This window comes from Desulfothermus naphthae, from assembly GCF_054657475.1.
The window spans coordinates 403,701-459,441 of record NZ_BAAHYQ010000003.1 but is presented as its reverse complement, the minus strand read 5'-3'; the positions used below and the strand labels follow the sequence as shown (position 1 = coordinate 459,441).

General features: G+C 34.5%; 69 protein-coding genes and 1 pseudogene (1 of these 70 running past the window's edge). 21 read left to right on the top strand and 49 right to left on the bottom strand.

The window, feature by feature from the left end; translation table 11 throughout:
- Positions 1–221 precede the first annotated feature (221 nt).
- The 8 genes and pseudogenes from ACYQ1E_RS13810 to ACYQ1E_RS13775 form a co-directional block, all read right to left on the bottom strand.
- Positions 222–377 (bottom strand): annotated as a pseudogene (locus ACYQ1E_RS13810) (HepT-like ribonuclease domain-containing protein); the annotation flags it as partial.
- Positions 378–440: 63 nt separating this feature from the next.
- Positions 441–593: a hypothetical protein gene (locus ACYQ1E_RS13805; protein ID WP_459880585.1), complete on the bottom strand. Its 153-nt coding sequence runs from the start codon at positions 591–593 to the stop codon at positions 441–443.
- The gene (locus ACYQ1E_RS13800; protein ID WP_459880583.1) at positions 586–870 is read right to left on the bottom strand and encodes a nucleotidyltransferase family protein; all 285 of its coding nucleotides are present in this window, start codon (positions 868–870) and stop codon (positions 586–588) included. The genes ACYQ1E_RS13805 and ACYQ1E_RS13800 overlap by 8 nt, the downstream gene beginning before the upstream one ends.
- Before the next feature lie 398 nt (positions 871–1,268).
- Positions 1,269–1,523 carry a type II toxin-antitoxin system RelE family toxin gene (locus ACYQ1E_RS13795; protein WP_459880580.1) on the bottom strand — a complete coding sequence of 85 codons (255 nt, stop codon included), beginning with the start codon at positions 1,521–1,523 and terminating at the stop codon, positions 1,269–1,271.
- Positions 1,516–1,710, bottom strand: a complete 195-nt coding sequence (locus ACYQ1E_RS13790) for a hypothetical protein (protein ID WP_459880577.1) — start codon at positions 1,708–1,710, stop codon at positions 1,516–1,518. Before ACYQ1E_RS13790 ends, ACYQ1E_RS13795 begins: the two co-directional genes overlap by 8 nt.
- Positions 1,711–2,364: 654 nt before the next feature.
- Positions 2,365–2,973: a hypothetical protein gene (locus ACYQ1E_RS13785; protein ID WP_459880574.1), complete on the bottom strand. Its 609-nt coding sequence runs from the start codon at positions 2,971–2,973 to the stop codon at positions 2,365–2,367.
- A 27-nt stretch (positions 2,974–3,000) separates the two neighbouring features.
- Entirely contained in the window at positions 3,001–3,213 is a 213-nt protein-coding gene (locus ACYQ1E_RS13780; protein WP_459880571.1) for a hypothetical protein, read from the bottom strand.
- Between the two features lie 77 nt (positions 3,214–3,290).
- Positions 3,291–3,680: a hypothetical protein gene (locus tag ACYQ1E_RS13775; protein ID WP_459880568.1), complete on the bottom strand. Its 390-nt coding sequence runs from the start codon at positions 3,678–3,680 to the stop codon at positions 3,291–3,293.
- Between the two features lie 237 nt (positions 3,681–3,917).
- On the opposite strand from ACYQ1E_RS13775, the gene ACYQ1E_RS13770 reads away from it, so the two are divergent.
- Positions 3,918–4,832, top strand: a complete 915-nt coding sequence (locus ACYQ1E_RS13770; protein WP_459874719.1) for a tyrosine-type recombinase/integrase — start codon at positions 3,918–3,920, stop codon at positions 4,830–4,832.
- Entirely contained in the window at positions 4,829–5,908 is a 1,080-nt protein-coding gene (locus ACYQ1E_RS13765; protein ID WP_459874725.1) for an IS91 family transposase, read from the top strand. The genes ACYQ1E_RS13770 and ACYQ1E_RS13765 overlap by 4 nt, the downstream gene beginning before the upstream one ends.
- Positions 5,909–6,248: 340 nt before the next feature.
- On the opposite strand, the gene ACYQ1E_RS13760 is transcribed toward ACYQ1E_RS13765, so the two are convergent.
- From ACYQ1E_RS13760 to ACYQ1E_RS13735, 6 genes are all read right to left on the bottom strand, one after another.
- Positions 6,249–6,722, bottom strand: a complete 474-nt coding sequence (locus ACYQ1E_RS13760) for a hypothetical protein (protein WP_459880566.1) — start codon at positions 6,720–6,722, stop codon at positions 6,249–6,251.
- A 239-nt stretch (positions 6,723–6,961) separates the two neighbouring features.
- The gene (locus ACYQ1E_RS13755) at positions 6,962–7,873 is read right to left on the bottom strand and encodes a toll/interleukin-1 receptor domain-containing protein (protein WP_459880563.1); all 912 of its coding nucleotides are present in this window, start codon (positions 7,871–7,873) and stop codon (positions 6,962–6,964) included.
- 70 nt (positions 7,874–7,943) lie between these two features.
- Positions 7,944–8,138, bottom strand: coding sequence for a hypothetical protein (locus ACYQ1E_RS13750; protein WP_459880560.1), 195 nt, complete (start codon positions 8,136–8,138; stop codon positions 7,944–7,946).
- Between the two features lie 5 nt (positions 8,139–8,143).
- Positions 8,144–8,656, bottom strand: a complete 513-nt coding sequence (locus ACYQ1E_RS13745; protein WP_459880557.1) for an ATPase — start codon at positions 8,654–8,656, stop codon at positions 8,144–8,146.
- 118 nt (positions 8,657–8,774) lie between these two features.
- On the bottom strand, positions 8,775–9,191 hold the full coding sequence (locus ACYQ1E_RS13740; RefSeq protein ID WP_027354846.1) for a type II toxin-antitoxin system VapC family toxin: 417 nt from the start codon (positions 9,189–9,191) through the stop codon (positions 8,775–8,777).
- Entirely contained in the window at positions 9,184–9,363 is a 180-nt protein-coding gene (locus tag ACYQ1E_RS13735) for a hypothetical protein (RefSeq protein WP_027354845.1), read from the bottom strand. Before ACYQ1E_RS13735 ends, ACYQ1E_RS13740 begins: the two co-directional genes overlap by 8 nt.
- Positions 9,364–9,624: 261 nt before the next feature.
- Here ACYQ1E_RS13735 and ACYQ1E_RS13730 point away from each other — a divergent pair, with 261 nt between their 5' ends.
- Together ACYQ1E_RS13730 and ACYQ1E_RS13725 are read left to right on the top strand one after the other, a co-directional pair.
- Positions 9,625–10,539 (top strand): tyrosine-type recombinase/integrase, encoded by a 915-nt coding sequence (locus ACYQ1E_RS13730; RefSeq protein ID WP_459874719.1) that lies wholly within the window; start codon positions 9,625–9,627, stop codon positions 10,537–10,539.
- Positions 10,536–11,615: an IS91 family transposase gene (locus ACYQ1E_RS13725; protein ID WP_459874725.1), complete on the top strand. Its 1,080-nt coding sequence runs from the start codon at positions 10,536–10,538 to the stop codon at positions 11,613–11,615. Before ACYQ1E_RS13730 ends, ACYQ1E_RS13725 begins: the two co-directional genes overlap by 4 nt.
- 341 nt (positions 11,616–11,956) lie before the next feature.
- Here the strand turns inward: ACYQ1E_RS13725 and ACYQ1E_RS13720 are convergent, their stop codons facing one another.
- On the bottom strand, positions 11,957–13,399 hold the full coding sequence (locus ACYQ1E_RS13720; RefSeq protein ID WP_459880553.1) for a hypothetical protein: 1,443 nt from the start codon (positions 13,397–13,399) through the stop codon (positions 11,957–11,959).
- Between the two features lie 253 nt (positions 13,400–13,652).
- Between ACYQ1E_RS13720 and ACYQ1E_RS13715 the strand changes: the two genes are divergently transcribed.
- Entirely contained in the window at positions 13,653–14,567 is a 915-nt protein-coding gene (locus ACYQ1E_RS13715) for a tyrosine-type recombinase/integrase (protein ID WP_459874719.1), read from the top strand.
- A complete protein-coding gene (locus tag ACYQ1E_RS13710) occupies positions 14,564–15,643 on the top strand; it encodes an IS91 family transposase (protein ID WP_459880550.1) in 1,080 nt (359 codons plus the stop codon). The genes ACYQ1E_RS13715 and ACYQ1E_RS13710 overlap by 4 nt, the downstream gene beginning before the upstream one ends.
- A 341-nt stretch (positions 15,644–15,984) precedes the next feature.
- On the opposite strand, the gene ACYQ1E_RS13705 is transcribed toward ACYQ1E_RS13710, so the two are convergent.
- The 8 genes from ACYQ1E_RS13705 to ACYQ1E_RS13670 form a co-directional block, all read right to left on the bottom strand.
- Positions 15,985–16,221, bottom strand: coding sequence for a YlcI/YnfO family protein (locus ACYQ1E_RS13705; protein ID WP_459880547.1), 237 nt, complete (start codon positions 16,219–16,221; stop codon positions 15,985–15,987).
- Positions 16,218–16,646, bottom strand: a complete 429-nt coding sequence (locus tag ACYQ1E_RS13700; RefSeq protein WP_459880545.1) for a putative toxin-antitoxin system toxin component, PIN family — start codon at positions 16,644–16,646, stop codon at positions 16,218–16,220. Before ACYQ1E_RS13700 ends, ACYQ1E_RS13705 begins: the two co-directional genes overlap by 4 nt.
- Before the next feature lie 139 nt (positions 16,647–16,785).
- Complete coding sequence (locus ACYQ1E_RS13695; RefSeq protein WP_459880542.1) at positions 16,786–17,157, bottom strand: helix-turn-helix domain-containing protein; 372 nt, start codon at positions 17,155–17,157, stop codon at positions 16,786–16,788.
- On the bottom strand, positions 17,154–17,408 hold the full coding sequence (locus tag ACYQ1E_RS13690; protein WP_459880539.1) for a type II toxin-antitoxin system RelE family toxin: 255 nt from the start codon (positions 17,406–17,408) through the stop codon (positions 17,154–17,156). Before ACYQ1E_RS13690 ends, ACYQ1E_RS13695 begins: the two co-directional genes overlap by 4 nt.
- A 171-nt stretch (positions 17,409–17,579) precedes the next feature.
- Entirely contained in the window at positions 17,580–17,978 is a 399-nt protein-coding gene (locus ACYQ1E_RS13685) for a type II toxin-antitoxin system VapC family toxin (protein WP_459880536.1), read from the bottom strand.
- Positions 17,966–18,160 carry a hypothetical protein gene (locus tag ACYQ1E_RS13680; protein ID WP_459875160.1) on the bottom strand — a complete coding sequence of 65 codons (195 nt, stop codon included), beginning with the start codon at positions 18,158–18,160 and terminating at the stop codon, positions 17,966–17,968. The genes ACYQ1E_RS13685 and ACYQ1E_RS13680 overlap by 13 nt, the downstream gene beginning before the upstream one ends.
- A gap of 97 nt (positions 18,161–18,257) precedes the next feature.
- On the bottom strand, positions 18,258–18,434 hold the full coding sequence (locus ACYQ1E_RS13675; RefSeq protein ID WP_459881794.1) for a HepT-like ribonuclease domain-containing protein: 177 nt from the start codon (positions 18,432–18,434) through the stop codon (positions 18,258–18,260).
- Between the two features lie 186 nt (positions 18,435–18,620).
- Positions 18,621–18,905 (bottom strand): nucleotidyltransferase family protein, encoded by a 285-nt coding sequence (locus tag ACYQ1E_RS13670; RefSeq protein WP_459880533.1) that lies wholly within the window; start codon positions 18,903–18,905, stop codon positions 18,621–18,623.
- Between the two features lie 217 nt (positions 18,906–19,122).
- Between ACYQ1E_RS13670 and ACYQ1E_RS13665 the strand changes: the two genes are divergently transcribed.
- Together ACYQ1E_RS13665 and ACYQ1E_RS13660 are read left to right on the top strand one after the other, a co-directional pair.
- A complete protein-coding gene (locus ACYQ1E_RS13665) occupies positions 19,123–20,037 on the top strand; it encodes a tyrosine-type recombinase/integrase (protein WP_459880531.1) in 915 nt (304 codons plus the stop codon).
- Positions 20,034–21,113: an IS91 family transposase gene (locus ACYQ1E_RS13660; RefSeq protein WP_459880528.1), complete on the top strand. Its 1,080-nt coding sequence runs from the start codon at positions 20,034–20,036 to the stop codon at positions 21,111–21,113. The genes ACYQ1E_RS13665 and ACYQ1E_RS13660 overlap by 4 nt, the downstream gene beginning before the upstream one ends.
- A 341-nt stretch (positions 21,114–21,454) precedes the next feature.
- Here ACYQ1E_RS13660 and ACYQ1E_RS13655 read toward each other — a convergent pair whose 3' ends face one another.
- Positions 21,455–22,552 (bottom strand): ComEC/Rec2 family competence protein, encoded by a 1,098-nt coding sequence (locus tag ACYQ1E_RS13655; RefSeq protein ID WP_459880525.1) that lies wholly within the window; start codon positions 22,550–22,552, stop codon positions 21,455–21,457.
- A 234-nt stretch (positions 22,553–22,786) separates the two neighbouring features.
- Between ACYQ1E_RS13655 and ACYQ1E_RS13650 the strand changes: the two genes are divergently transcribed.
- Both ACYQ1E_RS13650 and ACYQ1E_RS13645 read left to right on the top strand, forming a co-directional pair.
- A complete protein-coding gene (locus ACYQ1E_RS13650) occupies positions 22,787–23,701 on the top strand; it encodes a tyrosine-type recombinase/integrase (protein WP_459874719.1) in 915 nt (304 codons plus the stop codon).
- The gene (locus tag ACYQ1E_RS13645) at positions 23,698–24,777 is read left to right on the top strand and encodes an IS91 family transposase (RefSeq protein WP_459874725.1); all 1,080 of its coding nucleotides are present in this window, start codon (positions 23,698–23,700) and stop codon (positions 24,775–24,777) included. The genes ACYQ1E_RS13650 and ACYQ1E_RS13645 overlap by 4 nt, the downstream gene beginning before the upstream one ends.
- 345 nt (positions 24,778–25,122) lie before the next feature.
- Here the strand turns inward: ACYQ1E_RS13645 and ACYQ1E_RS13640 are convergent, their stop codons facing one another.
- From ACYQ1E_RS13640 to ACYQ1E_RS13580, 13 genes are all read right to left on the bottom strand, one after another.
- Positions 25,123–26,160: a hypothetical protein gene (locus ACYQ1E_RS13640; RefSeq protein ID WP_459880522.1), complete on the bottom strand. Its 1,038-nt coding sequence runs from the start codon at positions 26,158–26,160 to the stop codon at positions 25,123–25,125.
- Between the two features lie 102 nt (positions 26,161–26,262).
- Positions 26,263–28,635 (bottom strand): toll/interleukin-1 receptor domain-containing protein, encoded by a 2,373-nt coding sequence (locus ACYQ1E_RS13635; protein ID WP_459880519.1) that lies wholly within the window; start codon positions 28,633–28,635, stop codon positions 26,263–26,265.
- A 118-nt stretch (positions 28,636–28,753) separates the two neighbouring features.
- Entirely contained in the window at positions 28,754–29,035 is a 282-nt protein-coding gene (locus tag ACYQ1E_RS13630) for a type II toxin-antitoxin system RelE family toxin (protein ID WP_459880516.1), read from the bottom strand.
- Positions 29,022–29,252 carry a hypothetical protein gene (locus ACYQ1E_RS13625; RefSeq protein ID WP_459880513.1) on the bottom strand — a complete coding sequence of 77 codons (231 nt, stop codon included), beginning with the start codon at positions 29,250–29,252 and terminating at the stop codon, positions 29,022–29,024. Before ACYQ1E_RS13625 ends, ACYQ1E_RS13630 begins: the two co-directional genes overlap by 14 nt.
- Before the next feature lie 785 nt (positions 29,253–30,037).
- Positions 30,038–30,202, bottom strand: coding sequence for a hypothetical protein (locus ACYQ1E_RS13620; protein WP_459880510.1), 165 nt, complete (start codon positions 30,200–30,202; stop codon positions 30,038–30,040).
- A gap of 1 nt (position 30,203) precedes the next feature.
- The gene (locus ACYQ1E_RS13615) at positions 30,204–30,713 is read right to left on the bottom strand and encodes a hypothetical protein (protein ID WP_459880507.1); all 510 of its coding nucleotides are present in this window, start codon (positions 30,711–30,713) and stop codon (positions 30,204–30,206) included.
- A gap of 32 nt (positions 30,714–30,745) precedes the next feature.
- Complete coding sequence (locus ACYQ1E_RS13610) at positions 30,746–31,237, bottom strand: Panacea domain-containing protein (protein ID WP_459880504.1); 492 nt, start codon at positions 31,235–31,237, stop codon at positions 30,746–30,748.
- Between the two features lies 1 nt (position 31,238).
- Positions 31,239–32,099, bottom strand: coding sequence for a hypothetical protein (locus ACYQ1E_RS13605; protein WP_459880502.1), 861 nt, complete (start codon positions 32,097–32,099; stop codon positions 31,239–31,241).
- A 761-nt stretch (positions 32,100–32,860) separates the two neighbouring features.
- Positions 32,861–33,070 (bottom strand): HepT-like ribonuclease domain-containing protein, encoded by a 210-nt coding sequence (locus ACYQ1E_RS13600; RefSeq protein WP_459880499.1) that lies wholly within the window; start codon positions 33,068–33,070, stop codon positions 32,861–32,863.
- Between the two features lie 155 nt (positions 33,071–33,225).
- Positions 33,226–33,474: a nucleotidyltransferase family protein gene (locus tag ACYQ1E_RS13595; protein WP_459881791.1), complete on the bottom strand. Its 249-nt coding sequence runs from the start codon at positions 33,472–33,474 to the stop codon at positions 33,226–33,228.
- An 840-nt stretch (positions 33,475–34,314) separates the two neighbouring features.
- Positions 34,315–34,731, bottom strand: coding sequence for a type II toxin-antitoxin system VapC family toxin (locus ACYQ1E_RS13590; RefSeq protein ID WP_459880497.1), 417 nt, complete (start codon positions 34,729–34,731; stop codon positions 34,315–34,317).
- Positions 34,732–35,393: 662 nt separating this feature from the next.
- Entirely contained in the window at positions 35,394–35,594 is a 201-nt protein-coding gene (locus ACYQ1E_RS13585; RefSeq protein ID WP_459880494.1) for a type II toxin-antitoxin system RelE family toxin, read from the bottom strand.
- Positions 35,587–35,781: a hypothetical protein gene (locus ACYQ1E_RS13580; protein ID WP_459880491.1), complete on the bottom strand. Its 195-nt coding sequence runs from the start codon at positions 35,779–35,781 to the stop codon at positions 35,587–35,589. Before ACYQ1E_RS13580 ends, ACYQ1E_RS13585 begins: the two co-directional genes overlap by 8 nt.
- Positions 35,782–35,991: 210 nt before the next feature.
- Between ACYQ1E_RS13580 and ACYQ1E_RS13575 the strand changes: the two genes are divergently transcribed.
- Positions 35,992–36,984 (top strand): phage integrase N-terminal SAM-like domain-containing protein, encoded by a 993-nt coding sequence (locus tag ACYQ1E_RS13575; RefSeq protein ID WP_459880488.1) that lies wholly within the window; start codon positions 35,992–35,994, stop codon positions 36,982–36,984.
- Between the two features lie 195 nt (positions 36,985–37,179).
- On the opposite strand, the gene ACYQ1E_RS13570 is transcribed toward ACYQ1E_RS13575, so the two are convergent.
- The gene (locus ACYQ1E_RS13570) at positions 37,180–38,472 is read right to left on the bottom strand and encodes an IS1380 family transposase (protein WP_459874960.1); all 1,293 of its coding nucleotides are present in this window, start codon (positions 38,470–38,472) and stop codon (positions 37,180–37,182) included.
- A 216-nt stretch (positions 38,473–38,688) separates the two neighbouring features.
- Between ACYQ1E_RS13570 and ACYQ1E_RS13565 the strand changes: the two genes are divergently transcribed.
- Positions 38,689–39,012: a tyrosine-type recombinase/integrase gene (locus tag ACYQ1E_RS13565; protein WP_459880485.1), complete on the top strand. Its 324-nt coding sequence runs from the start codon at positions 38,689–38,691 to the stop codon at positions 39,010–39,012.
- Positions 39,013–39,051: 39 nt separating this feature from the next.
- Here the strand turns inward: ACYQ1E_RS13565 and ACYQ1E_RS13560 are convergent, their stop codons facing one another.
- The 11 genes from ACYQ1E_RS13560 to flgB all read right to left on the bottom strand — a co-directional run bounded on the left by ACYQ1E_RS13560 (position 39,052) and on the right by flgB (position 48,947).
- A complete protein-coding gene (locus tag ACYQ1E_RS13560) occupies positions 39,052–39,684 on the bottom strand; it encodes a 7-carboxy-7-deazaguanine synthase QueE (protein WP_459880482.1) in 633 nt (210 codons plus the stop codon).
- Positions 39,685–39,748: 64 nt separating this feature from the next.
- On the bottom strand, positions 39,749–41,965 hold the full coding sequence (clpA, locus tag ACYQ1E_RS13555) for an ATP-dependent Clp protease ATP-binding subunit ClpA (RefSeq protein ID WP_459880479.1): 2,217 nt from the start codon (positions 41,963–41,965) through the stop codon (positions 39,749–39,751).
- A 2-nt stretch (positions 41,966–41,967) separates the two neighbouring features.
- Positions 41,968–42,279, bottom strand: a complete 312-nt coding sequence (clpS, locus tag ACYQ1E_RS13550; RefSeq protein ID WP_459880476.1) for an ATP-dependent Clp protease adapter ClpS — start codon at positions 42,277–42,279, stop codon at positions 41,968–41,970.
- Entirely contained in the window at positions 42,263–42,874 is a 612-nt protein-coding gene (locus ACYQ1E_RS13545; RefSeq protein WP_459880473.1) for a class IV adenylate cyclase, read from the bottom strand. The genes clpS and ACYQ1E_RS13545 overlap by 17 nt, the downstream gene beginning before the upstream one ends.
- A 191-nt stretch (positions 42,875–43,065) precedes the next feature.
- Complete coding sequence (locus ACYQ1E_RS13540; protein WP_459880470.1) at positions 43,066–44,370, bottom strand: FliI/YscN family ATPase; 1,305 nt, start codon at positions 44,368–44,370, stop codon at positions 43,066–43,068.
- 3 nt (positions 44,371–44,373) lie between these two features.
- Positions 44,374–45,099: a FliH/SctL family protein gene (locus ACYQ1E_RS13535; RefSeq protein ID WP_459880467.1), complete on the bottom strand. Its 726-nt coding sequence runs from the start codon at positions 45,097–45,099 to the stop codon at positions 44,374–44,376.
- The gene (gene fliG, locus ACYQ1E_RS13530; RefSeq protein WP_459880463.1) at positions 45,086–46,102 is read right to left on the bottom strand and encodes a flagellar motor switch protein FliG; all 1,017 of its coding nucleotides are present in this window, start codon (positions 46,100–46,102) and stop codon (positions 45,086–45,088) included. The genes ACYQ1E_RS13535 and fliG overlap by 14 nt, the downstream gene beginning before the upstream one ends.
- Before the next feature lie 5 nt (positions 46,103–46,107).
- The gene (gene fliF / locus ACYQ1E_RS13525) at positions 46,108–47,703 is read right to left on the bottom strand and encodes a flagellar basal-body MS-ring/collar protein FliF (protein WP_459880457.1); all 1,596 of its coding nucleotides are present in this window, start codon (positions 47,701–47,703) and stop codon (positions 46,108–46,110) included.
- A gap of 58 nt (positions 47,704–47,761) precedes the next feature.
- A complete protein-coding gene (gene fliE, locus ACYQ1E_RS13520; protein ID WP_459880454.1) occupies positions 47,762–48,079 on the bottom strand; it encodes a flagellar hook-basal body complex protein FliE in 318 nt (105 codons plus the stop codon).
- 26 nt (positions 48,080–48,105) lie between these two features.
- Positions 48,106–48,546, bottom strand: a complete 441-nt coding sequence (gene flgC / locus ACYQ1E_RS13515; protein WP_459880451.1) for a flagellar basal body rod protein FlgC — start codon at positions 48,544–48,546, stop codon at positions 48,106–48,108.
- Complete coding sequence (flgB, locus tag ACYQ1E_RS13510) at positions 48,546–48,947, bottom strand: flagellar basal body rod protein FlgB (protein WP_459880448.1); 402 nt, start codon at positions 48,945–48,947, stop codon at positions 48,546–48,548. Before flgB ends, flgC begins: the two co-directional genes overlap by 1 nt.
- Before the next feature lie 330 nt (positions 48,948–49,277).
- Between flgB and ACYQ1E_RS13505 the strand changes: the two genes are divergently transcribed.
- From ACYQ1E_RS13505 to ACYQ1E_RS13465, 9 genes are all read left to right on the top strand, one after another.
- Positions 49,278–49,748, top strand: coding sequence for a type II toxin-antitoxin system VapC family toxin (locus tag ACYQ1E_RS13505; protein WP_459880446.1), 471 nt, complete (start codon positions 49,278–49,280; stop codon positions 49,746–49,748).
- Positions 49,741–49,929: a hypothetical protein gene (locus ACYQ1E_RS13500; protein WP_459880443.1), complete on the top strand. Its 189-nt coding sequence runs from the start codon at positions 49,741–49,743 to the stop codon at positions 49,927–49,929. The genes ACYQ1E_RS13505 and ACYQ1E_RS13500 overlap by 8 nt, the downstream gene beginning before the upstream one ends.
- A gap of 412 nt (positions 49,930–50,341) precedes the next feature.
- Positions 50,342–50,935 (top strand): IMP cyclohydrolase, encoded by a 594-nt coding sequence (locus tag ACYQ1E_RS13495; protein ID WP_459880440.1) that lies wholly within the window; start codon positions 50,342–50,344, stop codon positions 50,933–50,935.
- A gap of 128 nt (positions 50,936–51,063) precedes the next feature.
- Complete coding sequence (gene hflX / locus ACYQ1E_RS13490; RefSeq protein ID WP_459880437.1) at positions 51,064–52,674, top strand: GTPase HflX; 1,611 nt, start codon at positions 51,064–51,066, stop codon at positions 52,672–52,674.
- Positions 52,675–52,698: 24 nt separating this feature from the next.
- Positions 52,699–53,205 (top strand): D-glycero-beta-D-manno-heptose 1-phosphate adenylyltransferase, encoded by a 507-nt coding sequence (gene rfaE2 / locus ACYQ1E_RS13485; RefSeq protein WP_459880435.1) that lies wholly within the window; start codon positions 52,699–52,701, stop codon positions 53,203–53,205.
- Positions 53,206–53,222: 17 nt separating this feature from the next.
- Positions 53,223–53,684, top strand: a complete 462-nt coding sequence (locus ACYQ1E_RS13480) for a universal stress protein (RefSeq protein ID WP_459880432.1) — start codon at positions 53,223–53,225, stop codon at positions 53,682–53,684.
- An 11-nt stretch (positions 53,685–53,695) separates the two neighbouring features.
- Positions 53,696–54,754 (top strand): type IV pilus assembly protein PilM, encoded by a 1,059-nt coding sequence (gene pilM / locus ACYQ1E_RS13475; RefSeq protein WP_459880429.1) that lies wholly within the window; start codon positions 53,696–53,698, stop codon positions 54,752–54,754.
- 15 nt (positions 54,755–54,769) lie between these two features.
- On the top strand, positions 54,770–55,345 hold the full coding sequence (locus ACYQ1E_RS13470; protein ID WP_459880426.1) for a PilN domain-containing protein: 576 nt from the start codon (positions 54,770–54,772) through the stop codon (positions 55,343–55,345).
- Positions 55,332–55,741 carry the 5' portion of a type IV pilus inner membrane component PilO gene (locus tag ACYQ1E_RS13465; protein WP_459880423.1) on the top strand. Its footprint extends 205 nt past the window's final position, so 410 of the gene's 615 nt are visible here — the first part of the coding sequence; the start codon lies at positions 55,332–55,334; its stop codon lies off the right edge, out of view. Before ACYQ1E_RS13470 ends, ACYQ1E_RS13465 begins: the two co-directional genes overlap by 14 nt.

The following is a 55,741-nucleotide window of genomic DNA, read 5'->3' as shown; positions in this document are numbered from 1 at the left end:
TTGGTTAATCCAACCAATGCCCCTTACCACCACTTTCCTTGATCAACACTCCATAGCCACAAAAAGATATTTTCTATATTTAACCGGGCTTGTCCAACAAACGGTTCAGATTGTGGTTCGCTCTCTTACGCTCGCTCTCACAATCTAACCTTATTCGTTATTGTGGTTCGCTCTCTTACGCTCGCTCTCACAATCTAACCTTATTCATTAGCCCTTTGATTTTATATGTCTTTTAAAATCTCTTCTATTGTATCTTTAAGCTCTGGTATTTTATTCTTGCATACTTCATAAATTATCTCTGCATCAATATCAAAATGTTGATGACTTATTATATCCCTCATTCCTTTTATCCCTTTCCAATCAATAGAAGGATATTTAGAAAATAATTTCCCTTATGTAAGTTTATCTATTTTTTTAACACTTTCTCCAATTGCTATAAGTTACATACATATTGAATCCAATTTTTCCATGACACGTGGTGAATCGGTAAAATCAGATACTGTTTTCACTGGTTTAAAAAGAAACAAAATAATATCTAAAGCATTATCTATTTGCTGCAAAATTTCTATTATTAACTCTTTGTCATTATTCATAAATAGAGTCTCTTTCTATTCTTTTCTTTAAAAAAGGATTTATATCATTTCTAAGTCTTATAATATCAACATTTTTGTTAAACTTTTCTTTCAGTTCTATTTTTATTCTACCTAATAAAAACAAATCTAGATATTTTTGTTCTACAACTACATCTATATCACTTTCTTGATTATATTCATTTCTTGCTACAGAACCAAATATACCTATCTTAATAATTTTATCTTTATATTTTTCTTTTATTTTCTGTAATTCTTTTATTATTACTTCTCTATTCACCACTTTTATTTAGGGCTAACGCAAAGCTCAGTGGCGAGCATCCGCCAAGCCGTAGGCGCAGGCGGGTTGCGAGTCCACTGCAGCGCCTTGTTCGGCGAAACCCTATTTATAATATTTATGATATTGTTTTTATAAAATTTCTCTCTTTCTCGTTCTTTATTTTTCTTTATTCTGTTTTTGTATTATGGGTCAATTACATAGAATTCTGCAGGATACTATAATATCAGCAATTCTCGGTGAGTTTGTAAACGTCAGATTTACAAAAAAAGTACAAGAAAAATTATATTTATTTTTCGTAGAATATATTAAAAAAATAAACAAAAAGATATTCTATAACTGTCTCTAAATAACTATATAAGACCGTAAAATCAAATTATTTCTCACCGAGAATTAATGATTTAATATACATCCCTTCTATGACCTATTTTCAATATATAAATCTCTTTTTCATCCCAATCTATATCAAATAATACTCTGTAATTTCCTATTCTTAATCTATAATCTGCTAAAGGATGATTTCTTAAATGTTTAATCTGGGAAATATTAGGAAAATTTTTTAAATCTTCTATACCCATTTTTATTTTTGGCAGATTCTTTTTAGATATTTTCCTTAAATCTTTTAATACACTTTTTGCATAGATTATCTTAAACATCTAATTCTTTCCATATTTCATCATGTTCAAAAACTTCTCCATGTTTTATTTCATCTTTTCGGGATAATATTTCATCCTTTAATTTTTTATATTTTGCTTGATTAAATAATAATTTCAAAAAATACTTAACTTTTTCTTGGTCATTTTTATCTAGTTTCTGCAATATTTCTAGTTCAGTTGTATTCATCTTTGATATCCTTATCGTTTTATTATGCGTCGAACGCAAAGCTCAGTGGCGAGCAACCGCCAAGCCGTAGGCGCAGGCGGGTTGCGAGTCCACTGGAGCAATTTGTTAGAGATTTTATTACTATGTTACTAAGCTCTATACCTCTATCTTAATCTAAATACCAATTAATTATATAACACAAAATGTATCTATCTTTTTTCTATCTCAAAAAATTATCTCTTTAAAACGAAATAATCAAATAGATTTTTTCTTTTTTAATCTCGTCTATTGTGCAATAAATAATCTCTTTTATACAACTGATTATCTATTTTATATGGGATTTTATAATTCAAATATAAAATTATCTCTTTATTGCAAAATAATAGAATATAGCAACAACTAATCTTTCTTCTCAATCCCTTTATAATCTATCCTATTACTTTGTTTCCTATCACAAAATTATTTATTAATGCAACGAATAATCAAAAAGATTATTTCTTTACACCATTATCTCTTTAACACAAAATAATCTCCTCACCTACACCTAATCAAAATACCAATTACTTATCTATCTCTTTAATTTTTTCTTCTGTCTCTAACGTTCAGGGTCATTTGCCGACATGGAGCGCAACGGAATCTCGCTCAAATATGACCCGTTGTTAGCTTTATATTATGTTATTCTTGCCAATGCCTTCTCACTGTCGCTATTTTAGCATCCTTCCTAAAAAAACTTCCATCTGGTTTACATATTCTTATTGAACCTTCCGGTAATTTAAATAATTTTTCTATTTTTTGAATAATAGTTCCTACCATTGCATCATCTCTAGCCCCTCTATATCTAACTAATTCTGGTTCATCCAATATAACATCTTTAGTATACCATTCAATTGCATCTATTGGCTGCCATACGAAACCATTTTCAACATGAAATTCTGGTAATCCTTTTAAAGGATTTATGTAATTACTTCTCATTACCTTTATTGATAAGCTTTTAAAGCACTTTAACAAAATGTCTAAAATTTCATTTTGTTGAGATCCAACAACAGCGAAAAAAGCAGAGTTAGACAACTCGTGGAAATTTACACTTTGTCCATGATAAACATAAACTGTTGCAGTGATATCTTTATTATGACAAGCAAATTTTTTTAGGGCATCACAAACTATATCTCCATATCCAAAAAATTTTTGTGGAATAGTGTTTAAATCTACTTCAATAGTGGGGAGTAAGGTATTTGATTTTTTCAAATTTAACTCACTTATTTCAACATATAAGGTAACTTTCATGCAATTTGATCCTGTTTAAAATTATAATTAAGGTTGTGTACCATTCTCCCTCATTAAGGCATCAAACTTTTCCCATTCTAAATGAAATCCTTTGATATGACTTTTAGGTTTCCATTCAATTGATCCTTTACTTATTCTTAATGTTCCTAACTTTTCATTATCAGAGTATATATGAAATTCGACATCTTTATTTAAGACTGTTTTGGAAGGAATTTTCATAAAAATTTCATGTATAGGCATTTCTTCCTCCATCTATTGAATCATAGCCAACGCCTAAACTCAGCGTCTGCGTATAACACCGTCCGCTGGAGCGTATGTTAGGTGTTAACAAAATCTAAATCTTTAATAAAACTTAAGGTAATCTTTACTTTTTCTTTCTTTGTTTTATTTCCAACTTTTATTTTTAAATTCTTTTCCCATTCAATTTTATCTATATTTGTCACTAATTCTATACCATCTTCTGTATTTTTTACCTGAATCTCTTGGTTTAAAATTTTTTCAATAAATTTTTGAATTCCCCTTTTTGCCCCAATTTTATACCATATTTTAGTTTTATCTACTATTATTTCTTCAATCTTCTCTATTGAATCTTCCATTTTTTCTGTAGGCCTATCTCCTTCCGCCTCGAAATCAAATTTTTTTTCTAATCTCTTTCGCCATTTATTTAAAGTTTGTGAATGAATTTTTTTGCCAACTTTAAATATCATTTTTATCTCCTAACGTTAGAGGTCAGCGGCGAGCGGTTAGCGAGTCCGCTGAACCGACTTGTTGAACCGACTTGTTGAACCGACTTGTTGAACCGACTTGTTGGACGAAGCCGCTAAAGCGGCAAGCAATTTTAGGTAATTATACTTCGGATAATTAATGATTGCAATATAAAGTTTATGTGATAAAAGGTTAGCTAGTATTGAGCCAAGAAGAGGCTCTTAAATTAGGAGGTTATAATGAACACAAACATGCCCACTGACCCCAAATTCAATGCTTATTATCAAAAACATGTTAAGTTACTGAAATTAAGCGGATTTCAGCCAAAAACAATTGAGGCATATTCTAGGGCACTTAGGCGAATCGGAAATTACTTTGATTGTAAAATATCCGACCTATCCTCTGACCAGCTTCTGGATTACTTCAACGATCTTCGGGCAAGCCACTCCTGGAGTGCCGTCAAGCTCGATCTCTATGGTCTCAAATTTTTTTATTCCTATGTGCTGAAAAAAACATGGGAAAATATCCCTTTGATTAAACCGCCAAAAACATCCAGAATTCCTGATATTCTGACTATAGAAGAACTTCAACGATTAATAACAGCTACCAGAAGTTTGAGTTACAAAGTTTTCTTTTTCACACTCTATTCATTGGGATTGCGGTTGGGTGAGGGAATTGAGCTTCACCTCGGAGATATCGACTATACAAACATGAGGGTTCATATTCGTGATGCCAAGGGCAGAAAAGATAGATTAGTCCCATTGCCACGGAAAACCTTACAGGTACTCAGAAATTTTTGGAGAGTTCACAAACATCCACGCTTTATATTCCCAAATCGCAAAAGAGGTCGTAAAAACGCCCATCTTGTTGACAAACCACTGGATAGAAGTGGCATCCAGACTGCCATGAAAGTAGTTGTCACAGAACTAGAAATTAGAAAAAAAATTTCATGTCACTCTCTTCGCCACAGTTATGCGACACATATGCTGGAGGCCGGAGTTGACCTTGTAGAATTACAGAAAATCCTGGGGCATGTCAGCATCCTCACAACCTCAAAATACACACACCTTACCAACAAAACCGGAACCAATGCTCAAAAAGCTGCAAACTTCCTCAGCAATCACCTTGAAATCAGATGGGGAGATGTGCAATGATTTACCTTTCTTCTATCATAACCCAATTCAAAGATTCTTTTTTTGTAAAGTATAAAAATTTCGTCCTGCCGGCCCATAAAAAGGCCCTACATGTCATGGAACATTGCAGGGATAAACATGGCCCTCTCATGTTAGCACGGTGCTCAAATGATAACTGCTCCCACACCGTTTATATTCCACATTCATGTGGACACAGAAGTTGTCCTCACTGCCAGAACCATGAAAACCAGCAATGGATAGAAAATCAGTTGAGCAAAAAACTTCCCGCTACTTACTGGCTGATTACATTTACTCTTCCCACTCAGCTCAGAAACCTGGCATGGAAAAATCAAAAAACCTTCTATTCCCTGATGTTTGAATCTGTCCAGGAAACCTTGAAGACTTTTGTAAAAAACGATAAAAAACTTGGCGGTGCAGCAGGCTTTATTGCCGTACTTCATACCCATTCCCGCAACCTTAACTATCATCCCCACATCCATGTAATCATGCCTGCAGCCAGCATCAATACAAAAACAGGGCTGTGGCGAACAAAATCCACTAAATACCTCTTTAACCAAAAGGCTCTTGGAACCGTGTTTAGGGCTAAACTCCTGCACGCCATTGTAGATGCAAAACTTAGACTCCCCAAAAATTGCTCCAAAAAATGGATCGTCCACTGTAAAAACGTCGGAAACGCTGAAAAGGCCATTGTCTATCTTGGCAATTATCTTTACAGAGGAGTTATTCGGGAAAAGGACATCTTAAAATGCAAAAACGGAAAGGTCACCTTCAGATACTTCCATGCCAAAACCAGGCAATATAAAACCAGAACCGTTTCAGGTGAATACTTCCTCTATCTCATTATGCTCCATGTATTGCCTAAAGGCTTTAGAAGAAGCAGAAGTTATGGCTTTCTTCACTCATGCAGCAAGAAATTAATCTGTTTTTTACAGTTGATACTCCGTATTAATCCATTCACCAAATGGAAACGAAAACCAAAACCGTCAATAGTCTGCCCCCTCTGTGGAAATAGCATGAAGATTATAAAAACAATGATACCTGGATTATTACCATCGCAACCTGGTTATTGTACATGAAAGGGGCTGGGAGGATGATTATGTAAGCTCAAACCATATATGATTCAAAAAACCGGAGATCTTTTAAAATCCCCGGCAAAGGATAGTTATACCCTAAAAACAGAATTTTTTACCTGAAAATTGCCTGGATATTAAAAAAAATGACAATCGCAACAACAAATCAACTTCCCATAGCATTGGTTAATCCAACCAATGCCCCTTACCACCACTTTCCTTGATCAACACTCCATAGCCACAAAAAGATATTTTCTATATTTAACCGGGCTTGTCCAACAAACGGTTCAGATTGTGGTTCGCTCTCTTACGCTCGCTCTCACAATCTAACCTTATTCGTTAGAATTTAGTTCTTCTTTCTAAATAAAAGACACTTAAAATTTTCATAAGTTAGCTGGTCAATTAGTAATTCACAGTTTTCTATTTTAGGGCTTTCCTTGTCTGTTGGATAGCTAAAAACCAACAGATACAACTTGGCATCACTTGGAACTGTTTTTTGGGCGTCCTTTTTTACAAAAGAAAGATCAAGATTTGCGGTTGTCTTTAGTTCAATAATAAATTGTTCATTGTTTAATTCAAAAGATATATCGTATTTTTTCTTTGTATCCTGATCTTGTTGTCCAATTTTTAAATTTCCTACTTGTTTTTTATTTATTAGAAAGCAAGCAAGCGCTGTTTGTATAAGCCATTCAAATCCATAAGGTGTAGTTCTTTGCTTTGATACTAATAGTACTTTTCTTAATGAACAGGCCAGCCACCCGGCTCCATTCATTAAAAACTCTTCAATGAGGGCTACTATTGGATCATTTACTGTGTTCATTAAAACCAACTCCTATTTATTTATAATTCTAACGTTAAAGCTAAGCTGCCGACAACCGCAAGCCTAAGGCGCAGCGGGTTGCGAGTCCACTGGAGCGCTTTGTTGGGCAACACTTATTTTCTGTTAAACTATGTTAGACTCTCACTTACTTAAAAGAACTGAATCAGCCAACGCAATCTGAAGCATATCATCAATCATATTATCAATCATAGTAAAGAATGGACCATTAGGTTGCAATTTTAAAACTTCTCTTGCCGCTCCTTTAACTCAATACGTTTATACTCAGGTACTTCTCCTAGCTTTCGTTCCACATGTTTTATAGCATCGTAATAACTTGCACTTACAATAGAAGGCCATTCTTTTTGCACTATCATATAAAGCTGGTGTTTTAAAGCCACTATCCGCTTTTGGGTAAATGGTATACGATAAACAGCACGTAGTTCTGATTCAATCCGAATACGTTCTTTAAGTATTGGTAAAAGATAGTGTTTTGTCCGGATAACAATAGAGTCCCATAACATACCAAGTGGTGAATAGTCCCACCTGTTAATATTTTCATCAATTAGCTTGGAGAGTTGTTTTTTCTGGATAGGTATCCCATTCCTTTGCCTCATTTTTATGCAAAATTCGACATCGGCCTTGATGCAAATAGCCTGTTCCTTGTCAGGCGCTATATTTATACGAATAGGCTCCTCAAGTTTTCTTATCTGCTCAATAACAGATCGGAGACTCTTGGCAACATTTAACCAAGCCTCATCCTTGTCTTCCCATTTTGACACAGGCTTAGCATCTTTGGGTAAGGACTGCAGTTTCATGAAAGGAGCTCCGTCTAAATCCACTGGACGAACAATAATTGGAATCACCCTTGCTATTTTTCTTTCATGACATTCCATTGCGTGTTTAAGTTCTTTGCTATAACAGTAATCCGAGGCTATGAAGTCAGGGCCTACAAGCAATATTATGATATCGGCTTCTTCAAGATTTCTGTCGATTGTATCATCAAATTCAATGCCAGGAGTAATCTCTCGGTCATGCCATGTCTCAAGTAACCCTTGGCGTTTCAGTAGCGAGAGATGCTTCACGAGTTCGTTAAGAAATGCTTCGTCAGCGTGAGAATAACTAATAAAGGCGCGTATCGGTCTATTAATCATCTTGATTTATTTTTATATGGATATCCATATATAGCCCAACGTTAAAGCTAAGCTGCCGACAACCGCAAGCCTAAGGCGCAGCGGGTTGGCGGTCAGCTTCAGCGCCTTGTTCGGTGTTTATTTCTTTGGAGATATATTCTATCTTACCATTTCTCCATATCGGTACTCGTAAATTATCTTGGCAAGCTCTTTCCAATGTCTTACGAGCTGCTCTTTTTAGAGCTTTTAAAGCCATAACTGTATAATCTTCTCTCTGTTTCCTCATAAATATTACTCCGACTTATCTAATATCTTTGGCTCTGGACCAGATGTATCAAATACTACCCATTTATCAGCCAATGGTCTATATAGGTGAATAAAGTTAATCCAACTTCTTTCAAAGCGACGTCTAATATCTTTTTCAGGTATATTGTGACCCCCTTGTGCAACACGCAGTTTTACACGCTCTATTGCCAATTCTACTGTGGCTAACTTTAGATAATATATAATTATTTCATATCCTTTTGATTTCATTTCTTTAATTTTCTTAAGATAAACCTTACCACTCAAAGTAGTCTCAAAAGCAAAAGATTTTCCTTTTCTAATATATTCATTAATCTGATGAAGCATGATTTTTCCTGCCTTTACTACAGCCTTTTCAGGTTGGAGAGGTGCTAATCCTTCAGCTATCAAATCTGCATTTATAAAATTAGTACATTTCGCCTCACATGGAAGAAATTCTCTTGCAAAAGTTGTCTTTCCTGCTCCATTAGGACCGGCTATAATATAACACAATTTTTTCATTTACTGCCTATTAATCTACACCGAACGCAAAGCTCAGCGGCGAGCAACCGCCAAGCCGTAGGCGCAGGCGGGTTGCGAGTCCACTGGAGCGCCTTGTTAGCGTAACCGTTTGTAATGATTATATTTCTTTTATACTTATTTCCTTTATTCGTCTAAAATCAGAAACATTTCTCGTAACTATAGTTGAAACACCATATGAAATGCCAATACTAGCTATTTCCACATCATGTATCCATAAACCACGAGGATTATATTTTTGAATTAATTCCTCAAAGATTTTAAATGATTTCGGGGTGGGATAAAGCACAACAATATCTCTTAATAATTCTTTTAATATCTCCAAACATTCACCTGTTGATAATCCTATCTCTACATTTCTTGTCAAGACTACTAAAAATTCAGAAATATTCTTTGATGTTGTAAAAAGTCTTACTTCTGGATCTAATAAAATATTCCATGCTCGGTTATGAAACTGAGAATCAGCATCAACTGCGTAAATAAGAACATTTGTGTCTATTAATATAGAATTACTCATATGCCATTTTTCTTATGTTTACTTTGTCAAATTTTCCTTGTAAATGAAGAGTTTTTATTCGTTTTTCCTTTTGAATGTTATTTTTTAAAATTTTAATATATTTTTCTAACTGAAATAAATATTCTTCTGGGATAGAGTCAATTTCTTTTTTTATTTTTTCTTTTAATTCCATTTATTTTACCCTTTTTTAACTTTATTAAAAAAATAGTCTAAATTATATATCCTTATACGCTAACACCCGGGGTCACCTGCCGCCATGAAGCGCCACCGAAATGGCGGTCAGGTGCACCCATTTGTTGGACGAAGCCGCTAAAGCGGCAAGCAATTTTAGGTAATTATACTTCGGATAATTAATGATTGCAATATAAAGTTTATGTGATAAAAGGTTAGCTAGTATTGAGCCAAGAAGAGGCTCTTAAATTAGGAGGTTATAATGAACACAAACATGCCCACTGACCCCAAATTCAATGCTTATTATCAAAAACATGTTAAGTTACTGAAATTAAGCGGATTTCAGCCAAAAACAATTGAGGCATATTCTAGGGCACTTAGGCGAATCGGAAATTACTTTGATTGTAAAATATCCGACCTATCCTCTGACCAGCTTCTGGATTACTTCAACGATCTTCGGGCAAGCCACTCCTGGAGTGCCGTCAAGCTCGATCTCTATGGTCTCAAATTTTTTTATTCCTATGTGCTGAAAAAAACATGGGAAAATATCCCTTTGATTAAACCGCCAAAAACATCCAGAATTCCTGATATTCTGACTATAGAAGAACTTCAACGATTAATAACAGCTACCAGAAGTTTGAGTTACAAAGTTTTCTTTTTCACACTCTATTCATTGGGATTGCGGTTGGGTGAGGGAATTGAGCTTCACCTCGGAGATATCGACTATACAAACATGAGGGTTCATATTCGTGATGCCAAGGGCAGAAAAGATAGATTAGTCCCATTGCCACGGAAAACCTTACAGGTACTCAGAAATTTTTGGAGAGTTCACAAACATCCACGCTTTATATTCCCAAATCGCAAAAGAGGTCGTAAAAACGCCCATCTTGTTGACAAACCACTGGATAGAAGTGGCATCCAGACTGCCATGAAAGTAGTTGTCACAGAACTAGAAATTAGAAAAAAAATTTCATGTCACTCTCTTCGCCACAGTTATGCGACACATATGCTGGAGGCCGGAGTTGACCTTGTAGAATTACAGAAAATCCTGGGGCATGTCAGCATCCTCACAACCTCAAAATACACACACCTTACCAACAAAACCGGAACCAATGCTCAAAAGGCTGCAAACTTCCTCAGCAATCACCTTGAAATCAGATGGGGAGATGTGCAATGATTTACCTTTCTTCTATCATAACCCAATTCAAAGATTCTTTTTTTGTAAAGTATAAAAATTTCGTCCTGCCGGCCCATAAAAAGGCCCTACATGTCATGGAACATTGCAGGGATAAACATGGCCCTCTCATGTTAGCACGGTGCTCAAATGATAACTGCTCCCACACCGTTTATATTCCACATTCATGTGGACACAGAAGTTGTCCTCACTGCCAGAACCATGAAAACCAGCAATGGATAGAAAATCAGTTGAGCAAAAAACTTCCCGCTACTTACTGGCTGATTACATTTACTCTTCCCACTCAGCTCAGAAACCTGGCATGGAAAAATCAAAAAACCTTCTATTCCCTGATGTTTGAATCTGTCCAGGAAACCTTGAAGACTTTTGTAAAAAACGATAAAAAACTTGGCGGTGCAGCAGGCTTTATTGCCGTACTTCATACCCATTCCCGCAACCTTAACTATCATCCCCACATCCATGTAATCATGCCTGCAGCCAGCATCAATACAAAAACAGGGCTGTGGCGAACAAAATCCACTAAATACCTCTTTAACCAAAAGGCTCTTGGAACCGTGTTTAGGGCTAAACTCCTGCACGCCATTGTAGATGCAAAACTTAGACTCCCCAAAAATTGCTCCAAAAAATGGATCGTCCACTGTAAAAACGTCGGAAACGCTGAAAAGGCCATTGTCTATCTTGGCAATTATCTTTACAGAGGAGTTATTCGGGAAAAGGACATCTTAAAATGCAAAAACGGAAAGGTCACCTTCAGATACTTCCATGCCAAAACCAGGCAATATAAAACCAGAACCGTTTCAGGTGAATACTTCCTCTATCTCATTATGCTCCATGTATTGCCTAAAGGCTTTAGAAGAAGCAGAAGTTATGGCTTTCTTCACTCATGCAGCAAGAAATTAATCTGTTTTTTACAGTTGATACTCCGTATTAATCCATTCACCAAATGGAAACGAAAACCAAAACCGTCAATAGTCTGCCCCCTCTGTGGAAATAGCATGAAGATTATAAAAACAATGATACCTGGATTATTACCATCGCAACCTGGTTATTGTACATGAAAGGGGCTGGGAGGATGATTATGTAAGCTCAAACCATATATGATTCAAAAAACCGGAGATCTTTTAAAATCCCCGGCAAAGGATAGTTATACCCTAAAAACAGAATTTTTTACCTGAAAATTGCCTGGATATTAAAAAAAATGACAATCGCAACAACAAATCAACTTCCCATAGCATTGGTTAATCCAACCAATGCCCCTTACCACCACTTTCCTTGATCAACACTCCATAGCCACAAAAAGATATTTTCTATATTTAACCGGGCTTGTCCAACAAACGGTTCAGATTGTGGTTCGCTCTCTTACGCTCGCTCTCACAATCTAACCTTATTCGTTATGCAATTAAATAAATGAGATTGTCTCTTTATAACGTTTATCCTCGCTAAGATTTGGTAGTTTCTGCTGAGGGAAGTTGATAATTAAATCAAGTAATTTATTTATATGAATATCAGTCGTTTTAGATTTTAATAATTTTGCAAGTTCTCTCATCCTTCTATCTGCCTTTGGCATATCTAAATCAAAAACAAATTCTCTGTCTTGAAATAATTTGAGATATTCTTTAATCTCATTTATAGAAAACATATCAATATATTTTTTATAGTATGGCACTGCTCTTTCATCTACCCCTTCCCGATAACCCCTGCCATTACCACAATAACATATACAAATTACTTTTACGAATATTTTCCTCACTGATTCTGGTATACCACTTCTAGGAATCGACTCTTCTATTGACTTGGCATGGGGATATTCATTGTAGAAATTATACCAATCAAAGTGAACACTTCTTAGGTTTTGTAGCTTTTCTAAAAGTTCTGCTGCAAGGCTATCCTCGTCTTTATATTTTAATCCATTCACAATTTCTAAAAAACGGTGGGTTGCGTCTTTTCTATCAACATCTCCATTCTTTCTATATAAACCAAATTTTGAGCCAATTTGATATTTGATTTCCTCTGATGTTATTTTCCATATATACGGAGCTAATTTCTCAATATTTCTTTTTACAATGGGCTCTTGTCTTGGATCACAATACATACCGAATATTGATAATATAAAATCATTAATTCGTTCCTGAGGTTGTTTAGAAATATCTTGCCCTATTATATAGAAATCCTCATCAGGAATTTCATTTGTTCTTATATTATTTAATAATCTTTTTATCTGAATAACTGAATGATCTGGTCTGGCTGTAATTGCATATTTCAAGCAATGCTCTAATAAAGAAAGCATTTCAATGCCTGAAATATCATTTTCATTAGGATGTGCTGAACTAGCATGATTTCTTAAATAGTTAACATGTTCTAGCCTCTTAAAATTTACATCATTAATAAGACCTATTCTTCTAGATATCTCTAAAAGATCATGTTCGGAAATAATATCTAAATCTTCTTTAGTATGTAAATTTCTATATCTCCCACATAGGGATTCGGCTACAGTGAAAAAATATTGTAGATCGAAGGAAACTATGATATTTTTTATTGCTTTAATAGTTTCATCCCATAAATATGCTAAGGCTCCATCAAATAATCCAACTGTTATTGCTACAGTAAATTTTGATAAATAATATGCTTTTTTTCTTTGAGCTATTGGTAAAATCTCCAAAGTACTTTCAAGGGCATGAATAACTTTCCTTCGCTCAGATATCGGTGACAAAACATTCTCCGTAGGTAGATTAATATAGCCAAGTAATTCTGACAAAGGAGCATTTAGAGTTTTTATAGATGTTTCTATTTCACTTGGCCCCTTTTGAGTCGGAATGATACATATATCTTTCACTTTATCCATACTATTCTCCTTTTTCATTTCATAGCATAACGTTAAAAGTCACCAGCCGACAAGACGCAAGCCCGAAGGGAGCAGCGGAATGGCGGTCTGGTGCACTGAATTGTTGCACTGAATTGTTGGACGAAGCCGCTAAAGCGGCAAGCAATTTTAGGTAATTATACTTCGGATAATTAATGATTGCAATATAAAGTTTATGTGATAAAAGGTTAGCTAGTATTGAGCCAAGAAGAGGCTCTTAAATTAGGAGGTTATAATGAACACAAACATGCCCACTGACCCCAAATTCAATGCTTATTATCAAAAACATGTTAAGTTACTGAAATTAAGCGGATTTCAGCCAAAAACAATTGAGGCATATTCTAGGGCACTTAGGCGAATCGGAAATTACTTTGATTGTAAAATATCCGACCTATCCTCTGACCAGCTTCTGGATTACTTCAACGATCTTCGGGCAAGCCACTCCTGGAGTGCCGTCAAGCTCGATCTCTATGGTCTCAAATTTTTTTATTCCTATGTGCTGAAAAAAACATGGGAAAATATCCCTTTGATTAAACCGCCAAAAACATCCAGAATTCCTGATATTCTGACTATAGAAGAACTTCAACGATTAATAACAGCTACCAGAAGTTTGAGTTACAAAGTTTTCTTTTTCACACTCTATTCATTGGGATTGCGGTTGGGTGAGGGAATTGAGCTTCACCTCGGAGATATCGACTATACAAACATGAGGGTTCATATTCGTGATGCCAAGGGCAGAAAAGATAGATTAGTCCCATTGCCACGGAAAACCTTACAGGTACTCAGAAATTTTTGGAGAGTTCACAAACATCCACGCTTTATATTCCCAAATCGCAAAAGAGGTCGTAAAAACGCCCATCTTGTTGACAAACCACTGGATAGAAGTGGCATCCAGACTGCCATGAAAGTAGTTGTCACAGAACTAGAAATTAGAAAAAAAATTTCATGTCACTCTCTTCGCCACAGTTATGCGACACATATGCTGGAGGCCGGAGTTGACCTTGTAGAATTACAGAAAATCCTGGGGCATGTCAGCATCCTCACAACCTCAAAATACACACACCTTACCAACAAAACCGGAACCAATGCTCAAAAGGCTGCAAACTTCCTCAGCAATCACCTTGAAATCAGATGGGGAGATGTGCAATGATTTACCTTTCTTCTATCATAACCCAATTCAAAGATTCTTTTTTTGTAAAGTATAAAAATTTCGTCCTGCCGGCCCATAAAAAGGCCCTACATGTCATGGAACATTGCAGGGATAAACATGGCCCTCTCATGTTAGCACGGTGCTCAAATGATAACTGCTCCCACACCGTTTATATTCCACATTCATGTGGACACAGAAGTTGTCCTCACTGCCAGAACCATGAAAACCAGCAATGGATAGAAAATCAGTTGAGCAAAAAACTTCCCGCTACTTACTGGCTGATTACATTTACTCTTCCCACTCAACTCAGAAACCTGGCATGGAAAAATCAAAAAACCTTCTATTCCCTGATGTTTGCATCTGTCCAGGAAACCCTGAAGACTTTTGTAAAAAACGATAAAAAACTTGGCGGTGCAGCAGGCTTTATTGCCGTACTTCATACCCATTCCCGCAACCTTAACTATCATCCCCACATCCATGTAATCATGCCTGCAGCCAGCATCAATACAAAAACAGGGCTGTGGCGAACAAAATCCACTAAATACCTCTTTAACCAAAAGGCTCTTGGAACCGTGTTTAGGGCAAAACTCCTGCACGCCATTGTAGATGCAAGACTTAAACTCCCCAAAAATTGCTCCAAAAAATGGATCGTCCACTGTAAAAACGTCGGAAACGCTGAAAAAGCCATTGTCTATCTTGGCAATTATCTTTACAGAGGAGTTATTCGGGAAAAGGACATCTTAAAATGCAAAAACGGAAAGGTCACCTTCAGATACTTCCATGCCAAAACCAGGCAATATAAAACCAGAACCGTTTCAGGAGAATACTTCCTCTATCTCATTATGCTCCATGTATTGCCTAAAGGCTTTAGAAGAAGCAGAAGTTATGGGTTTCTTCACTCATGCAGCAAGAAATTAATCTGTTTTTTACAGTTGATACTCCGTATTAATCCATTCACCAAATGGAAACGAAAACCAAAACCGTCAATAGTCTGCCCCCTCTGTGGAAATAGCATGAAGATTATAAAAACAATGATACCTGGATTATTACCATCGCAACCTGGTTATTGTACATGAAAGGGGCTGGGAGGATGATTATGTAAGCTCAAACCATATATGATTCAAAAAACCGGAGATCTTTTAAAATCCCCGGTAAAGGATAGTTATGCCCTAAAAACAGAATTTTTTACCTGAAAATTGCCTGGATATTAAAAAAAATGACAATCGCAACAACAAATCAACTTCACATAGCATTGGTTAATCCAACCAATGCCCCTTACCACCACTTTCCTTGATCAACACTCCATAGCCACAAAAAGATATTTTCTATATATAACCGGGCTTGTCCAACAAACGGTTCAGATTGTGGTTCGCTCTCTTACGCTCGCTCTCACAATCTAACCTTATTCGTTATGCTATTACAGCTTATCATATTCAAATGGTTCAACGTCTGGAACTTCTTTTAGAGCATCTAAAAACTTATCCCGTGAAGCTTCCTTAGCTCTTTTTTTTAGATAATCTAAGGTCATTAACGCACTAATCTTCTCTGCTAATGCAGAGGCAATAAACTGATTAATTGATATTCCTTCTTTTTTGGATAACTCTCGTACTGTTTCATGAAGAGAGTTAGGTAATCGTACACTTAATGTGCTCATTTAACGACTCCTATTTTATTTAAAAAATCTTTTGCTGATAGGACTTTTATACCAAATTGTTCTACTCCCTTAAAATCTCTTATATTGTAAGTCACTATATATTTACATCGAGCTGTTACTGCCAATTCGAGTATCATATCGTCCTTCGGATCTCTCAAAAATGGTCTCCATAAATAATAAATTTCATGATGTTCCGATACTAAACACAAATAATTTAAAATATCATTTATTTTTTCATCTGATAGTTTAATTTTTGAACGATTTCGTTTAATAATTGATTTATATTCAATAAATAGTGGTACTGACAATACAATATCAAAATATCCTTGCCCAATTAATGATATTAATTTAAATGAAGCACCACGCCTCGAATATAGAGCTGATAATAATACGTTGGTATCAATTATTATTTTGGGGACTTCCATATAGGTATTATATGCGATACTATAAAAATGTCAACCCCCTAGTCTTATTTAAGCATAACGTTAAAGCTAAGCTGCCGACAACCGCAAGCCTAAGGCGCAGCGGGTTGGCGGTCAGCTTCAGCGCCTTGTTGGGCGCTCTTCAAATTAATATTTCAACATCTATCCCCAAGGCCTCTGCTATTGATTTTAATGTATCTATTGTGGGATTTCTTTTTCCAGTTTCTATCTGAGAAAGATATGAAGACGTAATACCTGCTCGTTTTGCAAGCTCTCTAACCGTAATTTGTTTGTATTCACGCCATGCCCGAATGGGATGGATCCCCTCTAAAATAGCAAAGGTCACTTCACCAGGAATGTTCTGCTCTTCCCCACTCTCTATTGCTTGAACATATTTCTCGATATCCTTTCTGTCTTCAATATCATCCATTAATTCCTGAATTTTTATATATTCTTTATAAGGAATTACTGCCCATTCAGGCTTACCATTTTTTTCAATAATTTGAACATTCATTTATATACTCCACCTCTCGTTTTTATTTTTATAATGTGAATATTTTTTTCACTATCATTAACCAGATAAACTACACACCAATCTCCCACTCGCATCCTGTATCCAGGATGATTGGTTAATTTCTTAATATTTGACATTTTTTCTGGATGGTTAGCTAATTCTTTTATTTTTTTAGCAATTTTTAAGGCTAAATTTCGAGGCATTTTTCGAAGAGTTTTGTCAGCCTGTTTACTAAAAGTGATTTTATACATATAAATATTTTAGCTCTTGGCCATCAACAAGTCAACCCTTCAAACGCTATTAAGCGAGAATTCATAAATATTAGCTTTTTTGAGCCCAACGTTAAAGCTAAGCTGCCGCTATGAGCGCAGCGAAATAGCGGTCAGCTTCAGCGCCTTGTTAGAAATTTTCTATTTTCAATTTCATTTTTTATTGGGTATTTTAAATAAGCTTAAATCCTCTATAAAACGAAAATCTCTAATATTGTAAGTCCATAAACTAATATCATAACAAATAGCCGTAGAAGCTATTAAGGCATCTGGTATCTTCAGTGTATGACTTTTTGAATATTTTTCAATTAAATTTATTGCTATTTCTGTAATCTCTTCGTTTAAAGGCAATATGCTGAACTCACTTAATGCTTTTTTGATTTTGTTTAATTCTCTCTTGTTAAGTGCTCCATAATATAATTCCATTAGAGTAATAGCACTTACTGCAATATCTGCGTTTTCTAAGTTATTCAAAATATTTTTTGTAGTTTCATTGCCTTTTAAGTACTCTATAATTACATCTGTATCACATAAAATTCTTACATTCTCCATGCTTTTTCTCTTAATGTCTCTTTTGTAATATCCCTATCTTTCCAAATACCAAAAATTTCCTCTAATTTTTGTTCTTTTTTATATTTTTGAGATTTTTGAATTTTAACAAAAGGCAATTGTCTCAAAAAATTTATTAAAGCTCTTCCTTCTTTATTATTTTCAACTTCTAAAATAACTTGCATACATTTCTCCCTATTTATCTTTTAATTTTTTCTAACGTTAGAGGTCAGCGGCGAGCGGTTAGCGAGTCCGCTGAACCGACTTGTTAGCCCTTTGATTTTATATGTCTTTTAAAATCTCTTCTATTGTATCTTTAAGCTCTGGCATTTTATTCTTGCATACTTCATAAATTATCTCTATATCAACATCAAAATAATGATGACTTATTATATCCCTCATTCTTTTTATCCCTTTTCTATCAATAGAGGGATATTTAGAAAATAATTTCCCTTCTATAAGTTTATCTTTTTTTTAACACTTTCTCCAATTGCTATAAGTTATATACATATTGAATCCAATTTCTACATACCTCCTAATGAATTGGTAAAATATAATACTTTTCTTACTGGTGCAGAACGATATAGAATAACTTCTAATGCATTATTTATTTGCTGTAAGATTTCCATTATCAATTCCTTATCGTTATACGTAAATAAAATCTCTTTCTATTCTTTTTTTCATAGATGGCTTTATATCATTTGTAAATCTTATAATATCAACATGACTATTAAATTTTTCTTCCAATTCTATTTTTATCCTACCTAATAAAAATAAATCTGCATATTTCTGTCCTACAACTACATCTATATCACTTTCTTGATTATATTTATTTCTTGTTACAGAGCCAAATATACCTATCTTAATAATTTTATCTTTATATTTTTCTTTTATTTTCTGTAATTCTTTTATTATTACTTCTCTATTCACCACTTTTATTTAGGGCTAACGTTAGAGGTCAGCGGCGAGCGGGTAGCGAGTCCGCTGAACCGACTTGTTGAACCGACTTGTTGGACGAAGCCGCTAAAGCGGCAAGCAATTTTAGGTAATTATACTTCGGATAATTAATGATTGCAATATAAAGTTTATGTGATAAAAGGTTAGCTAGTATTGAGCCAAGAAGAGGCTCTTAAATTAGGAGGTTATAATGAACACAAACATGCCCACTGACCCCAAATTCAATGCTTATTATCAAAAACATGTTAAGTTACTGAAATTAAGCGGATTTCAGCCAAAAACAATTGAGGCATATTCTAGGGCACTTAGGCGAATCGGAAATTACTTTGATTGTAAAATATCCGACCTATCCTCTGACCAGCTTCTGGATTACTTCAACGATCTTCGGGCAAGCCACTCCTGGAGTGCCGTCAAGCTCGATCTCTATGGTCTCAAATTTTTTTATTCCTATGTGCTGAAAAAAACATGGGAAAATATCCCTTTGATTAAACCGCCAAAAACATCCAGAATTCCTGATATTCTGACTATAGAAGAACTTCAACGATTAATAACAGCTACCAGAAGTTTGAGTTACAAAGTTTTCTTTTTCACACTCTATTCATTGGGATTGCGGTTGGGTGAGGGAATTGAGCTTCACCTCGGAGATATCGACTCTACAAACATGAGGGTTCATATTCGTGATGCCAAGGGCAGAAAAGATAGATTAGTCCCATTGCCACGGAAAACCTTACAGGTACTCAGAAATTTTTGGAGAGTTCACAAACATCCACGCTTTATATTCCCAAATCGCAAAAGAGGCCGTAAAAACGCCCATCTTGTTGACAAACCACTGGATAGAAGTGGCATCCAGACTGCCATGAAAGTAGTTGTCACAGAACTAGAAATTAGAAAAAAAATTTCATGTCACTCTCTTCGCCACAGTTATGCGACACATATGCTGGAGGCCGGAGTTGACCTTGTAGAATTACAGAAAATCCTGGGGCATGTCAGCATCCTCACAACCTCAAAATACACACACCTTACCAACAAAACCAGAACCAATGCTCAAAAGGCTGCAAACTTCCTCAGCAATCACCTTGAAATCAGATGGGGAGATGTACAATGATTTACCTTTCTTCTATCATAACCCAATTCAAAGATTCTTTTTTTGTAAAGTATAAAAATTTCGTCCTGCCGGAGCATAAAAAGGCTCTACATGTCATGGAACATTGCAGGGATAAACATGGCCCTCTCATGTTAGCACGGTGCTCAAATGATAATTGCTCCCACACCGTTTATATTCCACATTCATGTGGACACAGAAGTTGTCCTCACTGCCAGAACCATGAAAACCAGCAATGGATAGAAAATCAGTTGAGAAAAAAACTTCCCGCTACTTACTGGCTGATTACATTTACTCTTCCCACTCAGCTCAGAAACCTGGCATGGAAAAATCAAAAAACCTTCTATTCCCTGATGTTTGCATCTGTCCAAGAAACCCTGAAGACTTTTGTAAAAAACGATAAAAAACTTGGCGGTGCAGCAGGCTTTATTGCCGTACTTCATACCCATTCCCGCAACCTTAACTATCATCCCCACATCCATGTAATCATGCCTGCAGCCAGCATCAATACAAAAACAGGGCTGTGGCGAACAAAATCCACTAAATACCTCTTTAACCAAAAGGCTCTTGGAACCGTGTTTAGGGCAAAACTCCTGCACGCCATTGTAGATGCAAAACTTAGACTCCCCAAAAATTGCTCCCAAAAATGGATCGTCCACTGTAAAAACGTGGGAAACGCTGAAAAGGCCATTGTCTATCTTGGCAATTATCTTTACAGAGGAGTTATTCGGGAAAAGGACATCTTAAAATGCAAAAACGGAAAGGTCACCTTCAGATACTTCCATGCCAAAACCAGGCAATATAAAACCAGAACCGTTTCAGGTGAATACTTTCTCTATCTCATTATGCTCCATGTATTGCCTAAAGGCTTTAGAAGAAGCAGAAGTTATGGCTTTCTTCACTCATGCAGCAAGAAATTAATCTGTTTTTTACAGTTGATACTCCGTATTAATCCATTCACCAAATGGAAACGAAAACCAAAACCGTCAATAGTCTGCCCCCTCTGTGGAAATAGCATGAAGATTATAAAAACAATGATACCTGGATTATTACCATCGCAAGCTGGTTATTGTACATGAAAGGGGCTGGAAGGATGATTATGTAAGCTCAAACCATATATGATTCAAAAAACCGGAGATCTTTTAAAATCCCCGGTAAAAGATAGTTATGCCCTAAAAACAGAATTTTTTACCTGAAAATTGCCTGGATATTAAAAAAAATGACAATCGCAACAACAAATCAACTTCACATAGCATTGGTTAATCCAACCAATGCCCCTTACCACCACTTTCCTTGATCAACACTCCATAGCCACAAAAAGATATTTTCTATATATAACCGGGCTTGTCCAACAAACGGTTCAGATTGTGGTTCGCTCTCTTACGCTCGCTCTCACAATCTAACCTTATTCGTTAAGCTTTTAAATATATAATCTCCAGTACCTACCTCTCCAGTAACGTAATGGACGCAAAATAGGATGTGGAATCTCTATATCGCCATTTGCATAAGTATAGAGACATATATGCGAAATCTGTTTGAATTCTGGTTTTATTTTGGGAAACAAATTAGGCCCAACTGAACTAATAGCATAAATAGTTGATAACTGACTTAAAGCATTATGCCAATGTGTTCCATGATGTGGGGTAATTATTATTAAATAATGTGTCAAGTTGCTGACTGATAGATAATTAGAGATTTCTCTTAATTCACTACTTTCCAGATCGCCTAAAAATAAAATTTGATTATTGTATCTAAAAGCTAGACTAAGATGATTTGCAGCATGCTTTAAGGATTTATTAGCCTTTCTCGTTTGTTCTGGAATGCTTCTTATGATATCAAGGTTTCTACATTCAATATAATTTATGTCGCTATCATCGCGATTTTCTACATTAGAATATATATTTTCTCCATCAGTGGCCTGAAAATATTTTTCAATGGATTTATCTTGATTTATTCGATTGTAAATATCATTGAGGACTTTGTCTTCTTTTTTTGCCTCTTCAAAATCATCAATTGCCTTTTTGATAATTTTCAATGCAGATTCATCAATTTCTTTTGGTGGCCATAATATCTCAATGTGAGAACCACCTAACGAAATTATGTCACCTTGAGAAACTGCTTTGTAAGCAAAAGAACATTTGTTTCTTTTGGATAAAAGATTTAAAAAATCTAACTCCATACTACCAGATATATCGCCTAAAAAACGGATATTTATCGCAAACATACATAAAATGAAATCCTTTATTTCCTTTTTTCGAGGTAACTTAGGAAAAAATACCTTTTGTATGGTAGGATGTTGGTGTGGACGACACTTTTGATTGTAAAAAAAACCATTATAATGATCCAAATGAAAGTGGGAAAGAATAAAAACATCAGGATTAATTCTGCAAATACTTTTTCTAAAAACTTGTTTTGGATTTTGTTTACTACCACAATCTATTTGTAAATCACTTCCATCCAGTAGCTTTATTCCAGCGGCCAATCCATCTCCGATATCTGGCAAATAGCATGAAAGCATTTCTTTCTTCCTTTTTTAGCTTAACGTCAAGGGTCACTTGCCGACATGGAGCAAGGCCGAAGGCCGCAGCGAAATGGCGGTCAAGTGGACCCTCTTGTTGGACGAAGCCGCTAAAGCGGCAAGCAATTTTAGGTAATTATACTTCGGATAATTAATGATTGCAATATAAAGTTTATGTGATAAAAGGTTAGCTAGTATTGAGCCAAGAAGAGGCTCTTAAATTAGGAGGTTATAATGAACACAAACATGCCCACTGACCCCAAATTCAATGCTTATTATCAAAAACATGTTAAGTTACTGAAATTAAGCGGATTTCAGCCAAAAACAATTGAGGCATATTCTAGGGCACTTAGGCGAATCGGAAATTACTTTGATTGTAAAATATCCGACCTATCCTCTGACCAGCTTCTGGATTACTTCAACGATCTTCGGGCAAGCCACTCCTGGAGTGCCGTCAAGCTCGATCTCTATGGTCTCAAATTTTTTTATTCCTATGTGCTGAAAAAAACATGGGAAAATATCCCTTTGATTAAACCGCCAAAAACATCCAGAATTCCTGATATTCTGACTATAGAAGAACTTCAACGATTAATAACAGCTACCAGAAGTTTGAGTTACAAAGTTTTCTTTTTCACACTCTATTCATTGGGATTGCGGTTGGGTGAGGGAATTGAGCTTCACCTCGGAGATATCGACTATACAAACATGAGGGTTCATATTCGTGATGCCAAGGGCAGAAAAGATAGATTAGTCCCATTGCCACGGAAAACCTTACAGGTACTCAGAAATTTTTGGAGAGTTCACAAACATCCACGCTTTATATTCCCAAATCGCAAAAGAGGTCGTAAAAACGCCCATCTTGTTGACAAACCACTGGATAGAAGTGGCATCCAGACTGCCATGAAAGTAGTTGTCACAGAACTAGAAATTAGAAAAAAAATTTCATGTCACTCTCTTCGCCACAGTTATGCGACACATATGCTGGAGGCCGGAGTTGACCTTGTAGAATTACAGAAAATCCTGGGGCATGTCAGCATCCTCACAACCTCAAAATACACACACCTTACCAACAAAACCGGAACCAATGCTCAAAAAGCTGCAAACTTCCTCAGCAATCACCTTGAAATCAGATGGGGAGATGTGCAATGATTTACCTTTCTTCTATCATAACCCAATTCAAAGATTCTTTTTTTGTAAAGTATAAAAATTTCGTCCTGCCGGCCCATAAAAAGGCCCTACATGTCATGGAACATTGCAGGGATAAACATGGCCCTCTCATGTTAGCACGGTGCTCAAATGATAACTGCTCCCACACCGTTTATATTCCACATTCATGTGGACACAGAAGTTGTCCTCACTGCCAGAACCATGAAAACCAGCAATGGATAGAAAATCAGTTGAGCAAAAAACTTCCCGCTACTTACTGGCTGATTACATTTACTCTTCCCACTCAGCTCAGAAACCTGGCATGGAAAAATCAAAAAACCTTCTATTCCCTGATGTTTGAATCTGTCCAGGAAACCTTGAAGACTTTTGTAAAAAACGATAAAAAACTTGGCGGTGCAGCAGGCTTTATTGCCGTACTTCATACCCATTCCCGCAACCTTAACTATCATCCCCACATCCATGTAATCATGCCTGCAGCCAGCATCAATACAAAAACAGGGCTGTGGCGAACAAAATCCACTAAATACCTCTTTAACCAAAAGGCTCTTGGAACCGTGTTTAGGGCTAAACTCCTGCACGCCATTGTAGATGCAAAACTTAGACTCCCCAAAAATTGCTCCAAAAAATGGATCGTCCACTGTAAAAACGTCGGAAACGCTGAAAAGGCCATTGTCTATCTTGGCAATTATCTTTACAGAGGAGTTATTCGGGAAAAGGACATCTTAAAATGCAAAAACGGAAAGGTCACCTTCAGATACTTCCATGCCAAAACCAGGCAATATAAAACCAGAACCGTTTCAGGTGAATACTTCCTCTATCTCATTATGCTCCATGTATTGCCTAAAGGCTTTAGAAGAAGCAGAAGTTATGGCTTTCTTCACTCATGCAGCAAGAAATTAATCTGTTTTTTACAGTTGATACTCCGTATTAATCCATTCACCAAATGGAAACGAAAACCAAAACCGTCAATAGTCTGCCCCCTCTGTGGAAATAGCATGAAGATTATAAAAACAATGATACCTGGATTATTACCATCGCAACCTGGTTATTGTACATGAAAGGGGCTGGGAGGATGATTATGTAAGCTCAAACCATATATGATTCAAAAAACCGGAGATCTTTTAAAATCCCCGGCAAAGGATAGTTATACCCTAAAAACAGAATTTTTTACCTGAAAATTGCCTGGATATTAAAAAAAATGACAATCGCAACAACAAATCAACTTCCCATAGCATTGGTTAATCCAACCAATGCCCCTTACCACCACTTTCCTTGATCAACACTCCATAGCCACAAAAAGATATTTTCTATATTTAACCGGGCTTGTCCAACAAACGGTTCAGATTGTGGTTCGCTCTCTTACGCTCGCTCTCACAATCTAACCTTATTCGTTATGTACAATTTTATTCAATATTATCTTTATTTTTTCTTCGTCTCATAGTCATTGGTATAGAATGCAAAAACTCCTCAAGAAGCATTGGCAACTCCTTGAATAGAATATAAATATCTTTATTACCCATCATTTCCATTCCCATAGGACTATCCATTACTAATTCCGACAATTTTCTCATATCCTTAATAGCGTATCTAACTCCTTCAACATCCCCTTCTCTAGCTCTTCTATATGCTTCTATACCAATTTCATATAACCATGGGGCCTCATCTCTGAATAATCCAAGCAAAACTAATATCCCAACAGGAGATCCAGACTCAGGTAATATGCGTGCCATCTTACGAAGCATATATGGATCAAATTTCCTATAGAGTCTCTTTTTACTTGAAATATTATCAATATCTTGTATTCTATAAAATAATTCTTTGATGTTTGTGCGTATTTCATCTCGAATAACTTCTATATTTTGTGAAGTAACTTTTTCCTCCAACTTGGCTAAATTGATGCTGAGATTAGAAATAGCAGCAACAATATCAGCTAAAGAACGTTCTTCCGGTTTATCACTTTGACGAAGTATTTGAAGATCTAAAGAAATAGAAATTGGAGTTTCAATTTCTTCATCATTTTTTTCTAATGACTTGATCTGCTCAATTATTTCATTTTTAGCTGATTCAACACTATCTAAATCTCTATGATCAAAAATTACAGTTCTCAACCCTGCAACATCAAAAGGAATTCTTTCCCCTTTTTTTATTATCTGAACCAATGGCTTTTTTATTGCGTGTCTTATGGCCAACTCATAAAAAACATTTGGATTTGTTTCCGTTAAATCTGCAATTACCAAAGGATCGTTCACTACATGTTGAATAACCTGACTTGTAATAACGCCTGGCTTATCTATTTCATCAGCACGTACTGCGTAATACCCACACTGTTCTACAGCAGGTCTAATAATATGGCGCAATACTTGATCTGAACGTTTTCTTGTGTCTGAATCAGGTTCCCCAATAGGAGCAATCACAAAACATTGCTTCTTTTTTTCATCCATATAATCATTCCCCTATTTACATAACGATCAAGCTCACTGGCTGGCATGGAGCGCAGCGGAATGCCAGTCCAGTGCAGCGCCTTGTTCTGCATTTATTTTCATCTAGAAAATATCCAAACTGGACATCCTCACTAAATGATTATTCATTAAATAATCTTCATCCAAGTTTAAAACAAATGAATTATTGCTATAATCAAGACTTAGTTCTTCTACAAAAATAGGATGAATGATAAAGCTGTTTCCCTCAAATGAACTTTGTGACAATCGATCAAATATTATTGAACCTTCATTAAAATAGAAACTATCGAGTATTTGAATATGTTGTTCCTTCGCAAAGGAAGGATCAAGTTGTAATCCTAGCAAACCAATTTCATATAAAATTTTTAATTTGTCTTTAAAATTCGAAATCCATTCATTTGGTAGCATATGAAAATCTACACCCTTTAATCGACTATATAATTCCTCATAAGTCATTATTTGTGGTGCCTTATAGAGACTTTGCAATATCTTATTTAAATTTTTGATTACTTGCTTATATTCTCTTATAAATTCTGTTTGCACAATCCTCCTTGTGGTTACACCTATTATCATGCGTATTTGCTCTGTGGTAAATAGATCATTATCAGATAACGATGTTGCAGCTGTTAATAAAGAAGCATAATATGTTAATACATCTCTAGGCCTCCAAAAAGTATGCCTTAAAACATAACAAAAGAGATTAATATGAATACGTTGATCGTTAAATTCAAATTCAAGAGTAGTAGGAAGTTTGCTTATATAGGTCCTAAATAATCTATTTAATTCGTCAAGTACATTTTTATTTTCTTTTATTGGTTCATTGTACATATAACTCAGTCTTTTCAATAACATTTCAGCTAGATATATCCCTGTCCAATCTAAATCTGTAGTATGCTCTATATTTAAATATGCATCACGATCTTTATGGATAACTTGCATATAAGAATCTTTTGGTATAGTAATACAAAAATCTAATCTTTTAGAAATTGGATCATACCAACCCTTACGGCAACCTTTTAACTCTAAAATTAATATCATAAGAGAGTGTATGCATGCAGATTCAATATATTTCAAATAACTATTATTTTCATCCCCCATCTTTAGTTGAATATGTTGTCTAAACATAGAAAATACTGTATCAAAATCATCCAAAACTAATAGAGCATATTTGTCACAATTAGATACTATATTACGTATGCTATCAAGTAACTTTTCACCTAATAAATATTTTAAGTATTGTTCTTTATTAACATTTGAATCAACATACTTAATGACATCATGAAAAGTTTTTCCATCCAGCGCCTTAGATATCTGATTTTCCCAAAATTCGCAAAAAGCTATAGAAGCTGTCGTAAAGTATGTACTTGCTTCAATATTTCCACTTTGTCCAAAAGAAAATTCTTTAAAAGCCTTTGATAGAACTGGATAATATTTTTGCTGTTTAATGTTTAGTTTATTATTTTTCCCCAAATCATCTAATGCATTTGCTAGACAAATATAAATTAGTCCAAGCCATGTATATTTAAATATAAGTTCTAATGGATAAAACTGCGTAAATTCTTTTGCAGTGCGACTAATATATGAACTAGACATACTGTCAAAACCATTAATTTTATTTGTAGTAGAATTATAAAAAAGTGAATAATCGATAAATTGTGATGCAGCTAAAAGGTTGATATAGTCGGCACTTATTACTATATTTGTTTTGTATCGTTCGTATCTTAGTTCAGGTAATGAGTTAGCAACAGTAGATTTGCCAGATCCCTTTCGTCCTATCAGGAAAAATGCATGTTGACTCTCTACATTTTTATAGGACTTAGTAGAAACAAATAAATGATTCAAAAATTCTGGGTGGTTCTGGATCCATCCCCTTGTAATTTTTGTTTTTGCAAAAAGTAGCTGTATAAATTCTGTATATTTTTCTTCAGGTAGTGCTATGCGAACAGAAATTTTTGCTTCAATAGTCCTAGCTATTTCTCTAAAAACCGGAAAAAATAAATTTTGTAAATTTTTTGAAAGAGTATATCTACCAGTTTTTTGCTCTTGTTTTTGCTCTTGTGGAGTGAATTTTCTAAGATCTTTATATATAAAATCTTTCAGTGGTTCCGGAATAGAAGTTTCTTCATTTCCCTCAAATAATAAGGGCAAACATAAAAAATCATCCTCTTCATTTAATATTCTTTTTCTTATTATTTGAAATTCTTTAAAAACACCCCCTATAGTATTTTCAACTCTACGCTTATATTCAGGTGTTAACAGAATAATTACAACAGGGCAACTTTCAAGATATTGCATATAATTGGGGATATTTCTTCCAATCTTGAGAAATTTTCTATCTAGAAAAAGTCTTATTTTATTGGGAAGGTGATCTGTAAGGAATTTAGTAAAACCAGCAACGCGAGTTATAGTTGTGTCGTGATGTGCATATGAGATGAATACAGCATGCCTTGTATCCATTGTGCTAATCTCCCATTATATTTTTGCAGAACGTTAAAGCTAAGCTGCCGACAACCGCAAGCCTAAGGCGCAGCGGGTTGGCGGTCAGCTTCAGCGCCTTGTTAGAAATTTTTTATAGTTATTTTACTTTCTTTATCAATCTCTTATAATCATCATGATGACCAATCCAAAACCATACAATTAAATTTTTTTCATAAATACATAATGCTCTATATCCTTTTGTAATCCTTAATGACCATATTTCTTCTTCTGAATTTACACATTTAAAATGTAAGGAAGGATGAAAAGGATTTTCTTTCCATAACTGAAATGCTTTTCTCGCTTGTCTTTTTATATTTTCTTGAAGTCTTTCATAATGTTTCCAAAAAGATGGTAAAGTTTTGACTTTATAATCTATCATAATCAAAATCTTCTATATTACCTTTTTTAATCTCTTCTTTAACTTCCCTAGCTATTCGAGATATCTCCTTCTCAGATTTTTTAAATAACAAATCCCATTTAATTTCATCTTGTAATTCTGTAATATAATTATACAAATGATTTAATACTTGTTCTTGTTTATTCTCAGGTAAAGATTCCAACATCTTATTAATTGTATTTAAGGTAGTACCTTTCATCTTCCATCCTCATCCATTATTTTTTTAATTTCTAACGCAAAGCTCAGTGGCGAGCAACCGCCAAGCCATAGGCGCAGGCGGGTTGCGAGTCCACTGGAGCAATTTGTTAGAGATTTTATTACTATGTTACTAAGCTCTATACCTCTGTCTTATCTAAATACTACTTAATTATCTAACACAAAATCTATTTATATCTTATCTATTTTATCTCTTTAAAGACAAAATAAGCAAATAGCTTCTTTCTTTTTTAATTTTATCTATCCTGCAATAAATAATCTCTTTCATGCAACTCATTATCTATTTGCAATGGTATTTTATAGTCCAAATTTTTAATTATCTCTTCATTTCAAAATTATAGAACATGGCAAATAATAATCTCTCTTATCAAATAACTTTTTCATTTTTAATTCAGTCTATTCTGCAATAAATTATCTCTTTAATGCAACTACTTATCTCTTTTCTATGTTCTTTTATAATCCACCTATTAAATTATCTCTTTATTGAAAAATTATAGAATATGGCAACAAATAATCTTTCTCTTCAATCTCTTTATAATCCATCCTCTAATTTTGCTTCTTACCGCAAGATTATCTATTAATGCAATGAATAATCAAAAAGCTTATTTCTTTTTCAACATTATCTCTTTAAATCAAAATAATCTCTTCATCTACAACTAATCAAAACACCAACTATAATTTCATTCCTCTTCCTCTAACGTCATGGGTCAGTGGCTGGTATGGAGCGCCAGCGGAATACCAGTCCACTGCACCCAATTGTTAGCATGATTAATCCTTTTTGTCTTTTTTTGGCGGTTTAACCGGTGGAGTAGGCGGTGTATAATCAACCGGCGGTAAATCTTTTTCTATAATTTCTTTATCCCGAGATGGTTTTGGGGGACCCCCTAGTTTGTCCGTTATTTGTTTAGGAGTTTTTTGAGATTTCTCAGACATTTTATACTCCATAAAAATTAGTTACGTAAATCTGCGCCATTTCTTTTGCTTTGTTAAACAATTTCTTTTTTTCTGGCAGAGACTGATGGCTTAGATGTTTATGCAATAATTTGTTTTTCTTTTTTCTAATCTCAAATTGCAACCTATTTATTTCTTCATTAGTAAGTCTTCCTTCAGCGACGTCAAACCATCTCATTTCAGCGAAATTAAGTAGCTCTTCTAAATCTCGTAATAATGATGATATTACTTTCATTCTCTTTTTAAATGGAAGAAATTGTTTAACTGCTGTTATCAATTGAGAAATCGCAATAATAAGAGCCCAAATAAAACTATATTTATTCCATATTGCCCATCCACAAATACTGCTACTTGATGTAATTGCTAAAAAGGCATTAATTCCTTTTTCTAATTTTTCAGATTGTTCAAAATATAGACCTAAATAGTATACGTGTACTATTAATTGATATAATTCTCTCCAATATCTATCTTGATATACACTTGGAGTACTCATTTTATCTTATCTATAAACGCTAACACCCAAGCTTAGGGGCGGCGCTGTAAGCGCCGTCCCCTAGAGCGGTTTGTTAGCTGCTTTTTCTCTTTTGCTGACTTTACTAAATCTAAAACAGAAAATTTATCTTGGGTCTTTACAGGGTAGGTCGAATAAATTAAATCAACAAATTGATCCCAATATAGTGACTTCGTTTCCTCTATCACTTCTTTTAAAATATCTATCTCTTCTTCAGTTAGATCATATTTTTTACTTTTTTTCTTAGAAATTATGATTGTTTTAGGATCACCAAATATTGTCATATCACGTTTGATTTCTAAATGTGGATCCTCTTTTGCCTCATTAAATACATCCTCAACATAAGGACCATAATAATTAAAAAACCATGTTATATTTGTTAGTTGTTTACCATATTTTAGTGCCGCCTTCCAATCTGCTAGATAAACAAGTTTTGTTAAACGAGCCTTTGATAACTCGTTTTGATATGGATAATGATCACAAATATATCTTATTATTTCTCTCAACTTACTCATCGCCCGTCCCTTCTTTATAAATTGTTTTAAGACTTATAGGTTTTAATGTTGTTATTATTTTTATAAAAAAATCATGATGTCTCTCAACTATTTCATCAATAATGTTAGCAGCTTTTTTCCTTTTATCCCTTAATGGAAAGTGATTATTGGTTGTTTCAAAAACTAATAAACCCACTTTCTTATCATGATGATCAAAAATTGGTCTAATCTCAAACAAGGTACTTTTCATTGATAACTTTTCATAATCTTCTTTTGAGAATTTATATTTACTACAAATCTCATCTAAAGACATACTTGATAGCGATGCTGAATAATTATTTCCATCATCCAACCAAGCCTCTCCTAGACATCCTTGATAATCCGGAATTTTGAAACGCCCTTGTTTAACATAGTTTGGGTTTTTACTCCATCTACCAGCATTATAAAAAAAATTATCATGATGAAAATACAAAGTAATTCGTAAAGTTCCACTAGAATCAAAGTTTTCCCTCCATATTTGCCTTAAATATTCCCGTGAAAGTTCTAAAAGAGTTTCACAGAATTTTATCCTTATAGATTGAATTTTTTCTTGAGCTTGATTTAACTCAACTTTATGTTTTTTCATTAATTCTAGTTTTTCTTTCCCTGCTTGAATATAACCTTTAATTGAGATGAAAAGAAAAGATATAAAGCTAATGATAGGCCATTTTTCATATAGTATTAAGGAAATAATAGATTTACTAAAGGTGTCCTCTTTAACATGAGACCATGCAGGAAGAAGATGAAAGAAAAATGATAATGATATTGCTACGCCAATGCTCCCAATAGCTTGTTGTAACTCTGCCTTTTTTTCTCTTAATGCTAGAGGTAACATTTCTTATCTAGCAAGCTAACGCAAAGCTCAGTGGCGAGCAACCGCCAAGCCATAGGCGCAGGCGGGTTGCGAGTCCACTGGAGCAATTTGTTAGAGATTTTATTACTATGTTACTAAGCTCTATACCTCTGTCTTATCTAAATACTACTTAATTATCTAACACAAAATCTATTTATATCTTATCTATTTTATCTCTTTAAAGACAAAATAAGCAAATAGCTTCTTTCTTTTTTAATTTTATCTATCCTGCAATAAATAATCTCTTTCATGCAACTCATTATCTATTTGCAATGGTATTTTATAGTCCAAATTTTTAATTATCTCTTCATTTCAAAATTATAGAACATGGCAAATAATAATCTCTCTTATCAAATAACTTTTTCATTTTTAATTCAGTCTATTCTGCAATAAATTATCTCTTTAATGCAACTACTTATCTCTTTTCTATGTTCTTTTATAATCCACCTATTAAATTATCTCTTTATTGAAAAATTATAGAATATGGCAACAAATAATCTTTCTCTTCAATCTCTTTATAATCCATCCTCTAATTTTGCTTCTTACCGCAAGATTATCTATTAATGCAATGAATAATCAAAAAGCTTATTTCTTTTTCAACATTATCTCTTTAAATCAAAATAATCTCTTCATCTACAACTAATCAAAACACCAACTATAATTTCATTCCTCTTCCTCTAACGTTAGAGGTCAGCGGCGAGCGGTTAGCGAGTCCGCTGAACCGACTTGTTAGCCCTTTGATTTTATATTGTTTTTAAAATCTCTTCTATTGTATCTTTAAGCTCTGGTATTTTATTCTTGCATACTTCATAAATTATCTCTGCATCAATATCAAAATATTGATGACTTATTATATCTCTCATTCCTTTTATCTCTTTCCAATCAATAGAGGAATATTTAGAAAATAATTTCCCTTCTATAAGTTTATCTATTTTTTTTAACAGTTTCTCCAATTGATATAAGTTACATACATATTAAATCCAATTTCTCCATACCTCCTAAAGAATTGGTAAAATCTAATACTTTTCTTACTGGTGCAAAACGATATAGAATAACTTCTAATGCATTATTCATTTAATGTAAGATTTCTATTATCAATTCCTTATCGTTATACATAAATAGAATCTCTTTCTATTCTTTTTTTCAAAGATGGGTTTATATCATTTCTAACTCTTATAATATCAACATGATTATTAAATTTTTCTTCCAATTCTATTTTTATCCTACCTAACAAAAACAAATCTGAATATTTCTGTTCTACAACTACACCTATACCACTTTTTTGATTATATTCATTTCTTGCTATAGAGCCAAATATACCTATCTTAATAATTTTATCTTTATATTTTTCTTTTATTTTCTATTATTCTTTTATTATTACTTCTCTATTAATAACTTTTTTCATCACTTTTATTTAGGGCTAACGCAAAGCTCAGTGGCGAGCAACCGCCAAGCCATAGGCGCAGGCGGGTTGCGAGTCCACTGGAGCAATTTGTTAGAGATTTTATTACTATGTTACTAAGCTCTATACCTCTGTCTTATCTAAATACTACTTAATTATCTAACACAAAATCTATTTATATCTTATCTATTTTATCTCTTTAAAGACAAAATAAGCAAATAGCTTCTTTCTTTTTTAATTTTATCTATCCTGCAATAAATAATCTCTTTCATGCAACTCATTATCTATTTGCAATGGTATTTTATAGTCCAAATTTTTAATTATCTCTTCATTTCAAAATTATAGAACATGGCAAATAATAATCTCTCTTATCAAATAACTTTTTCATTTTTAATTCAGTCTATTCTGCAATAAATTATCTCTTTAATGCAACTACTTATCTCTTTTCTATGTTCTTTTATAATCCACCTATTAAATTATCTCTTTATTGAAAAATTATAGAATATGGCAACAAATAATCTTTCTCTTCAATCTCTTTATAATCCATCCTCTAATTTTGCTTCTTACCGCAAGATTATCTATTAATGCAATGAATAATCAAAAAGCTTATTTCTTTTTCAACATTATCTCTTTAAATCAAAATAATCTCTTCATCTACAACTAATCAAAACACCAACTATAATTTCATTCCTCTTCCTCTAACGCAAAGCTCAGTGGCGAGCAACCGCCAAGCCGTAGGCGCAGGCGGGTTGCGAGTCCACTGCAGCGCCTTGTTAGCGTAACCGTTTGTAATGATTATATTTCTTTTATACTTATTTCCTTTATTCGTCTAAAATCAGAAACATTTCTCGTAACTATAGTTGAAACACCATATGAAATGCCAATACTAGCTATTTCCACATCATGTATCCATAAACCACGAGGATTATATTTTTGAATTAATTCCTCAAAAATCTTAAATGATTTCGGGGTGGGATAAAGCACAATAATATCTCTTAATAATTCTTTTAAGATCTCTAAACATTCATCTGTTGATAATCCCATCTCTATATCTCTTGTCAATACTACTAAAAATTCAGAAATATTCTTTGATGTTGTAAAAAGTCTTACTTCTGGATCTAATAAAATATTCCATGCTCGGTGATGAAACTGAGAATCAGCATCAACCGCATAAATAAGAACATTTGTGTCTATTAATATAGAATTACTCATATGCCATTTTTCTTATGTTTACTTTGTCAAATTTTCCTTGTAAATGAAGAGTTTTTATTCGTTTTTCCTTTTGAATGTTATTTTTTTAAATTTTAACATATTTTTCTAACTGAAATAAATATTCTTCTGGGATAGAGTCAATTTCTTTTTTTATTTTTTCTTTCAACTCCATCTATTTTGCCCTTTTTAGATTTATTATAAAAACAGTCTAAATTATATATCCTTATATGCTAACGCCAAAGCTCAGTGGCGAGCAACCGCCAAGCCGTAGGCGCAGGCGGGTTGCGAGTCCACTGCAGCGCCTTGTTCGGCGAAAGCCTATTTATATAAGATATTGTTTTTATAAAACTTCTATCTTTCTCGTTCTTAATTTTTCTTTATTCTGTTTTTGTATTATGGGTCAATTACATAGAATTCTGCAGGATACTATAATATCAGCAATTCTCGGTGAGTTTGTAAACGTAGGATTTACAAAAAAATACGAGAACAATTATAATTATTTTTGTAGAATATATTAAAAAAAATAAACAAAAAGATATTCTATAACTGTCTCTAAATAACTATATAAGACCGTAAAATCAAATTATTTCTCACCGAGAATTAATGATTTAATATCCATCCCTTCTATGACCTATTTTCAATATATAAATCTCTTTTTTATCTCAATCTATATTAAATAATACTCTGTGATTTCCTATTCTTAATCTATAATCTGCTAAAGGATGATTTCTTAAATGTTTAATCTGGGAAATATTAGGACAATTTTTTAATTCTTCTATATCCATTTTTATTTTTGGTAAATTGTTTTTAGATATTTTCTTTAAATCTTTTAATACACTTTTTGCATAGATTATCTTAAACATCTAATTCTTTCCATATTTCATCATGTTCAAAAACTTCTCCATGTTTTATTTCTTTTTTTCGGAATAATATTTCATCTTTTAGTTTTTTATATTTTGCTTGATTAAGTAATAATTTCAAAAAATACATAATTTTTTCTTGGTCATTTTTATCTAGTTTCTGCAATATTTCTAGTTCAGTTCTATTCATCTTTGATATGATATCCTTATCGTTTTATTATGCGCCGAACAGTTTATTAGAAGTAATCATTTTTTCGTGAGCTTGACATAATCTGTTTATTCTACTAAACATATATTCTGTCAAACTCACAACCGAGTACACCCTAAAAAACCCATTTTGATAAAAATATGGATAACAATATATCATTAACTTTCCCTAATGTCAAGGAGATTGTGAAAAATGTCTACTACAAATTTATCTCAAAAATCTTTATGGAGTCAGTATCAACAAGCACTTAAAAAGCGAAAGGTCCCTCAAAAACAGTGGCGTTGGATGGCGCGCTGGGTACAGAATTATATCAGCCAGGTTAATCAGATTAATCCTAATGAAACAAATAAAAACCTGTATTCTAAAAACTCCCTTTTAGGTTATCTGCAGGAGTTAGGCAGAAAAAAGAGTATCCAATATATGCAGTTCCTACAGGCAGTAGAAGCTCTTAAGATATTTTTTTGTGACCTTTTAAACCCATCTTGGGCTAATAACTTTAATTGGGATTTCTGGAAACAATCAGCAAAAAACATCTCTTCTGAACATCCTACTTTAAAACGTGAAGTGCCTCAAAACTCCTCTCAAGATGAAAAACAACAAAAATTGAATTCAAGAAGTTCAAAATCAGTTCAGAATAAAAATGATTATATATTTGCTAAAGTAAGAGATGAAATTAGAAGCAGATATTATTCCATTCGTACCGAAGAAACATACTTAAACTGGCTTAAAAAATTTATCAATTTTCACAAACACCAAGATATTACTCAAATGGGTGAGGTTCAAGTCAAAGCATTCCTTGAATATCTGGCAGTTAAAAGAAATGTATCGCCTGCTACTCAAAAACAAGCCCTTAATGCCCTTATATTTGTGTACAGGGAGGTATTAAATCGTCCCCTGGAACTTGGTAATTTTCAAAGGCCAAGGCCTAAACAAAATTTACCAGTAATACTTACTAAAGCTGAGGTTCATGCACTTCTTTCCAAACTCACAGGAGTTCATGAATTAATGGCTGGCCTGCTATATGGAACAGGTATGAGACTCATGGAATGTGTCAGATTGCGTGTTAAAGATATTAATTTTGGTTATAAATACATAACTGTACGTTCAGGAAAGGGCGACAAAGACAGGCGTGTTCCTTTGCCGGAAAAATATTACCTAAAATCTGCAATTACAGTTCAATCGTAAGCAACTGATTGTTCTGGACAGAGATACCTAGATATGGAGCTGTTATGTTAAAGGATATGTCTCCCTCATTGTGACTTGGAAGGCTTTTTCAGGTAGAAGCTGCGGTCAGTGGCACTCTTTACGGGTGTGTAAAGGCACACCACTGCACATGGACTTACGCAAAATCCTATTTTGGAGGATACTCTCAAAAAAAGATTAAGCAAATTGTAATGACCGGATGGAATTTTCTATCTTTATCCAACGTTCTTTGAAAAAATAATCCCTCGATAATCGAAGGAACCATTGTCGTCCCGCATGCATCAGCCGAGCTGGAACATGGATTAGAAACATGCGGATTGTGTTGGGCTCTTCTCTAAAACCATCTTCATCGTTGAGCCACATCATCCAAACCAGTAGATTGTAAGCCAGAATACAGGTCTGGAATATGGCGGAGTTGGCCCAAAAATCCTGTGTCAAAATGCTTCCAGAGGCCATCTGTCCCTTACACCACTCAATCCAGTTTTCACTGGCCCCCCGTTGGCAATAATACCTGTGGACGTCCCAGGGACTCAGGTTCATATTTGTTACATAACAAAAATAATCATACTCAGTCTTTGTAACGCTGAAAAAAAAGCAACTAAATTTGCTCTCTATTACTTGACGTACGGCCACAAACCGGCGGGGGTGCTTCCACCTTTCACATTTGTATGTGAATTCGGTCTTCTCATAGCCAGGTCTATTTTTAACCTTGTGCCATTTCTGAGTTTCTAAAAGCTGAGTGAGTCCTCGCATCTTAACCTTGATTAAGTACAAAGCATGAGCCTCTTCTAAGTAGTCTAAAAGTTCTCCATTAAAAAAGGCGGAATCTGCACGTACAATAATTTTCCAGACTCTCCTTGGAAGCTTGGCAAAGCACTCTTGCATAAACTCTACACAACCATTGGCTGAATAAGCATCTCCGGCTCTAAACCAGTTGTGAAGACATTCCCGCGTCTCAGCAATAAAGCAAAGTAGCGGATGATATCCCCTTTGTCCTGGCTTCTTGGGGTTGTAACCCTTCTCGGCACCTTCCTGTTTCCCATACACCCCACGCACTGTAGAGTCCAAATCTAAAGTGATGCGGCTAAACCATTTTTTACCCCAAACCTTTTTGCGCACTTTTGTTTCTACATCGGAGAGCTCATTGCAATGTCGGGGATTAAACAACTTAAAAACCCGATTTATGGTAGTATAGTCAGGAAACCTTTCCCATTTAAAAAGCGACCTCAATGCTAAATCAGATTTTAGGATAAATACATGGCTCATATGCTTAGCCCCGGCTAACACTGCCATCATCAAAATCATGATAATGTCGGAAACCTTATACTGTGCGGTAGCTCCCCGCTTAATAGTAATGTGTTGCTCAAGCATCTTGGGAAGCTTCAGTTTGTCAGCAAACAGGCCCAGCAATACCAGTCCGGCGTTGCCCGTAAGATTTTTTTCAGTGAACTTAACATGGAATCTACGCATAGAATCAGTGCCTCCTTCATACTTCCTATTTGAAACACTTTATACCATTAATTCACTATATTGTCAAGCTAAACATTATCTTATGATGCAAATTTTAGGTATTATTATAAATTACAGGAACATTTATGCAAAGTAAAAGAGCTACATGAAAGCGACCTCAGCAGAGGCTTTGGAGAGGTATATCTTCCTTATGCCCTGGACAGAAAATATCCAGGGATGTCTAAAGAATGGATATGGCAATATGTTTTTCCTTCTTCCAGACTTTCTGTTGATCCAAGGACAGGAAAGGTCAGACGACATCATGTCCATGAAAACAGCCTACAAAAGGCCATTAAAAAGGCTGCCCTTAAAGCAGGTTTGACCAAAAGAGTTAGCTGCCATACACTCAGACACAGTTTTGCCACCCATTTACTTGAAGCAGGTTATGACATACGCACAGTCCAGGACCTCTTAGGCCATGCTGATGTCTCCACCACTATGATATATACCCATGTAATGAACAGACCAGGAGTGATTGTTAAAAGCCCTGTTGATATGTAAATATATTATCTATTTCTAAAATTTTGCAAAATTTTAAACTCACACTCCCCTTCTCTCTCCAAAACACAATATGTGGAGACGGGGTGTCATTTTAAATCCATACTTTTTACAAAATTCAAATACAATGGGCATATTGTGAATTTGTTCTTCCCTTGTATGCCCAAAAGGCATAATATAGACATGTTCTTTTTTTATGTTATTCATAAAGACAAAGTCTACTATAAGATCTAAGTTCTTTTCATTGGCCAGTAATTTAAAATAATGGCAATGAAAGAGATTTTTTGATCTAAAATACCATTTACCATTAAAATACTTTGGACTACATACTACTACTCCATAAGACTCTTTGGGAATTTCTACTTTGCCGCTGGTTTCATATTGAATGAAAAATGAATTTTGTTTTAATATTTGTGCAAGTTTTTTTAATCCCAAATTCCATTGTAAAAAGGGCTCTCCTCCTGTTATAACTACGTTTTTGCACCTGTATTTTTTGATTTCATAAAAAATTTGGTCTATTGAAAGGGGATAGAAATTCTCCCATGCATATTTTGTATCGCAAAAAGGACAATATGGCTCTATACAACCACCAAGCCTTAAAAAAACAAAAGGAGACCCTATAAAAGGTCCCTCTCCCTGGAGAGAATAAAATATTTCATTAACCTTTAATTTCACAATAATTTCTGACTATTTTACCAATCAAAAATCCTTTCATACTCAGAACTACGAAAAAAATATTCTAATTTTCAAACTTAAATTCAAGCCTATCTTCTTTTCCCTCATTTTTTGCTATAACCAAGACCTTTCCTCCTCCACTGAGCTTACCAAAAAGTATCTCATCAGTAAGTGGGTCTGCAATCTCCTTTTGCACCACCCTTCTCATTGGTCTTGCGCCATAATCTGGATCAAATCCTTTTTTCGCCAGGACCTCCCTTGCAGATTCGTCCAGTAGCACTTGAACCTTTTTATCCCTTAATTGCTCATTTAATTCCTTAATGAACTTATCTACTATCATCTTCATCAAATCTCTATTGAGGGGTTTAAAAGGAACAATTCCATCTAATCTATTTCTAAACTCTGGGGAAAAATATTTCTCTGCTGCCTTCACTCCCTTATGTGCTTTGTCTTCAATTTCTTCTTTAGCAAAACCAATAGACGTAGAAGACATATCCCTTGCACCAACATTGGAGGTCATAAGCAAGATTACATGCCTGAAGTCTGCTTTTCTGCCTGTGTTATCAGTCAAAGTTGCATAATCCATAACCTGAAGTAATATATTAAAGAGGTCTGAATGGGCCTTTTCTATCTCATCTAAAAGCAAAACACTGTGTGGATGTTTTCTAATACTATCAGTCAGTAACCCCCCTTGATCAAAGCCAATATATCCTGGAGGAGCACCAATTAGGCGTGCTACAGAATGTTGCTCCATGTATTCACTCATATCAAACCTCAAGAAATTAATTCCAAGAATATTAGCAAGTTGTCTTGCAAGTTCTGTCTTTCCAACACCTGTTGGACCAACAAATAGGAAGCTACCAATAGGTTTATTGGGCTCTCTTAACCCAGCACGGGAACGTTTTATAGCACGCACAACTTGCTCAATTGCCTGATCCTGTCCAAAGACAACCTGTTTTAGTTCTGTCTCTAGGTTCTTAAGTCTATCCTTATCTGAAGTGGTTACACTTTTAATTGGCACGCGAGCAATCTTAGCAACTACATTTTCTATATCTTTTACAGATATTACCTTTTTCTTTCGCTCCTTCAAGGAAAAATAGGCTCCACATTCGTCTATTACGTCTATTGCCTTGTCTGGCAAAAACCTATCTGGCAGGTATTTAATTGTGAGGTCAACCGCTGCTTCTATGGCCTTTTTTGAATATCTGATATTGTGATGTTGTTCGTAATATTTTTTAAGACCCTTTAATATTTCAACGCTTTCATCTCTGCTGGGCTCTAAAATATCTATTTTTTGAAAACGTCTGGAAAGGGCCCTGTCTTTTTCAAATAGATTTTTATATTCTTCATAAGTGGTTGATCCTATACATCTAATTTCTCCTGAAGCCAGCACAGGCTTTAAGATATTTGATGCATCTAAAGACCCACCACTGGTTGCGCCAGCACCAACAATAGTATGTATCTCGTCAATAAAAAGGATTACATTTTCCTTTTTCTTTTTGAGTTCATTAATGATACCCTTTAATCTTCCTTCAAAGTCTCCTCTAAACTTTGTCCCTGCAACTAGAGATCCCATATCAAGGGCGTAAATCTTGGTTTCCTGGAATTTTTTTGGTACTTCTCCCCTGGCAATCTTTAGGGCAAGACCTTCTGCCAGTGCGGTTTTACCAACACCAGGCTCACCTACATATAAAGGATTGTTCTTCCTCCTACGAGACAAAATCTGGATGGTTCGCTCAATTTCCTCTTCACGCCCAATTAAAGGATCTATAAGCCCCATCTGGGCCTTTACTACAAGGTCCTGGGTATATCTTTCTAAAAAAGACTCTCTTCTTGGACTTTCAACCTCTTCTTTTGGTTGGCCATGGGATATATATTCCAATATATCCAGCCTCTCTACACCGTGACTCTTTAAAAAATACGTAGCATATGAATCTTCTTCTTCCATTAGGGAAGCCAGAAAATCTCCCAACTCTACCCGTGGTTTTTCAGCTGACTGAACATGAAAGATCGCTCGCTGAATTACCCGTTGAACAGCCAGGGTCTGGATGACTTCTCGTCCATGTGACCCAGGATATACATCCAAATTATCTATAAAATACCTCTCTAACTGTCCCTTTAGTTTGTTTACATTAACCCCACAATTTTTCAGGAGGATTTTCCCCTGAGGTATAAGTAAATAGGCATAAAGTACATGTTCTAAGGTCAAAAATTCGTGGTGTCGTATCCTTACTTCTCTAATTGCCAATGCAAATACCTTTTCTAAATCTTTACTTAACATATCTAAACCTCTTCCATGGTGCATTTTAAAGGGAATCCTTTTTTTCTAGCCATCTTGTGTACTAAAGCCACCTTTGTTTCTGCTATCTCAGCTGGATATATTCCACATACCCCAACTCCTTTTTTATGCACATTCAACATAATGGCCACAGCTTCTTCTTTGCTTTTGTGAAAGACCCTCATTAAAATGTCGACTACAAAGTCCATAGTGGTGTAATCATCGTTATGGAGCAAAACTTTGTATTTAGGTGGCTCCTTAAGTTCTTCTTCTATAAGTATGTCTTCCTGGAGTTCTGGTCTATTTTCTATAGTCATAATCCAAAACTCCTTTATAGGATTTTTTATATTTAGTCCAATCCTTAAAAACAAAACTATCCATTGGTGGAAGTCCTAATTTTTTTCTAATTTGAGCGTTGATATCATGATAGGTCAAGGTTGAAGAATTCCCATAATCCAGATCTAACTCAATGGCAATTTTTTTTAAATCTCCTGTTCCTTCGATTTCTAAATAATCACCAAAAGGTAGAGTGTCCAGGCATATAATAGTATTATCAACCTCCCACTTTTCCCTTATTTTCTCATATTTAAGAGAAATTTCAAGTCCAATATTGGTCAGGGTAATTACCAAATTTTCCCTATTGTCAATAATGGTTTCAAATTCTTCAACTATTTTTTCTTCCTTTAATTTTTGGGCAGGGATTGGTTTTTTCAAACACAAGGTATGGGTTTTATTTGTACTTCTTAGCCTTAAAAGTATTCCCTGATTTTTTAACCTTTTATCAGGATAATCAAACACAATATTTTGTTCAAAATACCTGTCTATAAAAATTGCCCCCAGATTTTTTAACCGATTTCTAATGTCTTCAAATCCGTGCTTAACGAAAAATTTTACTTCCCTTTCAATGGCCATAATTTTTACTCATATTCATATTTAAAGGGTTTATGGGTTGATGGGTTAATGGGTTGAGGTATGAACCCAATAAACCCACAAACTCAACACCCCCTAAACCCAGTAAACCCAAGATATAAACATTTAAATTGAGTAAGTATTAATTTATTTTAAAGCAGCGGGATGGTCAAGGTATTAAAAACAATTTGTCATCAATTTTGTATAATTGATTTTAGCCTTGCAAAAGAGTCTTCTAAAGAGGATCTTTCTTGTACATCCTGGGTTAAAAATTCATTTATTTTGTCAATTTTTTCTATTGCAAAATCAATTTTTGTGTTAGAACCCTTAGAATATGCTCCTATATTTATCATATCTTCCACCCTTTTATATGTGGCCAAGGTGGAGAGAATCTTTTTGCTCAGATTAAAGAGTTCCCTATCTATTATCAGGGGCATCAATCTGCTAATGCTTTTTAACACATCTATTGCTGGATAATGTCCCTGGTCTGCCAGTTCCCTTGTTAGCACAATATGTCCATCTACTATTGATCTAACTGCATCTGCAATTGGTTCTGTAAAATCATCCCCTTCAACCAAGACCGTATATATTCCAGTTATTGTGCCCTTGTCAGATGTGCCAGCCCTTTCTAGCAATTTAGGCAATTGAGAAAATACAGATGGAGTGTAACCCTTAGTTGTGGGTGGCTCCCCAATAGATAGACCAACTTCCCTGGATGCCATTGCAAACCTGGTTATTGAATCCATCATAAAGAGTACATCCTTTGACATATCTCTAAAATATTCTGCTATTGTTTGGGCAGTATAGACCGCCCTTATCCTCTCAAGTGGTGATAGATCTGAAGTGGCCACCACCACTACAGACTTTTTTAATCCCTCTTCCCCTAATGAATCTTCAATAAATTCATTAACTTCTCTTCCACGTTCTCCCACAAGGCAAATTACATTTACATCTGCATTTGTATATCTGGCTATCATACCAAGTAAAGTGGATTTTCCAACACCAGATCCTGCCATTATAGCTATTCTTTGCCCTTTTCCAATGGTGATAAGCCCATTTATTGCCCTTACCCCCACGTCTAAGGGGGTATCTATACGGCGCCTTAAAATGGGATTTAAAGGTTCTGCATATAAAGGATAAAAATTGGATACCTTTATTTTACCTTTTCCATCTAATGGGTTTAAAAAAGAATCAACCACCCTTCCTAAAAGCTCAAAACCCACTCCAATAAGAGGTGGGGTGTTAGAATTTTTTATATATGAACCAGGTTTAATCCCTCTTAGCTCACCACAGGGCATCAGCAGTACACTGGAATTTCTAAAACCCACTACCTCTGCAGGAATAGACTTACCATTTTCAACTATCACCTCACAAACTGAACCAATAGAGGTATTTAGCCCTTTTCCTTCTATTACAAGCCCAATCACCTTATTTATCTTTCCAAAGCTCTCAGTGCTTTTAATGGAAACAATTTTATTGATTGCATCTTTTATTTTCATAACTTAATCATCTATTTCAACATCTTCTAAAATTTTTTTAACCATTTCATATCTTTTATTAAAAGATTCCGTTACTTTAACCACACCTGTATCTACTACCACTTCTCCAGCTTTTATATTATCTTTTTTCATAATATGCCAATTCTTTATGTCAAAATATTTTTCTTTAACATGCTCTATTAATTCTTGTACCAGGGGAAAATCTTCTTCAGAAACATATATTTTTACACTCCTTGCTTCTTTAATCTCCTTTAAACATGAATTAAGTAGTTCCTCTAAAATCCTTTTTCTTTGTTTAATATATGCAAAACCTGTTATCTTCTCTACTGAAACCAAAATCAATTCCAATATATCATCTCTAAAAGTTTTTATTATGTTTTGTTTTTTCTGTTCAATGGAATCTATCAAGGCAAGGAATTTATCTTTCATCTGGGATTTTAAATCATCTCCTTCTTGTTGAGCCTTTTTCAGACCTTCCTCATATCCTCTTTGATATCCTTCATTATAGCCCTGCTCCTGGGCCTGTAGTTTAATTGATTTTGCTTTTTTATAAGCATTTTTTATTATGTTTGAAGCCTCTACAGAGGCCTTTTGTTTAATTTTATTGAGAAATCTTTTTTCAATCTCCTCGTCCCATAAATCCAATTCTGTATGTTTTTTGGCAAATTCCTCTTCGTCTATTACAAACCCAGTATTTCCCACAATTATTCTCCCTTTAGATGAGGACATCTTCTCCTCCCTTACCAGCGATAACTATTCTACCTTCAGCTTCTAACTGTCTAACAATACGCACAATATTTCTCTGGGCCTGTTCCACATCTGAAAGTCTTACAGGTCCCATTATCTCAAGGTCTTCTTTAATCATAGTTGCTGCACGCTCTGATAAGTTAGAGAAGAACTTTTCTTTTAATTCATCTGATGCACCTTTTAAGGCCAAAGTTAAATCTTCGTTGGAGATTTCTTTTAATAATTCCCTGATGGAACGATCATCAAGGTTCTTAATATCTTCAAAAACAAACATAAGCTCTCTGATCTCTTCAGCCATTTGTGGGGATTCAGTTTCAATCTCAGCAAGGACCTCTTCTTCTATGGAACGCTCTGTTGCATTTAATATTTCTGCAACTGCCTGTACTCCGCCAACTTTTTGACCTTCTCCACCCATTGCTTCTAACTGTTCCCTTAAGACAAAATCCACTTCATATAACATCTCCAATGGTACACTTTCCAATTTTGCCAATCTCAAAAGGACCTCCGGCCTTACCCCAGGTGGGAGGTTTTTCAAAACTTCAGCAGCCTGATGTGGTGGAAGGTGTCCAAGTATCAGGGCAAGGGTCTGGGGGTGTTCATTGGCAAGAATTCGAGCCATTATATTAGGACTATAATTCTCCAGCCCTTTAAAAGGAGGAGGTTTATGTTCAGTTTCCAATCTTTTCATAATATCTTCTACACTCTCCCCATCCAGGACCTTAGACAAAATTCTCTTTGCCTGTGAAGGGCCACCAACAAGGGCCCTCTTTCCAGACAAAAAGGTCTCATGAAATTCTGTTAAAACTGCTTCTACAATTTCCTGTGGCACAGTCTCTAATTCCACCATTGCCTTTGAAACTTTTACTATCTCATCTCTATCCAGCTCTTTAAATATTTTTTGGACATACTCATCTCCCATTGTCAAAAGCAGGATCGCTGTCTTTTGAACTCCAGTTAACTCCTTAGGATCTTTGATCTCTTCCATATTTTTTATCTCCTCACATCATCTCGCATCCAATTTTTTATTATAATCAATGCCTCGTCTGAGTGTTTGTCCAGAATATTTGCAACCTTTTGTTTTAATTCTTCAAAAGGCCGTTTGGCCTCAAGCGCAGCCAGTTCCTCTTCACTAAGCTGAGGTTCCTCCACTTCCTTTTCTTCTCCCTCTGGCAATTCTTCTAACTCCGCAGTTTCTTCTTCAACTTTTGGCTTGATAAGTGATAATACCACTGGCCTCACTACAAGTAGCAAGAAGAGCAAGATTACCAGACTATTTAAAATTGGAGTGAGGAATTTAGATAAATAATCAAGTAACACCTGCCAAAAAGTTGGCCCACCCAGCTCTAATGGGGTAAATTGCATGGAAACCACTTCTACACTATCTCCTCGTTTAGGATTTATGCCAACTGCATTTTTTACCAATTCCTTTATCTTTTCTAACTCATCCTTGGATCTTGGAACAAAAATCTTATTACCATCTTTACCCTTTTTATAATATCCATCAACTAATACTGCTACAGTTATGTGATCTATTTGCCCCTTTGGGATATATATTTTCCTCTCTTCTTTGTTTATTTCATAATTTAAGGTTTTCTGGGAACGCTCTGTTTGTTCTTTTGTGGTAGTACTACCAGTTTTTTGATATTGCACTCCAGGCTTTGATGTCTCAGCCTGTGTAACTCCTATTGAAGATTCTTTTACCTTTTGTTCGCTCCTTATAACTGTTTTGTCTGGATCATATAATTCTTTATAAATATTCTGCTCACTTAAATCAAGGTCAACATTCACCTGGGCTATTACCTTTCCAGGGCCTACAACGGGTATGAGGAGGGTCCTTATTCTTCTACTCAATGTTTTTTCAAGATTAAGCTTATATTCTAACTGGGTAGTGGTCAAAGCAATGTCCTTTGATGTGATAAATGGTCTATTTAAAAGTTCACCTCGTGTATTTATTAAAGTAATGTTTTCAGGTTTTAATCCTTCAACTGCTGTGGCCACAAGATTTACAATACTCTTTACCTGTTCCTTTGAAAGTTCCTTTCCACGTTTTAATTGCACAAGTATAGAAGCCGAGGCTGGGGTCTGTTCTTCAACAAATAAAGATTTTTTTGGCAATACAAGGTGAACCCTACACCCTTGAATTTCAGGCATGGACATTATAGTCCTTTCAAGTTCTCCCTGAAGTGCCCTTTGGTAATTTATCTGTTGTATAAAATCTGTCTGTCCAATAGATGACTTTGAAAAAATTTCAAAACCTACTGTTCCTTTGCTTAGCAACCCCTGACCTGCTATCTCCAGCCTTAAATCATAAACCTTATCCTTAGGTACCAAAATAGTGGTTCCGCCTTGCTTTAATTTATATTTTACTTTTTTACTTTTTAAATATTTTACAATTAATGCTGAATCCTCCTGTCTGAGGTTGGAATAAAGCACAGCATATTCTTCTCTATTTAAAAAATAGAGGAGCATTATAAATACTATAGTAAGAGAGACAAGTACACCAATAGCCAGGACCCTTTGGGGAAGTGTGCCCTTATCCCACAACTCCTTTATCTTTTCCTTCCAGGAAGACAAAAAATTCACCATTTGTGCTCGTCTCCTTAAATTATTAACTCAAATTTGTTGAAAAAACAGAAAATAATGGCTACATGGGCATGTTTATTAATTGCTTATATGCCTCTATCACCTTGTTTCTAACTGCAGATGTGAGTTTCATGGCAACATCTGCCTTTTGAAGGGCGATCATAACTTCATGGACATTCTCATTCTTTCCAACAGCAAATTCCTCTATCATCTTATCTTTTTGTATTTGTAAATCATTTACCTTTTTCAGAGAATCTTCTATTGTTGAACCAAATGATTTAGTCTGGCTAGAGGTGAGATTTTTTGTATTTTGAGTATATAAATCTTTATCCTGTAGCCCAGATAAATAAGCTGCTTGGGCAATTGACTTGATACTCATCCCCTACCTCCTCGCAAAAATTTTGTTTATCTTCCAATATCAATAGCCCTATTTAACATAGTCTTAATGGTGCTAATAGTTGAAAGGTTCGCCTCATAACTTCTAAGCGCAGTGAGCATATTCGCCATTTCTTCAATAACATTTACATCTGGATACAATACATACCCGTCTTTATCTGCATCTGGATGATTTGGATCATAAACCCTTTTAAAACGATCTTCCTCTTCTATCCTGTTGACCTTTACTCCCTTTACCTCTCTTTCTATCCTTGAAGCCATAAGATTATCAAAGGGCCATTTGAGTGGAGCTGCCCTGAAAATTACTGTCTTTCTTTTGTAAGGCCCGCCCTCTGGAGTCCTGGTGGTATTTATATTAGCAAGGTTCATAGAAATGACATTTAAATTGGTCCTTTGGGCACTTAAACCAGATGCTGCAATATCTAAAGCGGTCATGAAATTGAGTGGCATTATTTACCTCCTTCTGTAATTACTTGGTGTAACATATCAAATTCTTTCCTCATCAAGGTAGTAAGAGTATTATAAGCAAGGACATTTTTGGCCTGAATTGCCATTTCCTTGTCTAAATCCACAGCATCTTCGCCTTCTACTACCCTGATTTCTAATTCCTTATAAAAATCAGGCGTGGCAGTCATTTTATTAGGCATGTGTTTTGGGTTTGTCCTTGCGAGCCTCCCAGTTTCTTTTATTTGTAAGGCCTCTTGTAATTTTTCCTCAAAATCAATGCGACGTGCCTTATAATGGGGATTTTCTATATTTGCCAGATTACTGGCGACAATATTTTGACGAATTAACCTTAAATCCATTACCTTTTTCATGAGATCAATAGGTTCTTCAAATAACCCCTTCATGACAATCTCCTCAATTTTTGTTTGTCTAAATCTTTGACAAGCTGAAGTTATTTTGTAATAAGAATGCAACTTATATTCCAAGATAGGATAGAAAAGATATTGATAATAACACCATGATTTGACAAAATAGAAATTGGGGTTAATGGGTTTCATAGAAGTTCTAAGTTCTATGTTCTAGGTTCTAGGTTCTAGGTTCCTTAAACATTGAACGTTGAACGTTGAACATTGAACATTGAACAATTCAACCCTTTAATCCAAAATTAAGGCATAAATTAAATTTTTTCGTTGTATGTCCCACGGAGAGGATAATTGTTTAAGTAAGGAGCTTGCATGGAATCAATATATATAGAGACTTCCATAATCAGTTATTTGGCTGCACGTCCTAGCAGTAACCTTATTTCTGCGGCTCGTCAAAAAATTACATTTGATTGGTGGAACCAAGAAAAAGAAAAATACAAAACATATATTTCTGAATTAGTCATTGCGGAATGTTCACGTGGAGATAAAAATGCGGTAAAAAAGCGTTTAACTCTTGTGAGAAGTATTCCAGTGTTAGAAATTAATAATGATTGTATCGAATTGGCTGAGTTGTTTTTTGCTAAGACATCACTTCCAGAAAAAGCAAGAGATGATGTTTTGCATGTTGCCATAGCAACTTATTACAAAATGGACTTTTTGTTAACGTGGAATTGTCGTCATCTGGCAAATGCACATTTTATAAGAAAATTGCAGAAGATATCCCTTGAAGAGAATCTTGTGATTCCAACTATTTGTACACCACAGGAGATAATAAATGAATAACTACGCCAATAAAAAAATAAAAGACGATGTCTTACAGGAACTATGGGATGCAAAAGATTATTATTCTTTATCTTGCAACTCTAACTTTAGAGAGCTAGTTAAAAAAGTAAAGGAAGATATTAAAAAATTGGATGTGATGAATGAACATAATGAGATTGAAAAGGTGGAGCCTGAAGATTAGAATTGTTTTTCATGAGATCAATAGGTTCTTCAAATAACCCCTTCATGACAATCTCCTCAATTTTTGTTTGTCTAAATCTTTGACAAGCTGAAGTTATTTTGTAATAAAAATGCAACTTATATTCCAAGATAGGATAGAAAAGATAGTTGATAATAACACCATGATTTGACAAAATAGAAATTGGGGTTAATGGGTTTCATAGAAGTTCTAAGTTCTATGTTCTATGTTCTAGGTTCGTTAAACATTGAACATTGAACGTTGAACATTGAACATTGAACGTTGAACATTGAACATTGAACGTTGAACATTGAACAATTTAACCCAAAATTAAGGCATAAATTAAATTTTTTGGTTGTATGTCCGACTAAAATTTAATCATATGCAATATTCGCATGGAAAAAGGAGTTTAGTTATGGAATTTTTAAAGATTAAAAGGGCGCTTATTAGTGTTACAGACAAATCCAATTTAGTAGAGTTTGCTAATTTTTTGATGCAAGGGGGGGTGGAAATCATATCCACTGGAGGAACTAAAAAAAAATTAGAGCAAGCAGGAATCAAGGTAACTTCAGTTAGTGATGTGACAAAATTTCCAGAAATTTTAAATGGCAGAGTAAAGACCCTCCATCCCCATATCCATGCAGGAATTTTGGCAGACAAGGAAAACAGCAAACACATGGAAACCTTAGAAAAATTAAATATTAAATCCTTTGATCTCATCTGTGTGAATCTGTATAATTTTGAAGGTGCCTTAAAGCAAGGGCTCAAAGGAAAAGACTTAATTGAACAAATAGACATTGGAGGACCTACCCTACTTCGTGCTGCTGCAAAAAATTACTTTAGTGTTGCAGTTGTTCCTGACACCACCTTTTATAAAGAAATAATTGATGAATTAAAAAATAATGACTTTTCCATCTCACTTAAATTAAGAAAAAAAATGGCGGCAAAGACGTTTTATATAACATCTAACTATGACAAGATGATCTATGAGTCCCTATCAAAGGAATAAAAAGGTAAACTCATTAAAGAAGGAGAGCCCAAGACTTTTGTAAAAAATTTTTTTAAACACTTAAACTCAAAGGAGGTGGAGCTATAGGATTTAAAATCTATGGAAATGATACAGGACTTCCAAAGGGATTGATTAAAAGAATCCAAAAACTTTATAAAAGAAAGTACCCAGAAGACCTTCCTTATACAAAAGAACAGGCTTGGGAACTTGCCGAACTCACCTTTGAGACCAAGAAACAGATTGGTCTTTTAATAGATAGAAAGGGTCTTGTTTTAAAGGTTATACTTGGAGACCATGAAAAGATAGTTATTCCTGAGTTGGGCAGGATAAGGGTTAAAAGTGGTAGGTTAAAAGGAATAAGACTCTTGCACACCCACAGGGGCAAGACCCCTTTAACTCAAGATGACTTAATGGATCTTATTTTTTTAAGGTTAGATAATATTGGAGTTTTAATGGTAGGAGAACAAGGTAATCCTGAAAAATTCCAGTGGGCCCATATTCTTCCTTCTAACCACGAAAATAAGCCATATTATCTTTCAGAAATTCTGCCCTGGGATACTGACAAGATAAATCTCAAAGGGGCAATACAGGCAATTGAAGAAGAACTTTCAAGGAATATAGAGAAGGGAGTATTATCAAAAAATAAAGAAAAAGCCCTGTTAGTGAGCGTGGATACGACTTCTAAAGAGATCCAGGAAAAATCTTTAAAGGAATTGGCTGAACTCGCAAAAACTGCAGGAGTTGAAGTGTGTGGCAGGCTTATTCAGAGGGTCAAATCTATAAATCCACAATTTATAATTGGTAAGGGAAAACTTGCAGAACTCGAGGTCTTATGTCTTCAGACAGATGCAAATATCTTAATCTTTGACAGAGAACTTACTCCCTCACAGATTAATAATCTGGCTAAACTCACTGAAAGAAAAATATTAGACAGGACACAGCTTATACTGGATATCTTTGCCCAACATGCAAAAAGTAAGGCAGGGAAATTTCAGGTGGAGTTGGCTCAACTTGAGTATACTCTGCCCAGATTAATTGGGAAAAATAGGGCTATGAGCAGACTTACTGGTGGAATTGGCGGCAGAGGACCAGGAGAGACAAAACTTGAGATGGATAGAAGAAGAATTCGAGAAAGAAGGACAAAATTAAAAAAAGAATTGAACAAGATTAAGACCCAGCGTGCTCATAAAAGGCTCAGACGACAAAAGGCGGGATTACCAATAGTCTCTTTAGTTGGTTATACAAATGTTGGAAAATCTACCTTATTAAATGTACTCACAAGAAGTGATATATATACTGCGAACAAACTTTTTGCCACATTGGATCCCACTTCTAGAAGGATTCGCTTTCCTAATGAAAAAGAGGTTATAATCACAGATACAGTTGGATTTGTTAAATACATGCCTCAAAAACTCAAAGAAGCCTTTATGGCCACATTAGAAGAGTTGAATATAGCGGATGTGATTCTACATGTGGCCGATGCATCACATGAGAATGTAGAAGAACAAATCTCAGCAGTTAGAGAGATATTAACTGAAATGAAACTTATGGATATTCCAGAAATCCTGGTTTTAAACAAAATAGATCAAATTGGTGAGGAAGATAAAGAAAGATTGAAACATATGTTTCCTGAAGGTATTTTCATTTCTGCACTTACCAGGGAGAATCTTGATATTTTGGTAGATAAAATCTCCAGAACATTGCCAATAAAAAGAAATTTTGCTGAAAATAAATATTGACAAAAAAGAGTTTATATTATTGACATGGATAAGTTGAATCCTTTAATATCCAAAATAAAGTCACTCGAAGAATTCCTTGTAATAAAAAATAACACTTTAAAAAATAAACAATTAGTATTCACCAATGGATGTTTTGACATATTGCATCGGGGACATATAGTATATCTACAAGAAGCCAAAACTTTTGGGGATGTTTTGGTAATTGGATTAAATAGTGATAGCTCTGTAAAAAAACTAAAAGGAGAAAATAGACCCATTAACAAAGAAATGGACAGGGCAATTTGTCTAGCAGCTTTAGAAGCAGTAGATTATGTAATCATATTTAATGAAGAGACCCCTTATAAACTAATAAAAAATATACGTCCCCATGTATTAATTAAAGGGGGAGATTGGAAAGAAGAGCAAATTGTGGGATATGATATTGTTAAAAGCTATGGAGGAAAAGTAATAAGTTCCAATTTTTTGTCAAATTACTCCACCACTAAAATTATACAGAGAATAGTTAATAGGTTTTGTAAAAATAAAACTTAGTAAACCTGGAGGCAATTATGGAAAAAAAAGAAATAAAAAAAATATTATGTGCAGTAGATTTTGCTGAATATTCAAAAGAGTTGGTCAGGTATGCCTACACACTACAGGAGGCCTTTGACGCTGATTTACATATTATCTATGTTGCTCCTACTCTATCACAATATGTGGGTTTTCAAATATCCCCAAGTTCAATTGAAAATTTTGTAGGGGAGATTATCCAGGGTGCAGAAGAGACCATGGGGAAATTCATTAAGGAAAATTTTCCTGATAACCCAAAGGTTTTTGGAAAGGTAATAACTGGCTATGCAGCAGAAGAAATAATTAACTATGCAAAAGAAAATAATATAGATTTAATTGTAATGGGAACACACGGTAGAAAAGGTATAGATAGAATTCTTTTTGGCTCTGTTGCTGAAAAGGTAGTTAAAAGTTCTGATGTTCCGGTTCTTACCATAAGACCCAAAAAACAAAAAAGTTAGGGGCAAATTTCATGGGTCTGTTTCAAATATCTGCAAAAAAGGTTGGTGTTGGTCTTGATCTCGGGAATAGGTGGATAAAAACTGTTAGATTATTAAAAGATGGAAAAAGGTTGAAGCTTAGCAGAGTAGGACGAACATTTTTAAAAAAAGAAGATTTAGAAGATAAAAATAAATTAAGAGAAAAAATGAAAAGATTTTTAAATTCTTTATTAATTAAAGATAGAGAAGTAAGTCTTTCCTTAGCAGGACATTCTGTTATAATTAAAAGACTTAAATTACCTAAAACAGAACAAAAAAAAGAAAAATTAGAAGAAACAATAAAAAAACATGCAAAAGAACACATACCCTTTGATATAGAAAATGTATTCATGGACTACTTTATCTTAACTCCAGAAGGGGACACTGAAGATATAGAATATTTCTTAGTTGCAAGTAAGAAAAATGTAGTGAATGAATTAAAAGATTTCATAGAAAGCGCAAATTTCAGGATAGAAGGAATAGATGTTGAAGGGTTTGCCTTATGCAATTGTTTTGAGTATAATTATCCTGAATTCATTACTGATACTGCATATCTTTTGGACATAGGAAGCGTTAATTCAGTCTTTTGTGTATATTCAAAAGGCAGTCCCTTGCTTATAAGGGATTTAAGTCTAGGAGGGGATCAGATAACTAATGTAGTAAAAGAGGTATTAAATGCAAATTTTTCTGAATGTGAAAAAATAAAAATAAATGGATTTAAAGCAGTTGCTCCAAAAGAGAAAATTTTAATATATCAAAAAATGGAAGTGCTATATCTTAATTGGATAGATGAAATCCAGAAAATATTATATTTTTATACATCAAATAACCCAGAAGCTAAAGAAATTGGAAATATTTATCTATCTGGCGGAGGGGCTTTAGCTCCTAAATTAAAAGAAGTAATGGAAGAACATCTAGAAAAAAATATTGATCTCCTCAATCCTTTTAGAAAAATAGAAATACCAATTAGCAATTTTGATGTGGAATATCTAAAAGCAACAGGACCACAATTTGCTATTGCTACTGGTCTGGCTCTTAGAAATTTTATATAATAAGGTAGAAGGTAGATGATAAAAATTAATTTATATCCTTATAAAAAGACAAAAAGAGGTATTTCTATTGAATTTGAGGTCGGAATATATGTTTTTATCTTGCTATTTATAACTATATTATTATATTTCCTAAATATGAGACTCAATAATCATATCAATCAACTGGCTAATATAAAAGCTCAGAAACAAAATATAAATAAATTATTAAACAAAAAAGTTAAAATTGTAAATAATTATAAAAAACAATTAAAAGAATTAAATTATAAAATAAAAATAATAAAACGAATAAGAAAGAGTCAGAATATGCCTGTTATTTATCTAAATGAACTAGTTACAAATTTCATAGAAGACAAATTATGGTTTACCAGATTAAAATTATCTTCTAAAAAAAATATAGAGCTATCAGGAGTGGCCCTGGATAACCAGATACTGGCTCACTACATAAGAAATTTGAGACACTCAAAGTACACAAAGGAAGTATATTTAAAACAGGCTGCAAAAAGGAAACTAATGGGTTATAATCTAGTAGCATTTAGTTTTAAATTAGTAACCAAAAAATCATGGACTAAAGAAAACAATGAAAGCAGGTGAACTTATTGAAAACATAGAAAAATATCCAAGAAAGTACAGGATAATTGTATTCCTCCTTATAATCTTGTTAGTGACAGGGGGTTATTGGTATTTTATTTTTAATCCAAAAAAAAATCAGATAAAGTCATTGGAAAAAGACATTGAAGAGTTAAATAGACAAATAGCATTAAAGAGAAAAAAAATAGCTCAATTTAAGAAACTTGAGATAAATGTTAAAGAGAAACAAAGAATTTTCTATTACGCAAAAAAACTCCTTCCAGATACTACAGTTGAAATAGAAAATTTGTTGGCAAATATAGAAACCCTCGGAAATGATGTTGGAGTTGAATTTCTCTTGTTTAAACCTGGCTCTGAGACTCGATCGGACTTTTATGCAAAAAGACGTCTTACACTCAA

Excerpts from the sequence above, each read along its gene's own strand:
- ACYQ1E_RS13805 (WP_459880585.1), bottom strand. The coding sequence starts at position 593 with ATGAATAATGACAAAGAGTTAATAATAGAAATTTTGCAGCAAATAGAT.
- ACYQ1E_RS13795 (WP_459880580.1), bottom strand. The coding sequence starts at position 1,523 with ATGTTTAAGATAATCTATGCAAAAAGTGTATTAAAAGATTTAAGGAAA.
- ACYQ1E_RS13790 (WP_459880577.1), bottom strand. The coding sequence starts at position 1,710 with ATGAATACAACTGAACTAGAAATATTGCAGAAACTAGATAAAAATGAC.
- ACYQ1E_RS13785 (WP_459880574.1), bottom strand. The coding sequence starts at position 2,973 with ATGAAAGTTACCTTATATGTTGAAATAAGTGAGTTAAATTTGAAAAAA.
- ACYQ1E_RS13780 (WP_459880571.1), bottom strand. The coding sequence starts at position 3,213 with ATGCCTATACATGAAATTTTTATGAAAATTCCTTCCAAAACAGTCTTA.
- ACYQ1E_RS13775 (WP_459880568.1), bottom strand. The coding sequence starts at position 3,680 with ATGATATTTAAAGTTGGCAAAAAAATTCATTCACAAACTTTAAATAAA.
- ACYQ1E_RS13770 (WP_459874719.1), top strand. The coding sequence starts at position 3,918 with ATGAACACAAACATGCCCACTGACCCCAAATTCAATGCTTATTATCAA.
- ACYQ1E_RS13765 (WP_459874725.1), top strand. The coding sequence starts at position 4,829 with ATGATTTACCTTTCTTCTATCATAACCCAATTCAAAGATTCTTTTTTT.
- ACYQ1E_RS13760 (WP_459880566.1), bottom strand. The coding sequence starts at position 6,722 with ATGAACACAGTAAATGATCCAATAGTAGCCCTCATTGAAGAGTTTTTA.
- ACYQ1E_RS13755 (WP_459880563.1), bottom strand. The coding sequence starts at position 7,873 with ATGATTAATAGACCGATACGCGCCTTTATTAGTTATTCTCACGCTGAC.
- ACYQ1E_RS13750 (WP_459880560.1), bottom strand. The coding sequence starts at position 8,138 with ATGAGGAAACAGAGAGAAGATTATACAGTTATGGCTTTAAAAGCTCTA.
- ACYQ1E_RS13745 (WP_459880557.1), bottom strand. The coding sequence starts at position 8,656 with ATGAAAAAATTGTGTTATATTATAGCCGGTCCTAATGGAGCAGGAAAG.
- ACYQ1E_RS13740 (WP_027354846.1), bottom strand. The coding sequence starts at position 9,191 with ATGAGTAATTCTATATTAATAGACACAAATGTTCTTATTTACGCAGTT.
- ACYQ1E_RS13735 (WP_027354845.1), bottom strand. The coding sequence starts at position 9,363 with ATGGAATTAAAAGAAAAAATAAAAAAAGAAATTGACTCTATCCCAGAA.
- ACYQ1E_RS13730 (WP_459874719.1), top strand. The coding sequence starts at position 9,625 with ATGAACACAAACATGCCCACTGACCCCAAATTCAATGCTTATTATCAA.
- ACYQ1E_RS13725 (WP_459874725.1), top strand. The coding sequence starts at position 10,536 with ATGATTTACCTTTCTTCTATCATAACCCAATTCAAAGATTCTTTTTTT.
- ACYQ1E_RS13720 (WP_459880553.1), bottom strand. The coding sequence starts at position 13,399 with ATGGATAAAGTGAAAGATATATGTATCATTCCGACTCAAAAGGGGCCA.
- ACYQ1E_RS13715 (WP_459874719.1), top strand. The coding sequence starts at position 13,653 with ATGAACACAAACATGCCCACTGACCCCAAATTCAATGCTTATTATCAA.
- ACYQ1E_RS13710 (WP_459880550.1), top strand. The coding sequence starts at position 14,564 with ATGATTTACCTTTCTTCTATCATAACCCAATTCAAAGATTCTTTTTTT.
- ACYQ1E_RS13705 (WP_459880547.1), bottom strand. The coding sequence starts at position 16,221 with ATGAGCACATTAAGTGTACGATTACCTAACTCTCTTCATGAAACAGTA.
- ACYQ1E_RS13700 (WP_459880545.1), bottom strand. The coding sequence starts at position 16,646 with ATGGAAGTCCCCAAAATAATAATTGATACCAACGTATTATTATCAGCT.
- ACYQ1E_RS13695 (WP_459880542.1), bottom strand. The coding sequence starts at position 17,157 with ATGAATGTTCAAATTATTGAAAAAAATGGTAAGCCTGAATGGGCAGTA.
- ACYQ1E_RS13690 (WP_459880539.1), bottom strand. The coding sequence starts at position 17,408 with ATGTATAAAATCACTTTTAGTAAACAGGCTGACAAAACTCTTCGAAAA.
- ACYQ1E_RS13685 (WP_459880536.1), bottom strand. The coding sequence starts at position 17,978 with ATGGAGAATGTAAGAATTTTATGTGATACAGATGTAATTATAGAGTAC.
- ACYQ1E_RS13680 (WP_459875160.1), bottom strand. The coding sequence starts at position 18,160 with ATGCAAGTTATTTTAGAAGTTGAAAATAATAAAGAAGGAAGAGCTTTA.
- ACYQ1E_RS13665 (WP_459880531.1), top strand. The coding sequence starts at position 19,123 with ATGAACACAAACATGCCCACTGACCCCAAATTCAATGCTTATTATCAA.
- ACYQ1E_RS13660 (WP_459880528.1), top strand. The coding sequence starts at position 20,034 with ATGATTTACCTTTCTTCTATCATAACCCAATTCAAAGATTCTTTTTTT.
- ACYQ1E_RS13655 (WP_459880525.1), bottom strand. The coding sequence starts at position 22,552 with ATGCTTTCATGCTATTTGCCAGATATCGGAGATGGATTGGCCGCTGGA.
- ACYQ1E_RS13650 (WP_459874719.1), top strand. The coding sequence starts at position 22,787 with ATGAACACAAACATGCCCACTGACCCCAAATTCAATGCTTATTATCAA.
- ACYQ1E_RS13645 (WP_459874725.1), top strand. The coding sequence starts at position 23,698 with ATGATTTACCTTTCTTCTATCATAACCCAATTCAAAGATTCTTTTTTT.
- ACYQ1E_RS13640 (WP_459880522.1), bottom strand. The coding sequence starts at position 26,160 with ATGGATGAAAAAAAGAAGCAATGTTTTGTGATTGCTCCTATTGGGGAA.
- ACYQ1E_RS13635 (WP_459880519.1), bottom strand. The coding sequence starts at position 28,635 with ATGGATACAAGGCATGCTGTATTCATCTCATATGCACATCACGACACA.
- ACYQ1E_RS13630 (WP_459880516.1), bottom strand. The coding sequence starts at position 29,035 with ATGATAGATTATAAAGTCAAAACTTTACCATCTTTTTGGAAACATTAT.
- ACYQ1E_RS13625 (WP_459880513.1), bottom strand. The coding sequence starts at position 29,252 with ATGAAAGGTACTACCTTAAATACAATTAATAAGATGTTGGAATCTTTA.
- ACYQ1E_RS13620 (WP_459880510.1), bottom strand. The coding sequence starts at position 30,202 with ATGTCTGAGAAATCTCAAAAAACTCCTAAACAAATAACGGACAAACTA.
- ACYQ1E_RS13615 (WP_459880507.1), bottom strand. The coding sequence starts at position 30,713 with ATGAGTACTCCAAGTGTATATCAAGATAGATATTGGAGAGAATTATAT.
- ACYQ1E_RS13605 (WP_459880502.1), bottom strand. The coding sequence starts at position 32,099 with ATGTTACCTCTAGCATTAAGAGAAAAAAAGGCAGAGTTACAACAAGCT.
- ACYQ1E_RS13590 (WP_459880497.1), bottom strand. The coding sequence starts at position 34,731 with ATGAGTAATTCTATATTAATAGACACAAATGTTCTTATTTATGCGGTT.
- ACYQ1E_RS13585 (WP_459880494.1), bottom strand. The coding sequence starts at position 35,594 with ATGTTTAAGATAATCTATGCAAAAAGTGTATTAAAAGATTTAAAGAAA.
- ACYQ1E_RS13580 (WP_459880491.1), bottom strand. The coding sequence starts at position 35,781 with ATGAATAGAACTGAACTAGAAATATTGCAGAAACTAGATAAAAATGAC.
- ACYQ1E_RS13575 (WP_459880488.1), top strand. The coding sequence starts at position 35,992 with ATGTCTACTACAAATTTATCTCAAAAATCTTTATGGAGTCAGTATCAA.
- ACYQ1E_RS13570 (WP_459874960.1), bottom strand. The coding sequence starts at position 38,472 with ATGCGTAGATTCCATGTTAAGTTCACTGAAAAAAATCTTACGGGCAAC.
- ACYQ1E_RS13565 (WP_459880485.1), top strand. The coding sequence starts at position 38,689 with ATGTCTAAAGAATGGATATGGCAATATGTTTTTCCTTCTTCCAGACTT.
- clpA (WP_459880479.1), bottom strand. The coding sequence starts at position 41,965 with ATGTTAAGTAAAGATTTAGAAAAGGTATTTGCATTGGCAATTAGAGAA.
- clpS (WP_459880476.1), bottom strand. The coding sequence starts at position 42,279 with ATGACTATAGAAAATAGACCAGAACTCCAGGAAGACATACTTATAGAA.
- ACYQ1E_RS13545 (WP_459880473.1), bottom strand. The coding sequence starts at position 42,874 with ATGGCCATTGAAAGGGAAGTAAAATTTTTCGTTAAGCACGGATTTGAA.
- ACYQ1E_RS13540 (WP_459880470.1), bottom strand. The coding sequence starts at position 44,370 with ATGAAAATAAAAGATGCAATCAATAAAATTGTTTCCATTAAAAGCACT.
- ACYQ1E_RS13535 (WP_459880467.1), bottom strand. The coding sequence starts at position 45,099 with ATGTCCTCATCTAAAGGGAGAATAATTGTGGGAAATACTGGGTTTGTA.
- fliG (WP_459880463.1), bottom strand. The coding sequence starts at position 46,102 with ATGGAAGAGATCAAAGATCCTAAGGAGTTAACTGGAGTTCAAAAGACA.
- fliF (WP_459880457.1), bottom strand. The coding sequence starts at position 47,703 with ATGGTGAATTTTTTGTCTTCCTGGAAGGAAAAGATAAAGGAGTTGTGG.
- fliE (WP_459880454.1), bottom strand. The coding sequence starts at position 48,079 with ATGAGTATCAAGTCAATTGCCCAAGCAGCTTATTTATCTGGGCTACAG.
- flgC (WP_459880451.1), bottom strand. The coding sequence starts at position 48,546 with ATGCCACTCAATTTCATGACCGCTTTAGATATTGCAGCATCTGGTTTA.
- flgB (WP_459880448.1), bottom strand. The coding sequence starts at position 48,947 with ATGAAGGGGTTATTTGAAGAACCTATTGATCTCATGAAAAAGGTAATG.
- ACYQ1E_RS13505 (WP_459880446.1), top strand. The coding sequence starts at position 49,278 with ATGGAATCAATATATATAGAGACTTCCATAATCAGTTATTTGGCTGCA.
- ACYQ1E_RS13500 (WP_459880443.1), top strand. The coding sequence starts at position 49,741 with ATGAATAACTACGCCAATAAAAAAATAAAAGACGATGTCTTACAGGAA.
- ACYQ1E_RS13495 (WP_459880440.1), top strand. The coding sequence starts at position 50,342 with ATGGAATTTTTAAAGATTAAAAGGGCGCTTATTAGTGTTACAGACAAA.
- rfaE2 (WP_459880435.1), top strand. The coding sequence starts at position 52,699 with ATGGATAAGTTGAATCCTTTAATATCCAAAATAAAGTCACTCGAAGAA.
- ACYQ1E_RS13480 (WP_459880432.1), top strand. The coding sequence starts at position 53,223 with ATGGAAAAAAAAGAAATAAAAAAAATATTATGTGCAGTAGATTTTGCT.
- pilM (WP_459880429.1), top strand. The coding sequence starts at position 53,696 with ATGGGTCTGTTTCAAATATCTGCAAAAAAGGTTGGTGTTGGTCTTGAT.
- ACYQ1E_RS13470 (WP_459880426.1), top strand. The coding sequence starts at position 54,770 with ATGATAAAAATTAATTTATATCCTTATAAAAAGACAAAAAGAGGTATT.